Source organism: Nonomuraea sp. NPDC059023 (assembly GCF_042740095.1).
In the GTDB taxonomy this organism is placed as follows: Bacteria; Actinomycetota; Actinomycetes; order Streptosporangiales; family Streptosporangiaceae; genus Nonomuraea.
The window spans coordinates 110,597-164,259 of sequence record NZ_JBHYIO010000029.1 but is presented as its reverse complement, the minus strand read 5'-3'; the positions used below and the strand labels follow the sequence as shown (position 1 = coordinate 164,259).

General features: G+C 67.7%; 58 protein-coding genes and 2 pseudogenes (1 of these 60 cut by a window edge). 26 read left to right on the top strand and 34 right to left on the bottom strand.

Annotated features, from left to right (window positions below; translation table 11 throughout):
- The 3 genes and pseudogenes from ACFWYW_RS39570 to ACFWYW_RS39560 all read right to left on the bottom strand — a co-directional run.
- Positions 1 to 147: sigma factor (locus ACFWYW_RS39570; RefSeq protein WP_379641220.1), on the bottom strand; the 147-nt coding region annotated here is incomplete at its 3' end.
- A gap of 40 nt (positions 148 to 187) precedes the next feature.
- A pseudogene (locus ACFWYW_RS39565) lies at positions 188 to 538 on the bottom strand (transposase family protein); the annotation flags it as partial.
- Positions 539 to 954: 416 nt separating this feature from the next.
- Positions 955 to 1,512 (bottom strand): hypothetical protein, encoded by a 558-nt coding sequence (locus ACFWYW_RS39560; RefSeq protein ID WP_379616141.1) that lies wholly within the window; start codon positions 1,510 to 1,512, stop codon positions 955 to 957.
- Between the two features lie 71 nt (positions 1,513 to 1,583).
- Here ACFWYW_RS39560 and ACFWYW_RS39555 point away from each other — a divergent pair, with 71 nt between their 5' ends.
- The gene (locus tag ACFWYW_RS39555; protein ID WP_379616143.1) at positions 1,584 to 2,513 is read left to right on the top strand and encodes a hypothetical protein; all 930 of its coding nucleotides are present in this window, start codon (positions 1,584 to 1,586) and stop codon (positions 2,511 to 2,513) included.
- A 445-nt stretch (positions 2,514 to 2,958) separates the two neighbouring features.
- Here ACFWYW_RS39555 and ACFWYW_RS39550 read toward each other — a convergent pair whose 3' ends face one another.
- Positions 2,959 to 3,534, bottom strand: a complete 576-nt coding sequence (locus tag ACFWYW_RS39550; RefSeq protein WP_379616146.1) for a hypothetical protein — start codon at positions 3,532 to 3,534, stop codon at positions 2,959 to 2,961.
- 384 nt (positions 3,535 to 3,918) lie between these two features.
- Here ACFWYW_RS39550 and ACFWYW_RS39545 point away from each other — a divergent pair, with 384 nt between their 5' ends.
- From ACFWYW_RS39545 to ACFWYW_RS39530, 4 genes are all read left to right on the top strand, one after another.
- A complete protein-coding gene (locus ACFWYW_RS39545) occupies positions 3,919 to 4,194 on the top strand; it encodes a hypothetical protein (RefSeq protein ID WP_379616147.1) in 276 nt (91 codons plus the stop codon).
- Positions 4,195 to 4,298: 104 nt separating this feature from the next.
- Positions 4,299 to 4,469, top strand: a complete 171-nt coding sequence (locus ACFWYW_RS39540; RefSeq protein ID WP_379641216.1) for a tetratricopeptide repeat protein — start codon at positions 4,299 to 4,301, stop codon at positions 4,467 to 4,469.
- A 477-nt stretch (positions 4,470 to 4,946) separates the two neighbouring features.
- Positions 4,947 to 5,351: a hypothetical protein gene (locus ACFWYW_RS39535; RefSeq protein ID WP_379616151.1), complete on the top strand. Its 405-nt coding sequence runs from the start codon at positions 4,947 to 4,949 to the stop codon at positions 5,349 to 5,351.
- Between the two features lie 507 nt (positions 5,352 to 5,858).
- Complete coding sequence (locus ACFWYW_RS39530) at positions 5,859 to 6,173, top strand: hypothetical protein (protein WP_379616153.1); 315 nt, start codon at positions 5,859 to 5,861, stop codon at positions 6,171 to 6,173.
- A gap of 426 nt (positions 6,174 to 6,599) precedes the next feature.
- On the opposite strand, the gene ACFWYW_RS39525 is transcribed toward ACFWYW_RS39530, so the two are convergent.
- Together ACFWYW_RS39525 and ACFWYW_RS39520 are read right to left on the bottom strand one after the other, a co-directional pair.
- Positions 6,600 to 6,803, bottom strand: coding sequence for a hypothetical protein (locus ACFWYW_RS39525; protein ID WP_379616155.1), 204 nt, complete (start codon positions 6,801 to 6,803; stop codon positions 6,600 to 6,602).
- 512 nt (positions 6,804 to 7,315) lie between these two features.
- The gene (locus tag ACFWYW_RS39520) at positions 7,316 to 7,483 is read right to left on the bottom strand and encodes a hypothetical protein (RefSeq protein WP_379616157.1); all 168 of its coding nucleotides are present in this window, start codon (positions 7,481 to 7,483) and stop codon (positions 7,316 to 7,318) included.
- A gap of 165 nt (positions 7,484 to 7,648) precedes the next feature.
- On the opposite strand from ACFWYW_RS39520, the gene ACFWYW_RS39515 reads away from it, so the two are divergent.
- Positions 7,649 to 8,494, top strand: a complete 846-nt coding sequence (locus tag ACFWYW_RS39515) for an alpha/beta fold hydrolase (protein WP_379616159.1) — start codon at positions 7,649 to 7,651, stop codon at positions 8,492 to 8,494.
- 162 nt (positions 8,495 to 8,656) lie between these two features.
- Here ACFWYW_RS39515 and ACFWYW_RS39510 read toward each other — a convergent pair whose 3' ends face one another.
- The gene (locus ACFWYW_RS39510) at positions 8,657 to 8,947 is read right to left on the bottom strand and encodes a hypothetical protein (protein ID WP_379616161.1); all 291 of its coding nucleotides are present in this window, start codon (positions 8,945 to 8,947) and stop codon (positions 8,657 to 8,659) included.
- 236 nt (positions 8,948 to 9,183) lie between these two features.
- Here ACFWYW_RS39510 and ACFWYW_RS39505 point away from each other — a divergent pair, with 236 nt between their 5' ends.
- Positions 9,184 to 9,687 (top strand): DoxX family protein, encoded by a 504-nt coding sequence (locus ACFWYW_RS39505; protein WP_379616163.1) that lies wholly within the window; start codon positions 9,184 to 9,186, stop codon positions 9,685 to 9,687.
- A 40-nt stretch (positions 9,688 to 9,727) separates the two neighbouring features.
- Complete coding sequence (locus ACFWYW_RS39500; protein ID WP_379616165.1) at positions 9,728 to 10,048, top strand: tetratricopeptide repeat protein; 321 nt, start codon at positions 9,728 to 9,730, stop codon at positions 10,046 to 10,048.
- Positions 10,049 to 10,284: 236 nt separating this feature from the next.
- Here ACFWYW_RS39500 and ACFWYW_RS39495 read toward each other — a convergent pair whose 3' ends face one another.
- From ACFWYW_RS39495 to ACFWYW_RS39465, 7 genes are all read right to left on the bottom strand, one after another.
- Positions 10,285 to 12,804 (bottom strand): excinuclease ABC subunit UvrA, encoded by a 2,520-nt coding sequence (locus ACFWYW_RS39495; RefSeq protein ID WP_379616167.1) that lies wholly within the window; start codon positions 12,802 to 12,804, stop codon positions 10,285 to 10,287.
- Between the two features lie 110 nt (positions 12,805 to 12,914).
- The gene (locus ACFWYW_RS39490) at positions 12,915 to 13,439 is read right to left on the bottom strand and encodes a pyridoxamine 5'-phosphate oxidase family protein (RefSeq protein WP_379616169.1); all 525 of its coding nucleotides are present in this window, start codon (positions 13,437 to 13,439) and stop codon (positions 12,915 to 12,917) included.
- A 348-nt stretch (positions 13,440 to 13,787) separates the two neighbouring features.
- On the bottom strand, positions 13,788 to 15,512 hold the full coding sequence (locus ACFWYW_RS39485) for an ABC transporter ATP-binding protein (protein WP_379616171.1): 1,725 nt from the start codon (positions 15,510 to 15,512) through the stop codon (positions 13,788 to 13,790).
- Positions 15,509 to 16,816 carry a lanthionine synthetase LanC family protein gene (locus tag ACFWYW_RS39480; protein WP_379616173.1) on the bottom strand — a complete coding sequence of 436 codons (1,308 nt, stop codon included), beginning with the start codon at positions 16,814 to 16,816 and terminating at the stop codon, positions 15,509 to 15,511. Before ACFWYW_RS39480 ends, ACFWYW_RS39485 begins: the two co-directional genes overlap by 4 nt.
- A complete protein-coding gene (locus tag ACFWYW_RS39475) occupies positions 16,813 to 17,787 on the bottom strand; it encodes a T3SS effector HopA1 family protein (RefSeq protein ID WP_379616175.1) in 975 nt (324 codons plus the stop codon). Before ACFWYW_RS39475 ends, ACFWYW_RS39480 begins: the two co-directional genes overlap by 4 nt.
- Entirely contained in the window at positions 17,780 to 18,925 is a 1,146-nt protein-coding gene (locus ACFWYW_RS39470) for a phosphotransferase family protein (RefSeq protein ID WP_379616177.1), read from the bottom strand. Before ACFWYW_RS39470 ends, ACFWYW_RS39475 begins: the two co-directional genes overlap by 8 nt.
- A 3-nt stretch (positions 18,926 to 18,928) precedes the next feature.
- The gene (locus tag ACFWYW_RS39465) at positions 18,929 to 19,216 is read right to left on the bottom strand and encodes a hypothetical protein (RefSeq protein ID WP_379616179.1); all 288 of its coding nucleotides are present in this window, start codon (positions 19,214 to 19,216) and stop codon (positions 18,929 to 18,931) included.
- Between the two features lie 882 nt (positions 19,217 to 20,098).
- Between ACFWYW_RS39465 and ACFWYW_RS39460 the strand changes: the two genes are divergently transcribed.
- From ACFWYW_RS39460 to ACFWYW_RS39450, 3 genes are read left to right on the top strand one after another with little or no spacing between them, the layout of a single operon-like run.
- On the top strand, positions 20,099 to 20,827 hold the full coding sequence (locus ACFWYW_RS39460; RefSeq protein ID WP_379616182.1) for a hypothetical protein: 729 nt from the start codon (positions 20,099 to 20,101) through the stop codon (positions 20,825 to 20,827).
- Between the two features lie 16 nt (positions 20,828 to 20,843).
- Complete coding sequence (locus ACFWYW_RS39455; protein ID WP_379616184.1) at positions 20,844 to 21,797, top strand: hypothetical protein; 954 nt, start codon at positions 20,844 to 20,846, stop codon at positions 21,795 to 21,797.
- Complete coding sequence (locus ACFWYW_RS39450; RefSeq protein WP_379616186.1) at positions 21,794 to 22,318, top strand: hypothetical protein; 525 nt, start codon at positions 21,794 to 21,796, stop codon at positions 22,316 to 22,318. The genes ACFWYW_RS39455 and ACFWYW_RS39450 overlap by 4 nt, the downstream gene beginning before the upstream one ends.
- Positions 22,319 to 22,500: 182 nt before the next feature.
- Here the strand turns inward: ACFWYW_RS39450 and ACFWYW_RS39445 are convergent, their stop codons facing one another.
- Positions 22,501 to 23,370: a LysR family transcriptional regulator gene (locus ACFWYW_RS39445; protein WP_379616188.1), complete on the bottom strand. Its 870-nt coding sequence runs from the start codon at positions 23,368 to 23,370 to the stop codon at positions 22,501 to 22,503.
- On the opposite strand from ACFWYW_RS39445, the gene ACFWYW_RS39440 reads away from it, so the two are divergent.
- The 3 genes from ACFWYW_RS39440 to ACFWYW_RS39430 all read left to right on the top strand — a co-directional run bounded on the left by ACFWYW_RS39440 (position 23,275) and on the right by ACFWYW_RS39430 (position 25,798).
- Positions 23,275 to 23,994 carry an SDR family NAD(P)-dependent oxidoreductase gene (locus tag ACFWYW_RS39440; protein ID WP_379616450.1) on the top strand — a complete coding sequence of 240 codons (720 nt, stop codon included), beginning with the start codon at positions 23,275 to 23,277 and terminating at the stop codon, positions 23,992 to 23,994. The two genes, ACFWYW_RS39445 and ACFWYW_RS39440, sit on opposite strands and share 96 nt — an antisense overlap.
- A gap of 137 nt (positions 23,995 to 24,131) precedes the next feature.
- Positions 24,132 to 24,455, top strand: coding sequence for an ArsR/SmtB family transcription factor (locus ACFWYW_RS39435; RefSeq protein ID WP_379616190.1), 324 nt, complete (start codon positions 24,132 to 24,134; stop codon positions 24,453 to 24,455).
- A gap of 11 nt (positions 24,456 to 24,466) precedes the next feature.
- Entirely contained in the window at positions 24,467 to 25,798 is a 1,332-nt protein-coding gene (locus tag ACFWYW_RS39430) for an alpha/beta fold hydrolase (RefSeq protein ID WP_379616194.1), read from the top strand.
- Between the two features lie 504 nt (positions 25,799 to 26,302).
- Here the strand turns inward: ACFWYW_RS39430 and ACFWYW_RS39425 are convergent.
- Positions 26,303 to 26,833, bottom strand: a complete 531-nt coding sequence (locus ACFWYW_RS39425; protein WP_379616197.1) for a hypothetical protein — start codon at positions 26,831 to 26,833, stop codon at positions 26,303 to 26,305.
- Positions 26,834 to 26,899: 66 nt separating this feature from the next.
- Positions 26,900 to 27,049 (bottom strand): hypothetical protein, encoded by a 150-nt coding sequence (locus ACFWYW_RS39420; RefSeq protein WP_379616199.1) that lies wholly within the window; start codon positions 27,047 to 27,049, stop codon positions 26,900 to 26,902.
- A 244-nt stretch (positions 27,050 to 27,293) separates the two neighbouring features.
- On the opposite strand from ACFWYW_RS39420, the gene ACFWYW_RS39415 reads away from it, so the two are divergent.
- Positions 27,294 to 27,593 carry a hypothetical protein gene (locus tag ACFWYW_RS39415; RefSeq protein ID WP_379616200.1) on the top strand — a complete coding sequence of 100 codons (300 nt, stop codon included), beginning with the start codon at positions 27,294 to 27,296 and terminating at the stop codon, positions 27,591 to 27,593.
- A gap of 41 nt (positions 27,594 to 27,634) precedes the next feature.
- Here ACFWYW_RS39415 and ACFWYW_RS39410 read toward each other — a convergent pair whose 3' ends face one another.
- The 4 genes from ACFWYW_RS39410 to ACFWYW_RS39395 all read right to left on the bottom strand — a co-directional run bounded on the left by ACFWYW_RS39410 (position 27,635) and on the right by ACFWYW_RS39395 (position 31,466).
- Entirely contained in the window at positions 27,635 to 27,916 is a 282-nt protein-coding gene (locus ACFWYW_RS39410) for a hypothetical protein (RefSeq protein ID WP_379616201.1), read from the bottom strand.
- Between the two features lie 113 nt (positions 27,917 to 28,029).
- Positions 28,030 to 29,073: a CU044_5270 family protein gene (locus tag ACFWYW_RS39405; RefSeq protein WP_379616202.1), complete on the bottom strand. Its 1,044-nt coding sequence runs from the start codon at positions 29,071 to 29,073 to the stop codon at positions 28,030 to 28,032.
- A 2-nt stretch (positions 29,074 to 29,075) separates the two neighbouring features.
- The gene (locus ACFWYW_RS39400; RefSeq protein WP_379616203.1) at positions 29,076 to 29,639 is read right to left on the bottom strand and encodes an RNA polymerase sigma factor; all 564 of its coding nucleotides are present in this window, start codon (positions 29,637 to 29,639) and stop codon (positions 29,076 to 29,078) included.
- 384 nt (positions 29,640 to 30,023) lie between these two features.
- Positions 30,024 to 31,466: a PucR family transcriptional regulator gene (locus tag ACFWYW_RS39395; protein WP_379616205.1), complete on the bottom strand. Its 1,443-nt coding sequence runs from the start codon at positions 31,464 to 31,466 to the stop codon at positions 30,024 to 30,026.
- Positions 31,467 to 31,569: 103 nt separating this feature from the next.
- Between ACFWYW_RS39395 and speB the strand changes: the two genes are divergently transcribed.
- Both speB and ACFWYW_RS39385 read left to right on the top strand, forming a co-directional pair.
- Positions 31,570 to 32,511: an agmatinase gene (gene speB / locus ACFWYW_RS39390; RefSeq protein ID WP_379616207.1), complete on the top strand. Its 942-nt coding sequence runs from the start codon at positions 31,570 to 31,572 to the stop codon at positions 32,509 to 32,511.
- Positions 32,508 to 34,007: a purine-cytosine permease family protein gene (locus ACFWYW_RS39385; protein ID WP_379616209.1), complete on the top strand. Its 1,500-nt coding sequence runs from the start codon at positions 32,508 to 32,510 to the stop codon at positions 34,005 to 34,007. Before speB ends, ACFWYW_RS39385 begins: the two co-directional genes overlap by 4 nt.
- A gap of 497 nt (positions 34,008 to 34,504) precedes the next feature.
- Here the strand turns inward: ACFWYW_RS39385 and ACFWYW_RS39380 are convergent, their stop codons facing one another.
- The gene (locus ACFWYW_RS39380; protein WP_379616211.1) at positions 34,505 to 35,107 is read right to left on the bottom strand and encodes a TetR/AcrR family transcriptional regulator; all 603 of its coding nucleotides are present in this window, start codon (positions 35,105 to 35,107) and stop codon (positions 34,505 to 34,507) included.
- Positions 35,108 to 35,172: 65 nt separating this feature from the next.
- Between ACFWYW_RS39380 and ACFWYW_RS39375 the strand changes: the two genes are divergently transcribed.
- From ACFWYW_RS39375 to ACFWYW_RS39365, 3 genes are all read left to right on the top strand, one after another.
- On the top strand, positions 35,173 to 36,174 hold the full coding sequence (locus tag ACFWYW_RS39375) for an NAD-dependent epimerase/dehydratase family protein (protein ID WP_379616213.1): 1,002 nt from the start codon (positions 35,173 to 35,175) through the stop codon (positions 36,172 to 36,174).
- A 24-nt stretch (positions 36,175 to 36,198) separates the two neighbouring features.
- Entirely contained in the window at positions 36,199 to 36,525 is a 327-nt protein-coding gene (locus ACFWYW_RS39370) for a GNAT family N-acetyltransferase (RefSeq protein WP_379641215.1), read from the top strand.
- Between the two features lie 514 nt (positions 36,526 to 37,039).
- Positions 37,040 to 37,210 carry an ATP-binding protein gene (locus ACFWYW_RS39365; protein ID WP_379616215.1) on the top strand — a complete coding sequence of 57 codons (171 nt, stop codon included), beginning with the start codon at positions 37,040 to 37,042 and terminating at the stop codon, positions 37,208 to 37,210.
- 121 nt (positions 37,211 to 37,331) lie between these two features.
- Here ACFWYW_RS39365 and ACFWYW_RS39360 read toward each other — a convergent pair whose 3' ends face one another.
- Together ACFWYW_RS39360 and ACFWYW_RS39355 are read right to left on the bottom strand one after the other, a co-directional pair.
- Positions 37,332 to 37,973 carry a hypothetical protein gene (locus ACFWYW_RS39360; RefSeq protein WP_379616217.1) on the bottom strand — a complete coding sequence of 214 codons (642 nt, stop codon included), beginning with the start codon at positions 37,971 to 37,973 and terminating at the stop codon, positions 37,332 to 37,334.
- Positions 37,974 to 38,268: 295 nt separating this feature from the next.
- Entirely contained in the window at positions 38,269 to 39,570 is a 1,302-nt protein-coding gene (locus tag ACFWYW_RS39355) for an OmpA family protein (protein WP_379616219.1), read from the bottom strand.
- A gap of 139 nt (positions 39,571 to 39,709) precedes the next feature.
- Here ACFWYW_RS39355 and ACFWYW_RS39350 point away from each other — a divergent pair, with 139 nt between their 5' ends.
- Together ACFWYW_RS39350 and ACFWYW_RS39345 are read left to right on the top strand one after the other, a co-directional pair.
- Positions 39,710 to 40,693: a zinc-binding dehydrogenase gene (locus ACFWYW_RS39350; protein WP_379616221.1), complete on the top strand. Its 984-nt coding sequence runs from the start codon at positions 39,710 to 39,712 to the stop codon at positions 40,691 to 40,693.
- Between the two features lie 323 nt (positions 40,694 to 41,016).
- Positions 41,017 to 41,265: a hypothetical protein gene (locus tag ACFWYW_RS39345; RefSeq protein WP_379616223.1), complete on the top strand. Its 249-nt coding sequence runs from the start codon at positions 41,017 to 41,019 to the stop codon at positions 41,263 to 41,265.
- 41 nt (positions 41,266 to 41,306) lie between these two features.
- On the opposite strand, the gene ACFWYW_RS39340 is transcribed toward ACFWYW_RS39345, so the two are convergent.
- From ACFWYW_RS39340 to ACFWYW_RS39330, 3 genes are all read right to left on the bottom strand, one after another.
- Positions 41,307 to 42,050 (bottom strand): carbonic anhydrase family protein, encoded by a 744-nt coding sequence (locus ACFWYW_RS39340; RefSeq protein WP_379616225.1) that lies wholly within the window; start codon positions 42,048 to 42,050, stop codon positions 41,307 to 41,309.
- A gap of 857 nt (positions 42,051 to 42,907) precedes the next feature.
- Positions 42,908 to 43,294, bottom strand: coding sequence for a hypothetical protein (locus ACFWYW_RS39335; protein ID WP_379641213.1), 387 nt, complete (start codon positions 43,292 to 43,294; stop codon positions 42,908 to 42,910).
- 7 nt (positions 43,295 to 43,301) lie between these two features.
- On the bottom strand, positions 43,302 to 43,676 hold the full coding sequence (locus ACFWYW_RS39330) for a hypothetical protein (protein ID WP_379616229.1): 375 nt from the start codon (positions 43,674 to 43,676) through the stop codon (positions 43,302 to 43,304).
- 287 nt (positions 43,677 to 43,963) lie between these two features.
- Between ACFWYW_RS39330 and ACFWYW_RS39325 the strand changes: the two genes are divergently transcribed.
- Positions 43,964 to 46,699, top strand: coding sequence for a BTAD domain-containing putative transcriptional regulator (locus ACFWYW_RS39325; protein ID WP_379616231.1), 2,736 nt, complete (start codon positions 43,964 to 43,966; stop codon positions 46,697 to 46,699).
- Between the two features lie 129 nt (positions 46,700 to 46,828).
- Positions 46,829 to 48,124: an MFS transporter gene (locus ACFWYW_RS39320; RefSeq protein ID WP_379616233.1), complete on the top strand. Its 1,296-nt coding sequence runs from the start codon at positions 46,829 to 46,831 to the stop codon at positions 48,122 to 48,124.
- A 134-nt stretch (positions 48,125 to 48,258) separates the two neighbouring features.
- Here the strand turns inward: ACFWYW_RS39320 and ACFWYW_RS39315 are convergent, their stop codons facing one another.
- Positions 48,259 to 48,447, bottom strand: coding sequence for a hypothetical protein (locus ACFWYW_RS39315; RefSeq protein WP_379616235.1), 189 nt, complete (start codon positions 48,445 to 48,447; stop codon positions 48,259 to 48,261).
- A complete protein-coding gene (locus ACFWYW_RS39310; RefSeq protein WP_379616237.1) occupies positions 48,444 to 48,611 on the bottom strand; it encodes a hypothetical protein in 168 nt (55 codons plus the stop codon). Before ACFWYW_RS39310 ends, ACFWYW_RS39315 begins: the two co-directional genes overlap by 4 nt.
- Positions 48,612 to 48,949: 338 nt before the next feature.
- Here ACFWYW_RS39310 and ACFWYW_RS39305 point away from each other — a divergent pair, with 338 nt between their 5' ends.
- Positions 48,950 to 49,534, top strand: a complete 585-nt coding sequence (locus ACFWYW_RS39305) for a hypothetical protein (RefSeq protein ID WP_379616239.1) — start codon at positions 48,950 to 48,952, stop codon at positions 49,532 to 49,534.
- Positions 49,535 to 49,563: 29 nt separating this feature from the next.
- Complete coding sequence (locus ACFWYW_RS39300; RefSeq protein ID WP_379616241.1) at positions 49,564 to 50,250, top strand: VOC family protein; 687 nt, start codon at positions 49,564 to 49,566, stop codon at positions 50,248 to 50,250.
- Between the two features lie 4 nt (positions 50,251 to 50,254).
- Here the strand turns inward: ACFWYW_RS39300 and ACFWYW_RS39295 are convergent, their stop codons facing one another.
- The 5 genes and pseudogenes from ACFWYW_RS39295 to ACFWYW_RS39275 form a co-directional block, all read right to left on the bottom strand.
- Positions 50,255 to 50,389 (bottom strand): hypothetical protein, encoded by a 135-nt coding sequence (locus ACFWYW_RS39295; protein ID WP_379641212.1) that lies wholly within the window; start codon positions 50,387 to 50,389, stop codon positions 50,255 to 50,257.
- A gap of 170 nt (positions 50,390 to 50,559) precedes the next feature.
- Positions 50,560 to 51,288: pseudogene (locus ACFWYW_RS39290) on the bottom strand (DUF1295 domain-containing protein).
- Positions 51,289 to 51,326: 38 nt separating this feature from the next.
- Positions 51,327 to 52,496 carry a class I SAM-dependent methyltransferase gene (locus ACFWYW_RS39285; protein WP_379616245.1) on the bottom strand — a complete coding sequence of 390 codons (1,170 nt, stop codon included), beginning with the start codon at positions 52,494 to 52,496 and terminating at the stop codon, positions 51,327 to 51,329.
- A complete protein-coding gene (locus ACFWYW_RS39280; protein ID WP_379616247.1) occupies positions 52,493 to 53,629 on the bottom strand; it encodes a class I SAM-dependent methyltransferase in 1,137 nt (378 codons plus the stop codon). The genes ACFWYW_RS39285 and ACFWYW_RS39280 overlap by 4 nt, the downstream gene beginning before the upstream one ends.
- Positions 53,626 to 53,663: the end of a DUF1365 family protein gene (locus tag ACFWYW_RS39275; RefSeq protein WP_379616249.1), read on the bottom strand. It continues 580 nt past the right edge of the window; 38 of the gene's 618 nt are visible here — the last part of the coding sequence; its start codon lies off the right edge, out of view — the gene reads right to left on this strand; it ends in the stop codon at positions 53,626 to 53,628. Before ACFWYW_RS39275 ends, ACFWYW_RS39280 begins: the two co-directional genes overlap by 4 nt.

Here is a 53,663-nt window from a genome sequence, read left to right as displayed (position 1 = left end):
GTGCCTGGCCAGGTCGTAGCGACCGCGCTGGTGGAAGGCGGCGAGAAAGGTCTCCGCCACCACGTCCTCGGCGACGTCGAGTCCGAGACGGCGGACGACGAATCTCTTGATCTCAGCCGCATGCCTGCGGAAGATCTCCCCGAACACCTCGGGCTCCTACCTGATGCTGGACGGCACTCTGATCCACATCGACCGGATCGCGGCCGACCGAGTGCAGCCCGCCCCGCTTGGCCTTGCGCAGTGCCTGGCCGAGCTTGGGCGAGCGCGAGGACAGTAGCATCACGGTCTCCTCCACATACCGCCACGCGGTCGCCGTCGAGACCCCGAATCCGGCCCCGAGCGCAGGGAACGTCTCTCCCTTGCGCAGGTAGGCCAGCACCAGCAGGGCCTGCTGTCCCGGGTGCAGCAGCCGCCAGGTCGATCCGATGGCCTTGCGGTGCCGGCGGATGAGGTCGGCGAGGTAGTTCAGGGTTGAGCGCGACAAATCGACGGCAGCACGATAGAAAGCATCCGAGGCCCCTGGTTGTGACGGATGGATTGTGGTGATCAACCCGTCTACCAGAGGTTTCGCCATGCCTCCAGGCGAACGCCACTCTCGCGATCATGCTGTGATCAGCAACTCGCCGTCCGGGGATGAAAACGGCTCACTGCTCCGCACACTGGCCACCTTTACTTGCCCCTCGATCCCGCCGTCTCGACGAGAAGAAAGGCCCCGGCCACCGGCCCACCAAGGGCTGCACCCCGGCGACCGTCGGGCCTTCGGCGTGCCCGGAACCGGACCATCACACCCAACACCATGATCAACATGGCCCCGAGGTTGCTCGATCATGATCGTGAAAGATCTGGGCCAGGTCCGCCACACCCGTGTTGACGATTACGTCGAGCACGCCCGTCTACCTTCGAGCGTTCTGAGAACTTGACACAACGTCCTGAAACTTCACGAACCAAAGATCGCTAGGTTGAGGCATTGCGGAAGATGTAGGTAATGAAGGCAAGGTGTATCAGCGATGATGCCACGAACAAGCCAAGCGTGATCTGGGCGGAGGTTTGCCAGGCCCGATGCGATTCGACGGACCGAGGTTCGAATCGACGGGTGACATCGTATTCCAACTCGAGGTGGTACCCGGGCGTTACAGCTTGTTCAGCGACGGTTCTCCACTCGGTCACACTCTTGACATCGCATTCCATCGGGTGAGTGTAGTAGCGGCTCTCGCGACTGCCTCCTGGTGACTCATGATGCTCGACATGTTCATCGATGGCGGCGATGGTGCAGGACGTGACGCCGCCTCGATGCTCGTATGACCAGTCGGTCACTGTCTGCCAGGCAAATATCGCGGTCAGCACAGCCGTCACCACCGCAACCGTAAAAAACCGCTCGAATGCGTCAGCGGCTTGAATGTCGCGCGGCTCGACTGCCATCGCAAAGACGGCTAACACCACAATGAGGGCGAGTATCCAAAAGGCGCCGCACACGACAGGCATAAGCCCTGACGGGAATCGTCGCTCGTACACAGGTCGCAGGCGATTCTCCTCGTGGTTAACTTCTTTGCAGGTAAAGCTGGCCCAGCGGACGGGAGCCCGTCGTGGATCGACCCAGCGGGTTCGGCCGAAGGACGCTTGCTCATCACATCGCAGCCGACGTCGACCGGGCGGCGCCGTTACTCGCGCGGATCTTGCTGATCCGCGCCATATGGAACATCCGCCACCATCGCGGCGAACATGGCCTGTGGGTGGCCGGCGACATGGTCGACGACTGTCGCAGCGAGCTTGAGCGGGCGAGTACGACCACACGGGATCTGGCTCGCGCGCTAGTCCCCGACCACGATGTCGACCGCGACCTCACAGCCGCAACAGACGCGGTGGACCGGCTGAGGGCGGCCACTCGCCGCGCAGGCAACGCGCACTCGGCCTTCAGCCTCGCCGCCGATCCCGACATCTGCCACGACGAACAGCGGATCGGTGACCTGGCGGCGCAGTGGCACGACGAACGGGACCACGCCGTCGATGCTGTCCAAGGCCTGCCCGACGACCTGGGGATCGGGGAGGTCGGATCGCGGCTGCTAGAGCGCGCTCTTGATCGTGTCTTCCGACGAAGCCTGTACTACGAAATCGGCCATCATATGTTCAGCCAGGCGCCGGAACGTGCATGGCGCCGCCGGGTTGCCGGCGTCCTGTGCAAGGCGGCACGCGTTAGGCCGGCCCGCTGCCAGGCTGCGGCCACCGGTGACCTGGCCAGCAAGATTCGCGACGGGCGGAAGGTGCTCGACAGCATGACGGCAAGGTCGTGGGCGCGCCACGCTGCAAGGCGTCTCGAAGGGATCGCGATCCCGGTGTTCACCGGGCAGCAACCGCTCACGGCTGTCAAAGCCACTGCGATTCGCCTGACGGCACTTTGCCTGGCCGACGAATTCGTGCCTGGTCGAAACTCCGCGCCCGACGATCCGTTCGGTGACATCATGATCAGGATCACCATGATGGAGCGAGAAGCCGCAACAGCCTCCTCCCAGCGCTGATGGAGGGAGGAAAGGACTCATCGACGCGAGAGTCCCGCCGTACCGGCCCGTTGCACACTTCCTACGGGGAGATCGCATGGGTGTCGCGGCCTACGCTCTCGCGGTCCATACCAAGCTCGGCGCGATCACTGAGATCCCCACCCCTTGTCAGCCGCGTGTGTACGATCGCTCGCCGTGGGGCGGATTGTCCCGCAACAAGGGACCTTTCCTTGAGGAGCTCTCTAGATTTCCGGTGATGTGCGCCAGAGACCGTAGGACACAAAGTTGGTTGTGCGACCCGTGGCCGGCGACTGAACGAAGGAGAAGTGTAAGAGTACGAACCGGCCCTCGCTTGTCAGGACGCAGTAAATGGAGCCGCCACCCCAGCGGGGCGCCGTGGTCTTCCATTGCTCCGGGCTCACCACAGCGCAATCGGCCAGCGTGGGAGAAGGGTAGCTCTCCCATTTCATGATCTTGGCACCGTTTGTCGTGGAGAACAGGGGAGAAAACAGCCGATGGCTCCGGAAGAGGTCGGTTCCGGGCCCGGCCCCGACAACAGGCCAGTGTCGAAATCCATGTTGTCGAATCGATTGCCCCATTCCAGGGTGAAGCGGGCCGCGGTGCTTACGGGTTGGGAGAGGCTGTCAAGCACGGCGACGGTAGTGACGCGCCCTGATGGGATGTCGATTGCGATCGGCACGTTTCGGTCCTGGTGGGTGCGCAGCTTTCCTCCAGAGACAACCACATTGATGGTGCCGGGGGCGGCGATCGCGTATTTGAGGGTACCTTTCGCGGTGTTCAAGGTGAGACTCCACCCGGTGCCCGAATCCTCGAGCTGTCGCACCGGCACGCTTTGGCTAGCCTTGACCGAAACCGAGCCATCGGCCGCCACCAGGAACCTCGCAATGCCGACGGTTCCCGAATCGCTCAACGCCTCCGTGGGAATGCCCAGCACCCCAAGAACATGCCCAGGGCTCGGATCTCCACACGCCGCTGGGAACACCACGACGATCGCCGCCGCGACCACCACGCGCCACCTCATCACATCATCATGCAATACAGAAGGCGCCCAGGGAGGGGCTCAGATTCCCAACGCAGTGATCATCGCGATCGTCCGACCTATCCACTTGCACAGGCCCAGACGATCACCAGATTTCCCCCCGGGCTGATGCGCATCGGGGCTCACGGGCAATTATCTCCGTCGCGAGTCCGCCCGCGCTTTCGCGGCGCGACGGCGGCGGTCATGACCCGACACCCGCCGAACTTCTGCCCCATGGTGGGGAGCAGGTCGGCGACGAATGTGGCGATGGAGTAGTACAGGCGATGGTATTCAACGGGTCGACCCGTTCGGCGATGGCCAGCTCCCACCTCGGTATGCGATTAGACGCTGACCACCTGTGCGCGGTCACTCAAGATGTTGATGTAGGTGACACGCTCATTGAGCACGAGCGGATGTGAAACGACCCCGCCGAGGGGTCTGGCGGGGGCGTGTCTACTGACCTTCATCCTGCTGCTGACCGCGCTGCTGCCCGACGCCGCCACCGCCGCCGTGACTAGAGCCGCACCTGCGGAGGGGCAGCTGCTGAGCGAGGCGATCGCCGAACTGCCCATGGCCGCCGAGCAGCGCGCCGGCTACGACCGCTCGCACTGGCGGCACTGGGTCGACGACGGCGCCGTTGAGCATCCGCTCAATCCTAGTTGAGCGGATGCTCAGACAAGAGTGATCAACACCGGAGAAACTACAGCTCAACACAGGTGGATGGATTTTTCGGCACCCACAAGGTCGGTGACCGGTACGGCGAAGGCATGGCGTTGAACAATCTCGGCATCGCGCTGACGGAGGTGCGGCGCTTCGAGGAGGCGATCACCGAGCACAAGCAGGCCACCGCCATCTTCCGGGAGGTGGATGATGATCACCTCCTGAGCATCGCCCAGAGGAACCTGGCGGAGGACCTGCGGCTACAGGAGGAAAGCTGAGCGCTCACCGGGCTCGGTCTCAGCCGCCGGTGCTGCCCGAGCTACCTGGGGTCACAGCCGATACCGTCCGCGCCGGGCATCGGATACTGGCCGGCGTGATCCGATGGACCGTGGTACGGCAGGCGTCGGCCCTGGGCCCGACGCCTGGGCACGGGAGCCTTGCGGAAGAGCAGTGACCACGCCGAACGGACCGCGATCGCCGCAACCGTGAGCAGCATCAGGGCTGCTATCGCCATCGAGACAGTCATCGGCCCCCTCCTCACCCTCTATTGATCAGATTAGCCAACCGTGAGGGCCGTGCCAGCCTGGTTGAGGTCCACCGGCAAGAAGGCTCCCGCCATGACCGCGCGTCGGTCACGGACACACATCGGCGTCGAATGCGTTGTGAATGCGTGTTGAATGCGGCTCCCGATACACAGGGGGGTGCGCTGGTCTTAGTCCGGCCCGCGCGCAGCCGCGACGCAAGGAGGGGACGCGATGAACGTAGCCGCAATGGTGCTCGCGGGAGGGATCACCGCCGCCACGATGGCGCCGACCAGCCCGCCGGCCGCAGCCGCCGAATACACCTGCGGCGGCGAGGTGTGTATCCGAGTTGTTTCCGATGAAAAGGCGGCCCTGAAGGATGCTCACGGATGCAATTTCAAGACCTGCGTCACGCTGACCGGTAATGCCTCCAAGTACTACATCACCGGCAGCGGCCACGGATTCTTCGGCCACGTCCACATCTGGGGGCCTGGCGTCAATCGGTACTCCGACATCAGAGCCAACCCGTCCATCACCACGCTCGGACGAGGCGCTGGCAAAGCATGCGCGGAGGGCTGGGACCTGCAGCAGCCGCCGACGGGACCGTCAGTCGGGCTTGCCTGCAAAGACGTTCGCTGAATCCACACAGTGAGGAGGAATCCATGCGCAAAACACACGTGGCCGGCTTCCGGAACCTAGCGGTGGCCATGATCATGCTCGCCGGGCTGGGCGCCGCCGCGATGCCGGCGCAGGCACGGGAAAGCGCATCAGCTCGGAACTCATCGTCCCGCCCGGCGAGTACCCAAACCGTCAACCGCCTTGGTTGTACGGCAACCCCGCCGGGTAGCGGATTCGTTCGCGTCCGCGCGTTCGTCGGCACCGACTCCTGCGGTCGATGCCAAGCCGCTGGATGGGACGGTATCCACGACGGAGCATGGCGCAAATTCACCTGTTGGACCACCGTCGCCGGCCCTGGCGAATGGCGCACCCACGAGTTGTGGGTGCGAGGATACTGACGCCGGAGGGCTAGCAGACCGGAAGGTCTCTACAAGTGTTGCTCCAGCGCAGACCTGCACCGGCAGCCCGGCGCACAGCAAAACCGTGCGCTGTGACTAACCGGGGCTCAGCGTAGAAGCAGCGGGCTTTGTGCAAGCGCCGTCCTACCGGGAGATCGCCATCAAGGCGGAGAAGGCGGTCGGCGCCAGCACCTTGTGCGAAGCGCTGGACTCCAACAAGCAGCCGCGGCTGCCCACGCTCAAGCTCGTGCAGGCCTTCATCCATGGATGCGGCGGCACCGAGGACGACCTGACCTCTTGGACCACGGCCTGGCGCTGTATCCGGATGAGTCGGACTGCCTCCAATGCCAGGCAGTTGCCCACCGGAGCCACCCCGCAGGAGCGTCCGGCCTGGTCGTCCGCGACCGACCAGGCCGTGGCCGAACTGCGTGACGTAGCCACGTAGCCTCCATTTTGCACACCACGCCCGACCGAGAAGGTGACAGCCGAAGATCCCCCGAGCCCGCTCCCGGTGACCCCACCGAGAAGAAGGTGGCTCACGGTGAGCTGGCCCAGCACGCCTGCGAGCCGGCGGGTGTTTCTCCGGGCGCGCACCCACGCACCGTAACCAGCAGGAGAATCGGGTGTTTGCCTCACCCAGCAGACCCCGACAGGGCCAGCCTGATCGCGGCCGAAATCGGGACCGCCTTCCTTACCGGGCCCGTCGCGCGCGGCCTCACCGGGCAATCCGCCCCCCTACCCCGGCGGACCGGTCGCAGATGACCATCGCTGAACGAGTGAAGGCGCTCAACGCCGCCCGCCACTCCCTCATCCAGTCGGCCACCGGCCTCGTGGTGATCGGCGGCGGCGCCTTCACCGCCCTGGGCCTCTGCTACAGCACCGTGGAGACCGCCCGCGAGACCACGAGAATCGCTCGGGAAGGCCACGTCACCGCCTCACCCAAGCTGTCGAGCAGCTCGGCTCGGACCAGCAGGACGTACGGCTCGGCGGCATCTACGCCCTCCAGCGCCTGGCATCCGACTCCCCACGCGACGCAGGCAAGATCCGCAACGTCCTGGCCGCGTTCGTACGCCATCACGACTTGTGCACACCCCAGCCCAGGCCAGCGAGACTTGCTCAACCCTGTGCCATCACCCCACCCAGCAACACGGCCAAGCTAGAGCCGACTGCCGATGTGCTGGCGGTGAAGGAACAGGTCCAGCGGTCTCGATCCGGAGCAGGCTGGCCGCCGAAGCTGATCAACTGCCAGCGCTCGCGCCACGTCCAGTGACAGGACCACGACACCTGCCCCTATTTCTGCTCCGAGGACGTCCGAACGCGGTAGAGCCACACTTCCAGCGACGCCTCGAACGGCAGGTCTTCCCGCCCGACAATGCGTGACCATGACTATGAGCGCATCCTGGCCATCGAACAACTCCGTCAGCACGGTGTTGTGCCGATCAAGGAGGATGTCGTACTCGGCGGGAGTATCCGCATACCGCTTCGACCCCGGAAGGCTGTGGAACCGGACCCAGCGCGAGGTGTAATACCGCTTCAGCTCATGACCGATCGGCGGGCAGTCCGGCCAACGCGCCTGCCAGCGAGCCGTCAACTCGACATGTCGCCACGTCGCCAGGCCAGCGTAGAGACACCGCCGGACAACGCCTTCTCGCGCTCGGCATCGATCTTGACGAGTACGCCGCGGCGCTCATCGACGCCATGCAAGTCGGCGGAGCCAGTGAGGCGAAGATCCGGGAGGCGGCGCTCGGCGTTCACGTCGAAGCGGCCATACCCCGGCGACGGCCCCTCGTACCTGTGCACGCCTTCGGGTGCGTCAACCCTCTGGCGTCAATAAAGATTGACGCCAAGATGACGTCAATATAAGTTGACGGCATGAATGTTGATCGCAGTGACATTGGCAGCCGCACCTCAAGGACTGTGTTGGTCGACATCGACGAGCGCAAGCTATGCGCGCAGGTCCGAGGCCGCGGCACCACCCTGGTTCTCGACTGCGGCGGCGCGGGGCAGGGCGTTGGCGGCGCTTGGGGAATGGAACTGGAAGCCAAGCAGGCCGAACTGACCACCCTGGTCACCTATGACCGAGCCGGCGCCGGCCGGTCCGACGGCCCGCAAGCACGCACCGTCGCCGATATGACCGACGATCTGCATCGGCTCCTGCGCAGCCTTGATCTTCCGCTGCCGGCCGTGTTCGCCGGATGGTCCTACGGGGGGCTGGTCATCCAGCTCTACGCGCTGCGCTACCCCGACGACATAGCAGGGCTGGTGTTCGTAGACCCCACTGTCAGCCAGACGCCACCCGGTTCAGCGCTGGTGCGCACGACGTCGTTCGCCCTCGCCGCGAAACTGCTTCGCCTGCGCGCGCTCATGCCCTCCAAGACCTCCCGGTCCATCCGTGAACTCGCCGGCACCCTGGCGGCCATGCCACACCACATGCGCGAGGTCGCCGATGCACTGGACCAGCGCACTCTGCCGCCCGTACCTATCCGAGTGATCACCGCCGGCAAACGCCCCCGAATGCCCCAGACCCAGCTTGCGCACCTGAACGCCAACCATCACAGGCTGGCCGCCCAATCTCCCCAAGGACGCCTCATCATCGCCGAACGCGCCACCCACCAGAGCCCCACGATCAACCCGAGATCATCATCCAGGCAGTCGAGGACGTTCTGCGACAGCTCGACGCCCCGCAGGCAGGGCACTGAACTCAGCCGGCAACATGACACCAGCCCGGGAAACGATCAACGTCGCGTGGGGAAGCGATCTTCGTGAGGCATGTTCCACACCAGCTCACATGCACTCGTGAACACCCCCGACAGCGGAGCTTGATTCGCCAACTCCAGCATCGACACCTGGCCGCAGCCCCTCGGCCACGACGGCCGGTGGGCTGGCTGATGTTTCTCCACCCCCCGTGAAGGTCAGTTCAGCCGTGCGTCACTCGATGACGTTGCCGACCCAGCGCAGCAGGGACGAGACCCCGCCCCATCCGGCGTAGACGCGCTGGCGTACCAGCCGCGGCCCGCGGCGGTTGGCGACGACGACCTCGCCGGCGAAAAGCACGCTGGCCTGCTCTTCCGGCCAGGCCGGCCGCGCGGCCGGCGCGCCGAGTTCGGCGCCGTCGAGGACTCGGCGGCCACCAAGGTGTAGTCCTCTACGACAGGTCAGCGCTCCGGCCGTACCCGTCCGGCAGAAAGACTTCGACCACGTGTCCGCCGTCTTCGCCATGAGATGAGCGCAGCCGGATTCGGGCGAACTACTCCCCGCGGAGTACGGGTCTCGTGCGCTCCGACGTGGCCGACGGCCTCCCCTGGGGAGAACCCCTTACGCCGGAAGGCTGGTACGGGCCGGCCCATCGTACGCGCGACGGCGTAGCCCAAGTGCGTCCGCCGGCCTGACGTTCTCCGGCGACGTTTTCGCGAGTCTGAACCCAGACGAAAACGGCATCCACCCGGGAGTACGAAATGACCGGAACCATCGAGAACATGATCGTCAAACTGACCGGCTGGCTGTCCCGCCACAGCATCGACGTGCTGCGCGTCAGCCTCGGCCTGGTCTTCGTGGCCTTCGGGACGCTCAAGTACTTCCCAGGAGTCAGCCCGGCGGAGGCCTTGTCAGTGGCCACACTGGAGAAGCTGTCCCTGGGAACGGTGTCGGGCTACGCGGCACAGTTCGTGATCGCCAGCATGGAGGTCTTCATCGGACTCACGCTGGTCACCGGCAAGCTGCTGAAGACCGGGCTGGTCGTGATGACCGGTGCCATGGCCGGGTTCTTCGCACCGTACGTCCTGTTCTTCACCGACCTGTTCCCCGGCGCGCCGACGCTGGAGGCGCAGTACATCTTCAAGGACATCGTCCTGGCCGCCGCCGCCATGGTGATCGGCGCCAGGGCGCTGGGCGCCCGCCTGATTCCGGCCCACGAGCGCCAGGCACCCGTCCACGAAATCCGCCAGCGCGTGGCGGCCTAAGCCGCCAAACCTCGGCGGCTACCTGTCCTGGCGGCGGCACTTGGAGGATCAGCTGGCTGTCGACTCCATCGCCCTGGCATGCATGCGGGAGGTCGGTGACCGGCGCCGCGAAGGCAAGGCCTTGAACAACCTCGGCCTTGCACTGCAGGAGATGCGGCGTCTTGAGGAGGCGATCGCCGCGCACGAGCAGGCCGCCACCATTTTCGAGGCCTTCGGTGATGACTACAACTGGGATATCGCCGTGGCCAACCTGGCCGATGATCGCCGCCTGCGTGATGGGGAGCGGGGCTGCCGGGAGCGTCAGGTGTCTGAAGGCTGCCGGGCTGTGCGGAGTTCTTGGAGGTCGGGGATGTGGTTGTAGAGGGTGCCCACGCTGACGCCGAGCAGTTGGCGATCGAGGTGACCGACCTGCGAGATCGCGAGCCGCCTTTAGGAGTTCGGCGTCGACCACGGTGAGGCGACCGCCAACGCGGCCGCCCGCCCGCGCGGCGGCGCGCACACCGACAGCGAGACCAAACCATCCCCGCAAACCCGGTAGGACCGGCGGGTTCATCCCACGCATGCCCGGCTCCCGGCAGCACGACGCGCGCCGCCCACTCAGCAGCGCGCGTCTTCTCGCACTTCCAGGAGCGGCAGGCCCGCCGCGTACCGCCGGAAGAAACCGGCGGTCGGAGTGTCCGTGGTGGCGACGGCGTCCGGGGTTCCCTCCGCGATCACCACGCCCCCGTCCGGACCGGCCCCCGGCCCCAGGTCGATCACCCAGTCCGCGGACGCGGCGACGGGGATGTCATGTTCGGCCACGACGACGGTGTTGCCCGAGTCGAGCAACACATCGAGCGCATCCACCACACGCTGGATGTCGGACGGGTGCAGACCCGAAACGGGTTCGTCGAGAACGACAAGGCCGGCCTTGCGGCCCGCGGCACCGCGTTGGATCGCGGACGCCAGCTTCAGCCGCTGCGCCTCGCCGCCGGACAACTCTGTGGCGCTCTGGCCGAGTTGGAGATAGCCAAGCCCGACCTGGTTCAAGGTTGCCAGGATTTCCGCGAGTTGCCGGGGCTCGGCGAACCGCTCCACAGCCTCGGCGACGGTCAGCTCCAGCACCTGATCGATAGCCAGCCCCTGATGCCTGATCTCCAATGCCTCAGGCTTGTAGCGCCGACCCTCGCACGCGTCGCAGACCACCCACACATCCGGTAGGAAGTGCATGTTGACGAGCTTGCGGCCATAACCGGTGCAGGTTTCGCATCGGCCACCACCCGCGGTGTTGAAGCTGAACCAGGAGGCATTGACCCCGCGCCCGCGCGCCACGTCAGTTTCGGCGAACAGCTTGCGGACAATGTCGAACGCCTTGCTGTAGGTGGCCGGGTTGGACCGCGGCGTGCGCCCGAGCGGTTGCTGATCGACGACGGCGACCCAATCGAACCCCTCCAGGCCGGTCACCTGGCGCACCGTGTCGGTCATCCGCCCGTTCAGGGCGGCCTCCACGCTCGCCGCGAGCGCGCCGAGCAGACTGCTCTTGCCGCTGCCGCTCACCCCGGTCAGGCACGTAAGCCGGCCAGCGGGAAATCGCACCAGGTTCGCGGTCACATTGTGCGCACGCAAGTCGTGCAGTTCCACCCAGCCGGTGTCCTCCCCGGCCGAACGGCGAATCCGGCGTAGCCGTGGCCCCTTGCCGGCCAGGTAGCGGCCGGTCAATGACGTCGGGTGGGCGGCCGCGTTGGCGGGAGGCCCCGACACCAGGACCTCACCGCCGAGGCGGCCCGCGCCGGGCCCCATGTCGATCACCCAGTCGGCCCGGGCGATCAGCTCAGGGTCGTGTTCGACCAGGAGCACCGTGTTACCGGCCTTACGCAGCTCCAGGGCGATGTCGAGCAGGTGCGCCTTGTCCGCCGGATGCAGCCCGGTGCCGGGCTCGTCCAGGACGAAGACGATGCCGCTCAGCTCGGTGCTGAGCTGCGCGGCGAGCCGGGTTCGCTGTATTTCACCTCCGGACAGCGTCGTCGCGCTCCGGGACAGCTGGAGATGCGCGAGGCCGAGCCGGTCAAGGATCGCGAGCCTTCGGCCCAGGTCCTGCAGCAGCGGCTCGCCGACCTCGCGCTGCCGGGCGCCCAGGTCGCCGGCCACCCGCTTGGCCCAGCTGCGTACCTTTCGTACGTCCACCTCGAGCAGGTCGGGGAAGGTCAGCCCGCCGAGCCGCACCGACCGGGCCACCTTGTCGTACCCGCTGCCGCCGCAGGTGCCGCACGGCCGCTTGCGCATGTACGGCAGGTAGCGCTGCTTGGCGCTGGAGGTCTGGGCGTTCACGAACACCCGCTCCACCTCGGCGAGCGCGCCCCGTAGCGGCTGGCTGGAGGTGTAGGTCACCTGGGCCGTCTCGTTTTTGTTCGTCATGTTGACGGTCGTCTCGATCTTCTCCTCACCTGTGCCGTACAGCACACAGTGGCGGAACTCCTCCGGCAGTGACTGCCATGGCCGGCCGAGGTCCACGCCGCGTTTCTCGGCGAGCGCCGGCACGAACACATGCTCCCCCGACCGCCATTTCGCGTACCAGGGCGAGGCCCCCTCGAAGAGCGGAAGCTCCGGGTGGGTGATGACCAGGTCCTCCTGCGCCTGCCATCGCCCGCCCACGCCGTGGCAGTCCGCACAACTCCCTTCCGGCGTGTCGCGGTCGAAATGAGCGGTCGTCAGATGCCCGTCCCCGCTCTCCGCCGCCGTGTCCGCGCCGATTCCCGGAAGGCGCGAGTACAGCAGCCCCAGGTGCCCGTCGATACCGGTCATTGTCGCGACCGTGGAGCGGGGGTTGCGGTTCAGGCGGCGCTGGTCGACCGCGAGCGTCGCGCCGAGTCCCAGGATGCGGTCGACCTTCGGGCGGTTGCGCTGGGTGATGTACTGCCGCACGAACGGCGAAAGCCCTTCCAGATACCGCAACTGCGCCTCATTGTGCAGGGTATCGATGGCCAGCGAGGTCTTGCCGCTGCCGCTCACTCCGGTGAAGGCGACAAGCCGCCCTTTGGGGATGCTCACCGACACGTCCCGCAGATTGTTGGTACGGGCCCCCACCACCTCGATGGTCTCGCCCTCGATACCCGCGACGTCCCGTACGAACGCAGTCAACCTTCGTCCATCCTCTCGCAAGACAACAGAACATGGGCAGGCAGACACCCATGCCGAACAAACCGATCACACCACCACGCGGCCGGTTTTGATGCGGCCCGTGCCGCAGATCAGGACCGCGGCACCGAAGTGAGCTTGTCGACGCCGGGAGCGTAGGCGGTCATCCAGTGCGGATGCAGCCGGTAGTAGACGACGTCGTTGTCCCAGTCGGAGAAGTCGCCGTAGAAATCCTTGAAATAGGCGAGCAGGTCCGGCCAGTCCTCGGCCGGCTCGCTGTCCTCAGGGCTGAGGATCTCCACCGTGCCGTGGGTGAACACGCCCAGGTCCTCACCGTGCATGTGCGCGACGCTGACGGCGGGGCGGGCGGCCAGGTGGCGGGCCTTGGCGGCGCCGCGCGCCGTGCCGAAGTGCCACTTGCCGTGCAGGAAGTGCCCATCCACACCGCTGATCCGCGGCTCGCCCTTCGCCGTCACGGTGGACAGGGCGAGGGTGCACATTCCGGTCAGGATCCGGGTGAGCTGCTCCGCGGTCAGGGTGTTCTCGGTGACGATCGAGCGGAGGTGCGAGGTGGAGCGGGAAAGGGAGGCTTCGAGGAGAGCCTGAAGCTCCTTGAGCTCCTCGGGGGTTTCGCGCATCGAGGTCCTTGTCTATCTGTGAGCTGACCGGTGAACCGATGATCGCTCTAAAACCCGACGCCTTGTGTCATGTTTTTTTGGACGTCCTGCGAAACCGCCGGGGCGCGCATCTCAAGACCGGTTCACTTGGCGAAGGCGGCCGGGCGATGCGACTGGTCCGCTGGTTCTGCTCGGAGCCTTTGGCGTCGGTGGAGCTAACCGACTAGTTAGGGCGCTCCATTTCGTTCCGTCGCGGAACCGGTACCGCCCGGTGCCGTAGCCGGGGTGCTCCTGCGGAGCGAGAGTGGCGCCGGGGGCCTGCGACGGCTGGCGTGACCGCCCTGGTGACCTGAGCGGGCGGCGCGCCGGTTAGGTGACGAAGGCGGTGTATCGGCCGTTGTGGCCGAGGAGGCTGGCGTGCGTGCCGGTCTCCACGACCCGGCCGTGGTCCAGTACGACGATCTGGTCGGCGTTCCGGACCGTGGACAGCCGGTGTGCGATGGTGATCGTGGTCCGGCCTTGGGTGAGCAGGTCGAACGCCTCCTGTACCGCGCGCTCGGTCGCGGTGTCCAGCGCGCTGGTGGCCTCGTCCAGGACGAGCACGCGCGGGTCGCGCAGCAGCGTGCGGGCGATCGCGATCCGCTGCCGCTCGCCGCCGGAGAAGCGGTGCCCGCGGGACCCGACCACGGTGTCGTAGCCGTCCGGCAAGCCGGTGATCAGATCGTGGATCTGGGCGGCGGTGGCGGCCGCCTCGATCTCGGCGTCGGTCGCCGACGGCCGTGCGGACCGGAGGTTGTCGCGTACGGTGCCGTGCAGCAGGTAGGTCTCCTGGCTGACCATGCCGACGGTCGCGGCGAGGTCGGCGAGCGTGAGGTCGCGCAGGTCGATGCCGTCGAGGGTGACCCGGCCGCCGGTGGGGTCGCGCAGCCGCGGTACGAGTGATGCCAGCGTGCTCTTGCCGGCACCGGTCTCGCCGACCACGGCCAGCGTCGTCCCAGTGGGTACGTCAATGGTCACGCCGGCGACCGCGGCCGGGCCGCCACCGGGGTAAGCGACGGTGACGTCCTCGAAGCGTAGATGGCCGGTGACGGTGGCCGGGTCGATCCGTACGGGGTCGGCTGGGTCGTCGATCTCGACCGGTAGGTCCAAGTACTCGAAGACGCGGCCGAAAAGGGCCAGCGAGCCGCTCACCATGGCGCCGGTGTTCAGCAGGCCCATCATCGGCTGGAGCAGCGCCGACTGCAGGCCGGTGAACGCGACCACCGTGCCGATGGTGGTCGTTTCGGCATAGCCGGCGCCGACGTAGATCATGGCCGGGATCGCGGAGAACAGGACGTTCAGCGCCACCATCCGCCACCGGCCGGTGAGCTGGGCGCGGAGCTCGAGGTCGACCAGGCGGGTGGAGATCTCGGTGAACCGGGCGACCTGGCCGGGCCCGGTGCCGAGCGTCTTGATCAGTTGGATGCCGTTGACCGAAAGGCTCTCCTCAACCGTGACGGTGAGATCTTCGTACTCGAGCTGCCGCCGGCTGAGTATTCTCCGGCGCAGCGCGGCGACGTGCCGGGTGACCAGCACCGCCGGTGTCGTCACCACGAGTGAGATGAGCATGAGCCGCCAGGACAACGCGGCCATCGCCACGGCAACGGCGACGGCCGTCGTGAGCTGCGACGCGGCCGAGGAGACGGCCGAGATGATCACGTTCTGCAGGCCTCCGACATCGTTGGCGATCCGCGAGTGCACCTCCCCGGCCCGGGTCCGGGTGAAGAACGCGAGCGACTGCCGCTGCAGGTGGGCGAACACCTCAGTCCGCAGCCGGTGCATGATCCGCAAGCCGACCCGGGAACTGATCCAGCCCTGCACCATGCTCAGCACGGCGACCAGCGCCGCCACCGCGACGAGACCGGCACCGAGCTGGTAGAGCAGAGCAAGGTCGCGCCGTGGCAACGCGGTGTCGATGACCGCCCGCACCAGGAACGGTGACACCGTCCCCACCACGGACGTGGCAACGGTGACCGTCAGCATCAGGACCAGCGCCGGCCAGTGCGGCGCGAACAGCCCGCCCAGCCGGTGCAGCGGCACCCTGTGCTCGGTCACCGACCCCACCGCACGGGCAGCAGCAGGGACGGGATCTGCGGCGCCGCCAGCCGGAGGTAGAAGTAGCCGATCCCGGCCAGGCCGAGCATCAGGTTCGGGCTCTCCTCACTGTGGGTTCCGCACGGCCAGGTGCCGGTACTCGCGTTCCGCTCCAGCCCGTGGTCGGCGACGAGCGATGGGATATCGCGGCCACCGGCCTCGGCGCCGAGGATCACGCCCGCCTGCTGGAAGGACTCCGCGTTGCCGGGGAGCCCGTGACAGAGCGAGTAGTCGGCGCCGCCGCCTTCCAACAGCCGGCGCGTCACCCGCTCGGTGGTGGCGAGCGCCGTGGTCGCGTCCTGCCGCCACCGCGGCTCGCCGAGCTGCTCGTAGGCGTGCAGGCGGGACAGCGCGATGCCCGGGGCTCCGGTACACCACAGCGGGGTGTACACGCGGGCCCGGCCGGCGTCGGTGTGGCTCCGGAAGTCCGGCCAGTCGCCTTCTTCGACGCTCAGCCAGCGGTTCTCATAGCGCATCGCGTTACGGGCGGCCGTCGCGAACAGTTCCTCACCGGTCAGCCGGTATGCCTCGATCAGCGCGATGGCCACTCCCGCCGTGCCGTGCGAGAGTCCGGTGAGATCACGCTGAGCGGATATCCGGAATGAATGCCAGGACCAGCCGGTGCGGGTCTTGCGGGCGGTTCGTAGCAGCCAGCCGGCGGCCGTTGCCGCCGCCTCTGCCAGCGCGTCCTCGCCGGTGTAGCGATGTCCCAGGACAAGCGCCAAGACGGTGCCGGCCATACCCGACATGAGATCGAACTCCGGCCGGCCCGGCGACTCGACGTCCTGCCCGTCGACCGCCTCGACGAGCCGGCAGACCTCACGCAGCAGGCCGGTCCCGGCGTCGACGAACTCCGCGGCGTCCAGCAGCAGCCCGGTGCGAAGCGCGGCCACCCCCATTCCGGACCAGCCGGTGTAGAAGGCCACGCGCATGTGGGGATCGAGCTCCTCGCGCCGGGAGAACGCATGCCGCATCGCCGCCAGCGCCGTCGGCCGGAACTCGTCCTGGCCAGTGGTTGTGCACAGCTGGGCGAGGAACAGTGCGACGCCGCTGCTGCCGGCGTACAGGTTCGGGCCGAGCGCTCGGTAGGTCAACGCGAGCCTCGCGCCGTTCCGGTTCCGCAGATCCAGCGGTTCGGCGCCGACCCAGTTGCAGCGGTCCCCCGACCAGATGGCTTCGGCCACCAGCCGGGCGCCGATTCCCACCGCAGCCGACAGCTGCCGGTCCGCGGTGCCGGCGGCGGGGCTGTAGCCGGGCGCGGTCATGAGACGCCAACCAGGTCGGGACTCAGGTGCGCGGCGTCCAGATCGATGCGGGCTTCGGCAAAGCGTTCTTCCACGGCGGCCAGTACGGTCGCGTCGTCGGCCCATCCCGATTCGTGCGACCGCACCAGTGCCTCGGCGAGCAGCCGGCAGCGGTGCTCCCCAAAGCTTCTCCCTGTTCCCGGGTCTTCGGCGAAACCCAGACCAGGGGCCAGCTGGGCGGTGAACACCGGCGTACGCGGGGAGAGGAAGCCGGCGATCTCGGCGTGCAGGGCGAGCATCAGATCGGCCAGCGCGGGATAGTCGTCGCGGGGCAGATAGATGACTCCCGCGTCGCACCGGATGAAGGTGCTCGGGTCGTTCGGCACCTTGAGGTTGAACGCCGCCGCCGCGGAGTTGAGCAGCCGAGTCGCGGCCGCGACGAACGGGGCGGCCCCGTCCGGGCGCAAATTCCAGTACAGGCGTACGGGCCGTCGGCTGTCCATCGGGCGGTCGCCGCAGGCCAGGTAGAAACCGGGAGAGACCCAGAAAAGCTCCTTGGGCAGCCGTAGCGCAGCCCACTCGCCGGCGGCCGGTGCCGTCAGGCTCAGCTCGTCCGCCATGACGGTCAGTTCCAGCCCGTTCTTGACGACCATCACTCCGTACTCGTCGGTTCCCCGCACCTGCCAGCCGCCGTCCAGATGTCCCTGCCCGCAGTTCGCCGCCGACAGCGCGGCCTCGAAATCGTGCCGGCTCGATGACAGCCTGTTGACATGCCATCGCGTACGCTCGGCTCGGCCTTGTCGGTAGAAGTCGGCGTACAACCGGCTGGACAACTGGTCCACGAGATAGTCCCGGGTCGCGCGCGAGCTGAGCGTACGGGCGGCGCGGGCAGCCGGCCGCGCAGACATCACGCCGAACCACGAGTAGCACGCCGGCGGGTAGATGCGGGTGGCGGCAATGGCCTCGGCCACGAGCGCGCGGGTGTCACTCATCACTTCCCTCTCGCGGAGACAGGCCAAGCAGATGCTCGGCCGCTTCTTCGGGCCGGGCCAGCACGTTCTCGGCCAGTTGGGTGAGGCAGACCACCACCGTGGACACGCGGGACAGGGGCTTGGTCCGCTCGCACGCGGTCTGCAACAGCCGTGCGCCCGCGTAACGGACGCTGCGGATCAGTGCCGCATCCGCCGTCGCGGCGTCCCACCCGCGGGCGCGCACGTAGGTCGCCCAGAACGCCCGCATCGCATTGTGCATGCGCCCCAGCGGGAAACGAGCCTGGTCGAGGTAGTGGTCGGGTTGCTCGCTGCCGGTCAGCGGGAACGAGATCAGCCAGTGGTGCAGGTAGGAGGAGAAGATCGAACCGGTGTCCCAGCAGGCATCGCCGAGGTTGCCGAGCTCCCAGTCGACGAGCGCCAGCCGGGTATGCCGGCCGGAGGTACCGGCCGCGAGGACCACACAGTTCTCCAGCTTGAGGTCGTGGTGGATGAAGGCATCGGTCCGCCAGCCGGCGCGTAGCTGCGCGAGCGCCGCCCGCAGCTCCGGAGACGACTGCACGATCCGCACCAGCCCGATGCCCGCGTTGCTCATCTGGCGATAGAACGCCGTTCCCGGCCGGTCCAGCCGCAGCGCCCAGGGCAGGTAGCCGGGAAACTCCGACGGTCGTTCCCGCGCCGGGCCGGTGGCATGTTCGTGCAGATCGGCGAGTGCGGCCCCGAGCCGGGTTCCGAGGGTGACCGGAAAACGCCGCGTACGGGCATGGTGGGTGAGGAGGTCGGATGCGTCCGGGAACAGTTCCAGGACGAGCACGCCGTGGTCTGCGTCGAACCCCAGGCAGCGTGGCACCGGCACCGAAGCTCCGCTGGAAGGATGTCGCCGGGGAAGCGAGTCGAGCAGCGCATACACCGCTGCCTCGTGTGCGGTCGTTCCCGGCCCGGTCCAGCCGGTGACCGGCTGGACCGGATCGGACCTACCCTGCTTGATGAACAGCCCGACCGCCGGGTCGGCACGCACAATGACGTTGCTATGACGGCTGGACGCATCGACCATGCCGAGACCGCCGTCAACTACCGCGTCCGGGTGAACATGCTGCCGATCCAGCAGATAGCCGGTCAGCTCCGATAGGCCGAGGACCATGGGTTAGCAGCCGAAGGTATTGCTGCATACCTGGAGGTCGGTCGCGCAGCCGAAGTCGGTCGGAAGCGCGGTGGTGTGGCAACCGTCGGTCTCGATCCGGCAGGCCGGAACGTGCATGTTGTTTGTGCACGTGACGGCTTCCGAAAAGGCCGCTTGTAGAAGATATGGCCGGCCGTGCTCGACGAATGGGGTGACGTCAGCCGATTGAAGGTGTCTGGCGACAATGCCGCCCTGCAGGAAAGAAGCTTGTGGGTTCGAGGCGAACCCGCTACTGCCGAACTGACTACGCATACCGCTCCTTCGATGACGGCGGCGATCGATTCACCGCCTCCTGTGCGTGGCCGGGCTCACTGGAGAAGGCCCTGAGCCTTTCACTGGTTAGGCGTTCCATTGCGTTCCATCGCGTTCCATCGCTGAACCGGTACCGCCTGAAACGCCTCTGATGTGGCGCTGAAACCTCGATTAACCGGTTGCGGGCGCCGCGCCGGCGCCACCGAACAAGCCGAAGTCGTCGACCGCATCTTCATCTAGCCCCGCACCGTTCTACGGCGCGCTGGCGATCACCGCCACACATTCCACGCTCTGCCCGGTTCCGTATTCCGGCCAGTGATCCTCTACGGCGATATTCCTCACGCATTGACCGTAACGGCCGCTCCCCACCCCTCGTCAGATGCTTCGCCGACCTGCGGCTCTGCACCCGACCCTGGGGACCAGACCGAGCCGCCGCCCTGCACACGCCGCGGCGGCGGAGCGGATTGCCTTCGCCGGGCGGGTGACGGCCGGGCCGGTGGCGATGCCGCCCAGGAGGCCGCTCGGCAGACGGCAGCCATGGGGGCCCATAGAGGGCGTGTCCCTCTCAAGTGCGGATTGTAGAAGAAATGTATAAGAAATATAGAGGAGTACGACCGGGGCGCCAGATCCTCAAATTTTCAAAGGTCTTATCCAAACCCTTCCTGGCAAACGCGTACTCGCCGGCTGTCCAGCGGGCCGACACATAACGTCTCGATAACATCCATATCGCTTCGGCTTGACCGCAATCAAAGTCCGACGTGTACTCAAGCGCGGATTGCTCAAAGGCTAACCGCTCAATCTCATTCACCTCCAGCCCTCCGGACAGGCGGGAACATGATCAGATTATCGCCATCCCACTTAGGCGCGCCAAGACGAGGATGGGTGCTGGCCGCCCTGGCCGTTCTCACCATCCCTGTGGTTGCCACTGCTGCTCAGGCGCACGATGACGCTGACACGCCCATCCTTGGCATCGTGCGTGCGAACGACCACTTCAGTCCTTCCGGCCCCAACGATCAGCGATACAACGGCCACAAGGTGTTCCTTTCCTCGCCTCGGCACAATGACTCCGGCGACCGTGGAGAATGCCGAAATCCAGGCTACGAGGAAAACGTCAACGGGCGTCAGTTCAACTGGCGAGCGGCTAACGGAAACTTCATCGGAAGGGCCTATCGACCGACGTATTCCACGCGCAACCTGCACGGTCGCGGCTACCAAGTGGCCGTCAGCAAGAACACACGCGACAACGGGCATCTCAATAATCGGACCCGGTCGCGCAACTGGGGATCCGACGTTCACATCATCACCCACACCAACGCCACCACCGGCTGCAACGCCTCGGCGTCATATCTGCTGACGATGTACCAGCACACCAACGATCGCGGACTCGCGACCGCCCTTGGCCGGGCCCTGGACCCCGCCGTGCCCTCCAACTTCCGCCAGTCCAGGCGACCCGACCTGGCCGAGCTCAGGACCAACGCGCCCCGCGGCGACGCCTACGTCGAGCTGCAGTTCCACGACAATCAGACGACGCAGAAGTGGATCCACAGCGAGAGCGTGTTCGCCGCCTGGCGCTACGGCATCGGGGTCGACCGCCACCTGAATTATCCTTGAGCCAGGGAGCCTTGAAATGATCAAGTTATCGGCAAAGCCGGCCTCGATCGTCGCAGGTGTCCTGCTCACGGTCACCGCGGTGCTCTCCTTCAGCATCGTGTCTCGAGGAGCAGCGAGCACCGTGCCTCAGGCAGGATCACCTCTCGACGACATTCCCGGCCTGGGAGTCTCCGACGCGGCAGCGCAGCGAGATGAGATCATCTCCTTCTGGGAGGCATGGAAGCGCGATACGAGCACCCAGAGATGCATGGCCGCAGCCGGGCTGGAGTGGCGCCCGGAAACCCTCTACATCGAAAAGTCCGTTCTCGGCGTGGCGAACGCGCTCGGAGTGCAGCCAACGCCCGGCTCGCTGCTCGGACAGGACCCCGAGCAGTACAACGAGGCGCTTGCCACCGGGCTGAAGGCCGAGAAGAAGGACACGTACTACCAGACTCTGTTCGGAGAGTCGGCGGAGGCGATCGCCTACTTCGAAGCCAACGACGGCGCAATCCCGCTGGGAAGCGATCCGGAAGCTTTCGCCCAGCACGGCTGCAAAGGCGACGCCGACAGGAGCGTCGGCAGCATCTGGAGCCTCAAGGCAGCACTGGCCGATCCGATCGACCGGCTCCGAGCCTCCGCGCGCGAAACGGATGCGTTCAAGCAGGGCGTGAGCGTCTACCAGCAGTGCCTGGCGAGCAAGGGCATCAACGCCACCGGCCCGGCCGACCTGGACATCCAGGCGGAGAACGCGACCACCGATACCGATGTACTCCACCAAGCCGCCACCACCTGCGACCCGCTCTGGCAGCAGGCCAACGATGCGGGCGTCGCCACGCTGACCGACCAGTTCCGCAAGGAGCACGCAACACCCATCGCATCCCAGCAAGCGAAATATGCCGGCACGCTGGACGCGATCCGCGCGGATAAGGCCTTCCACGTGTATCTCGCCGAGGCCGCCGGTCAGGCGCGCGCGAAACTGAGCGGTGGATGAGTCCTTTCCTGCTCACCCTTCGGCTCGTGCCGGCCGCGCTGATCCTTGCCGCCTGTGCGCCAAACGATGATCGCGGACAGGAGACGCGGACTCCGCCGACACGAGCCGTACCCAGCACGGCCAGCACCTCGCCACCGCCACCGCCCAGCGATGGCTACAACGAGTTCGAGGTTGCCCTCATGACGCTGCTACGCGATCTGGGCGTCCGCTCTCCCGGAGTCTTCGAGCACGGCTTCCAGGAGGCCTGGATCTCCGGCGAATGGAAGAACCGGCGCATCCTCGTCCACCAATACACCAAGCCCGCCAAACGGGGCACGCCCGGTCCCGTCATCGACGAGGGCAAAATCGGCGGCGTGCCCATACAGATCGTCCACACCAAGCCATTCGGCCCTCTGATCCGCTTCAGATGCAAGGGCCTCGGCTACGACGTCACCAGCCTGTCTGCCGACCTGAAACCAGGCTCCGGGCACCGAAGAGTCGCCGAATCGTTTGCCCGCACCCTCGTTCCCAAGGTCTGTTGAGCAGATCTCACCGGGCATGCGGCAGGTGGGAGTGCGGTCACAGCCATCGACGTCAAGACCCGCATGCCCGCCAGTCGCTCCAACCGCTACGCCATCAGTGCAACTGCCTGGTAAGCAGGCCTGGACGTCCTGGCGCCCTACAGTCCGATCGGCCCATGAGCAGCAACCAATCCAGGGCTTTGTCAGCGGGTGCTTTCCAGGGCCGTCTTGACGAACCATGTGATCGAGGGTGATCGGCTGTCGGCCGGCCAGAGAGCCAGGGTCCGGTACGGCGCCGCGTCGCGCACCGGCCGGTAGGTCACGTCGGGGCGGACATTCCGGGCGGCCAGCGAGGCGGGCACCAACGCGACGGCTTGGCCCAGGGCGATCACCTCCAGCAGCTGGGCAGTGTCTCGCACGGCGGGGCCGCCAGCCTGCCGATCCGGGTTTCCCAGCCAGTAATCGCGGTCGACGACCGTCGAGTCACTCCATTGGGGTGCCGGCTCGGTGACCAGGTCGGCGGTACTGAGGACCTCGCGCCCGGCGAGCTCGTGTCCGGAGGCGAGCGCCGCGACGCGTGGTTCGGTCCTCAGCAGCTCGGTGTCGAGGCCGTGGCCGTTGAAGCACCCGGCGATCGCCACGTCCGCGCGCCCATCGCGAACCATGTCGGCCTGCTCGCCGAATCCGCTCACCACGACCCGCAGCTCCGGCGCGTCCGGCTCGGCACACGACCGTTCGCAGATCCAGTGCAGCAACTCCGTGGCCACCCCCGGTTTGGCGGTGACCAGGAGGCTGCGGCCGGGAAGGCCCGCACGCCGCGTCCGGCGTACCGCGGAATCGAGGGCTTCGAGAACGACGGCCGCTTCCTTGACCAGAGTCCGACCAGCCTGGGTCAGCGCCAGCCGGTGCCGAGCGCGATCGAAGAGGGCGACACCGAGCCTGCGCTCCAGTTGACGTATCGCCCGAGACAACGGCGGCTGAGCGATACCGAGCCGCTCAGCCGCACGGGTGATGTTCAGCTCCTCGGCAACGGCACAGAAGTAGCGCAGTTCGCGGATTTCCGGCTCCGGCATACCAGCAGGGTATGGGGCAGGACCGGCGCCCTGGATATCCGGTTCGTGCAGCTCGACGTGACCGATCCAGGATCCGTCGAGGCAGCCGTCAACAAGATCGAGACCGAGGCGGGACGGCTGGACGTGCTCATCAACAACGCCGGAATCATGGTTGAGTGGAGTGTCCGGACCGCCGACGTCACCGCCGCGCAACTCCGCGAGACCTACGAGGTCAACGTCTTCGGTGTCGTCACGGTCACAGCGGCCTGTGTTCCTCTGCTTCGCCGCTCCTCCAATCCGCGGATTGTCAACATGTCCAGCGGTCTTGGCTCGCTCACGCTCATGAGCGACCCGACGAGCCCTGTCCCGGCTCGCGCGTTCCTCGCCTATAGCTCGTCCAAAGCAGCGCTCAACGCCCTGACGCTGATCTATGCCAATACGCTCCGCGCCGAAGGCATCAAGGTCAACGCCGTCAGCCCGGGTCTGGTGCCCACCGACCAGAATGCCGCCGCGACCTTCCCCCGTGGCGACCGCACCACAGCCGACGGTGCCATCGTCCCGGCCCTGCTCGCGACGATCCCCGCCGACGGACCCACCGGCGCCTTCCGCGGCCCTGACTCACTGGACGACGTCATCGCCTGGTGAGTCCCCGGGCACAAGGACCCTGCAGATGTCTACACGGCGACCAGTCGCTCCAGCCCTCCTGCGTTCGTCTGGCGTGTACGGGATGGCGCACCTTACATACACTTGCACATATATACACCGCTATGTATATTCGGCGTGTGGTCAACAGCGTGCAACTGCGAATGGCGGCGATCTCGGAGCCGAATCGGTTCCGGATCGTCGAGTTGCTCAGGGACGGCCCGCGCGCGGTGGGTGACATCGTCGAGGCGCTGAACCTGGGCCAACCGCAGGTGTCCCGGCATCTGCGACTGCTGTCCGAGGCGGGAGTGGTCGAGGCGACCAAGCACGCACAGCAGCGGATCTACCGGCTCCACCCGGACGCGATGCGTGAGCTGAGTGACTGGGTGCTGGGGTTCGCCGTTCTGTGGTCGGGGCGGATGGATCGCCTCGGCGCCTTTCTCGATGACACGGCCGATCAGTGAGGAGCTTGAGCATGTCCCCAGACAACGCGGACGGGATCGTGGTCGACAGGTCGGCCAACACCCTGCGCATCAGCCGCACCTACGCGGCCGGGGTCGAGCGGGTGTGGTGGGCCTGGACGGACGCCGAGGCGATCACTCGCTGGTGGGGACCGCAGGGATGGGCCGCGACCGTGCACGAGATGGACGTGCGGCCGGGAGGCCGCTGGCGCTTCGAGATCGCGCCGGCGGACGGCTCGGCCGCGCCGGTGCGCATCATCGCCACCTACACCACCGTCATCGATCGTCGCGAACTCGCCTATGACGACGTGTTCGCCGACACGGCGTGGCGGCCCGACGGCACCGGCACCTTCCCGACTTCGGTCACCTTCACCTCCACCGGCACCGGCTGCTTCGTCTCCGTCGCCGCGCAGTTCCCCGACGGCCCAGCACTGCAACGGGCCGTAGAACTTCAGATGGCCGACGGCTACGCCGAAGCGCTCGACCGGCTTGGCGGCCTGCTGGACGGCCCCTCAACCAACGAAGGAGAAACGATCATGTCCGACCTTTCCACCCTCACCTCCGCCGACGGCACCACGATCGCCTACAAGAAGACCGGTTCCGGCCCCGCGATCATCGTGGTCAGCAATGTCGCCGAAGACCACACCGGCGTCGCGGGCGTGGCCGAGGCGTTGTCCAAGGACTTCACGGTGATCAGCTTCGACCGACGCGGCCGCGGCGCCAGCGGCGACCCGCAGCCTTACGACCCTGCGCGCGAGATCGAGGACATTGCCGCGCTCATCGAGGTCGCGGGCGGCTCTGCGGCCCTGACCAGCGGTTCCGGTGGGTGCGGGCTGACCTTGGACGCGGCGAGCGCGCTGGGTGACAAGGTCACCGGACTCTACCTGTACGAGCCGCCGTTCATCGTCGACGGCTCCAAGCCGCCGGCGCCCGCCGGCTACGTCGAAAGCCAGAAGGCCCTGGTCGCGGCGGGCAAGCGCAGCGAAGCCGTCGAATACTTCATGACCGAGATGATCGGCGTCCCGGGCGAGTACATCCCGGCGATGAAGCAGGACCCCTCCTGGGAGGCCATGGCCAAGTACGCCCACACCTACGCCTACGACGGCCAGATCATGCGCGGCCTCCAGGACGGCAAGCCACTGCCCACCGACCGCTGGTCGATCAAGGCGCCGATCGCGGTGGCCGTCGGTGGCAACGGCGAGGCCTTCATCCGCGCCGGCGCCCAGGCACTGGCCGCGATCCTGCCGAACGTGACCGTGCTGACCCTCGCCGACCAGGATCACTCCGCCTTCTGGATGGCCCCTGAGCCGGTCGCTGACCAGGCCCGCAAGTTCCTGCTCAGCTGAGGGCGTCCCGCTCCCGTGAACAGATCCGGGTGCGCTGCGCGAGTGAACATATCCCACAGGTCTCATTGCCCAGGCGCTGAAGACTATGAGGCGGCCCTCCTTCGAGAGAAGGCGGGCCGGCATGGCCGTTGTCGCCGCGGTCGTTCAGCAGGTGGTGCGCATGTTGATGCCGGCGGATTCGCCGGGACCGGCGCCCGCGGCAACGGCGCTTCCGGTTGTCGGCATGCTTCACCGCGCCGTGGCGACCAGAGAGGGCGCCGGTCTATCGCACGCCGAATATCCGAGGCGCGGTCCTGAAGGAAAAGCCGCCAGGACAGTAGCCTGCTGGGGGGCCGCATAGTGATCCTTCACGCAGCGATGGTGGGCCGAGAGCGTCTACTGGACGCATTCGCCCAGGTCATCCCCATGTGCCAGCGGTCAGCGACCTGCCGGGCGACCCACTCGATCTTGACCGGGTGTTCTACCAACTTGATTTGGCCCACCTGTTGGGCGGTGGTGGGTGGGTCAGGTGCCGCCGAGGCCCAGATCACGAGCGTGGTCAGGCGAGAGGATCACTGGGCCCGTCCAGCCGCGGACTACTGCTGCGATGTGGGCGCGGTCGGGGGCTGCTGGGTAGGTGCTGATGCCGCGTGACCAGTTCGCGAGCATGCCATGGGTGGTGGCGAGTCTGGTGGTGACAAGGGTGTGGGCTCGTTGTTCGTTGTCCCAGGTGTGCCAGAGCGCCCATCCTTCTGGTCGTGCTGCGACTCCCAGGCGCTGGCAGAGTTGGTTGTAGCCGTTGGTTGTCAATTCGGGTGTGATCAGTGCGGCGCCTCCGAGGCTCATGGTGGGCTGGTCTTCGAGACAGCCGTCGCCTTCGAAGTGGTAGTGCCGCACTGATCTGGCGATCTTGTTGATGGTGCGCTGCAGTGATGTCGCGCCGTCAGGATCGGGCTCGTAGCTGAGCCAGCCTTCCTCGTTCGCTTGGGCGACGAGCTCCCTCGCGAGCAGTTCAAGACAACGCAGATAGTCCCATTCGTCAAGATCCGAGGCCATCTGGGGAGTGTGGCACTGGCGCGGCTTCGACCGCTTCTGAATTCGGCGCTGCCTGCCGCACGTGAATCAGCCCAGTCCGGTTCCGACCGGGCTGGGCAGATTCATTTCCTGACTACGCCTGTGCTTCCAAGGGGTGATGACCACGGCCAGGGCGGCGCTGGCAGCCCAGACCAACAAGGCGATGGTCAGCAGGTAGAGCACCAGCCGCACGATCATGCGCCAGTTCGGGCGGGCGGGGGTGCCGGTAAGAATCGTGTCATGAGCCTCAGCTGCGGCCGCCGGCTCGCCGTCGACCAGCACAGCGACCTCGAACGCCCCGTCACTGCGGCGATCGCCGCCGCCCGAGCGCAGTGAGATGCCTCTTGACGCCTACCTGTGGGCGCGGTATTTCCTGCTTAGGAAAGTTTCCTAAACAAAACCCGCACAAGTCGGCCTTCGAACCAAACCGGAGGAAGCGCACGTGAGACTCAGGGAGCGAGCCGCGGCCATCTCCGCCGCGATTCTCAGCGCCGGCCTGGTGCTGAGCACCACCACACCGGCTCACGCCGTCCCCGACAACTGCACCGTGAACACGTATGGCGTCTGGATGGTCACGAGTACGTGCACCACCGGCACCGGAGAACACCGCGTCTCAGCCATCTACACCAACTCCGGCGGCCACCCGCAGTCGGCGACGGGGAACTGGGCGCCGGTGGGCGGCCAGTCCGTCGCCTACACCAGTGGTTACGTCACCTACTCGTGGGTGGAGAAGCGCGGCTGACCGCCAACGACGGCCTCGCCAAACCCTTGGTCGTCGTCACATCAAACGTCGTGATCAGAGCCGTGCCGCCGGAAGGTTTGCAGTAAGACCAGCGCCGCAGCGTATGCCACGCCGTACCATGCGGGGAGCCAGCCGCCTCCGATCATGGCGACGGCGAGGCTAACCGCCGAAACCGCGGCAAGCAGCAGCGCGCCGGCGGTCCGCTCCCGCGCGACGTGCGCCGCCGTCCCGGCCGCCCCCAGGGCGCCCGAGGCGGCGAGGAGATCCGCCACGAGCCACGCGTCGAGCAGTCCCGCCCGCGCCAGCAGGTCGAGCAGCGGCAACGGGAGCCAAGGCGTCCAGATCCAGGCGAGCCCACCGGCCAGATTGACGGCCGAGGGGAGCGTCAGCAGCAGCGACGCCGCGGCCAGCGCCCACCCGCGCCGGCGACCAGCGCTCAGGGCTTTACCCCGGGCCGATCGGTGACCCCGATGTCCAGACGGACAGCGAGCGTCATGATCGTTCCCTTCTTGATCGTGTAGGAGTGCCCCTCATAGATGATCTTTCGACCCTCTTCCATGCGAACGCCCGGTTGTGGAGCGGTGTAGTCGGCGCCGGCGATCGCGCGCTCGCCCAGGTAGGTGTAGGTGGAGCGGTCGAGCAGCAGTTCATGGCTCACCCAGCCGTCTTCGACACGGGCCACCGCCACCGCCGGACGCCCATCGACGTCGACCGCGTCCGGGTTCACCGTCACCCCCGGGATCTTGGCCATGGCCCGGTAGACGGCCGCCTCCTGCGCCGGGGGCACCAGGTTCTGGGCGAGCAAGGAGCCAAGCAGGCGGTAGGCGGAGTTGTGCCGGTCCTCCTCGGAATTGTGTAGGTCGCCCATGTTGGTATACATCCAGGCCAGCAGCGCTTCGGGATCCGTGGGAAGTGCCGCCACCGTGGCATAGTCCTGAGGGGGCATGGCGCCGCCGGTGGGCGAGCGAACCAGTTCGCCGTCCTCGAAGAGGGCTACCTCCTTGCCGTCGGCCCGGGTCCATGACCGGTCCACGCGGGTCTCCAGAGGGGTTCGCGGGGTCTGCACCTCCCCCGGGGCGGCCTTCCCGACGCCCCGCAAGCGCGTCTCGACGTAGACCCACTGGTCAGGACGGGGGGCGGTGAACGCGCGGTTCCCGGCGGCCTCGGCCGCCCGGCCGAGCAACGCCTGCGCGTTGGCGGCCGGCATCGCCAGGCCGGGCACGACAGGGCGCGGCGCCTCGACTCCCGCGGGGTCGGCCACCAGCGCGACCGCGGAGATCACGGCAGCGAGCATGCCGATCGTAACGGCCCGCCGGCCCGCCCTGGGCAGGTGAAAGCGACGGGCCCGCCGAGGCGCCGTCGCCGCGGCCCGCTGAAGGAGCGCGTCCCTGGCGGCGGTATAGGCGTCAGGCGATGGCGGGGCGGGCTGAGGCCATGCCTGGCGCAGCGCCTCCAGATCGGCCTGCAAGTATTCGCTCATGATCAACGCTCCTTCCTGGTGAGCACCGGATCCAGCACGGCGCGGATCTTCGTACGGGCACGGTGCAGCCGTGAGCGGACCGTGCCCGCCGGTACGCCGAGCGCTCTGCCGACCTCGTCGGAGGTCAGCTCGGCCCAGGCGACCAGCAGCAGCACGTCCCGGTCCCCGGCCGGCAGCTCCGCCAGCGCCGCCGCCAGCCGGCCGCGCGCGGCGAAGGCGTCGAGCACCTCCGCAACTCGCTCGGCGTGGTCCTCGCCGAACTCCTTCGCCTCTGTCCTGGCCAGCGCCCGGTACTGCCGGATCTCGGTCCGGTGATGGCGAGAGATCAGGTTCGAGGCGATCCCGTACAGCCAAGGCCGAGCATCCGGCCGCGACAGGTCATAGGTGCCGCGCCGGTCGAACGCGATCAGGAACACCTCTGCGGCGATGTCGTCGGCCAGCGGGCGAGACAGTCGCCGCTCGGCGTAGCCGTGAATCGGCGAATAGTGGCGGTGGAACAGCGCGGCGAAGCATTCCGGCTGTTGCAGGGAGCATTCGATGAGCTCGGCGTCAGTCGCCTGGGTCATGTCACGGCTCTCGCCGTCGCTCTGGGTGTCATCGGCCGCCTTCCCTTGCGCGAATCCATCGTCCTTTTTTCACCGATCGGCCCAAAGTGTTCGCGCCAGCTCCCGGACCGTCAGGGTTTGTTCGTTGGGTAGCACGCTGATCAGCGCCCGGTGGTGGTCGCGCGGACGTCCAGTTCTGCCTGCGCCTCGCCCGAGGCGATGAGGACTACCTTCAGGAGCCGCTGTACGGCGGGAGCGAAATCGAAGGGCGACCCGCGGGATCTTCGCCGCCGGACGTGGCGTGGCTCGGCGGTCGCCCGGCATGGCGTGCATGGTCAGTGTCGCGGGGTGACAACGTAGGAGGATCCCGGCAAGGTGGGTCGCGCGGGACAACGCAATGGGCGGTCACATGTCCAGCTCCCGTGCCGCCCGGATCGCCATCCACACCTCGGTGAACGCGGCACTGGACGACAGGTCGCGCCCGGTCAGATCGGCGAAACGGCGCAGCCGGTAGGCCAGCGTGTTCGGATGGATGTGCAGCACCTGGGCCGCCTCCTCGGTACGCCTGTCCCGCTCCATCCACGTGCGTACCGAGGTGACCAGCTGCGAGCCGTGCGCCGCGTCGTAGGCCAGCGCCTGCCCCAGCACGTGCTCGACCAGGGCGTTCAGTGTCCAGGGATCGTCGGGCAGCCACCGGCCGGTGGTGTCCTCGCCATAGTGCACGAGCGGTTTGCCGGACTCGCCCGAGCGGGTGGCCGCCCAGCCCGCCTCCCGCTGCGCCACCCGGGTGGACTCCCCCGCCGGGAAGGGCCGGGAGGCTCCCGCGGACAGGCCCGGCAGCGCGGCCACCGCCGTACAGACCGCGGAAGGACCGAGCACGTGGTGGTCCTCTCCGCGGCGCAGCAGCAGGTGCGGGACCTCGTCCAGGGCGCGCAGCAGCGACTCGCCCGGCACGCCGCGCACCACGAGCAGGACCATCTCGCCCGTCAGCCCCAGCCTGCCCAGACGGCGGCGGGCGGTCGCCGGATCGAGAACGTCCTGCAGCAGCTCGGCCAGCGTCTCCGCGCCTTCGCGCCGTAGGGTCTCGCGGTCGTGGCGCTCCATCGCCACCCGCAGGGCCGCGACGGTGGCGATGTGCTGGGCGACGGCCAGCCCGGCGGGCCGCGCGCCCTCCCGCTCGAAGGCGACGATGAAGCCGGCGGGCCCACCGGGCGCGGGCACCGGCAGCACGAACCCGCCGGCGATCGTCGGCGGCGCGTCGGGCTCGGCGGGGATGACCGCCAGGTCGGGGACGGGCACGCCGTCCAGCAGCGGCCGTCCCTGCGGCGTGCAGGCGTACACGTCGTAGCCCGACAGGCGCTCCAGCCGCCGCACGAGGGTGGCGCTGTCGAGGTCTTCTGCCGCCAGCCAGCGCAGCGCGCCGAACACCTGCAACTGGGCGCCCAGCCGCTGGCGCGCGTCCTCCTGCACGGCCGCCGCCACTTCCTGCGCGATGGCGATGAACGGCACCGCCAGCGGTACCTCCAGCACCGGCATCCCGCGCTCCTCGGCCGCGGCCACGAACTCCGGATGCAGCGGCGGCACGTGCAGCTGGGCCGACAACGCCAGCGCCGACACCCCCGCGTCGTCCAGCCGCTCCAGGTAGGCCCTCTGCTCGGCGGCCCCGCGCGGCACGCCGATCCCGGTGGTCATGATGACCTCGGCCCCGAGCAGCCACGGCGTCGGGTCGTCGAGTTCGCTGACGTGTGCCCATGACACCGACCGCGACAGACCCGCCCGCCCGGCCAGCACCCGCAGCTGAAGTGCGGGCGAACGGACCAGATCCTCCACCGAGACTTTTGTGGTCACACACAAAGCATAGGCAACCATTCCATGGCAGCCACAATTGCCCGGTCCGGCGCAGGGCTTGCACACTCTCCGGAAAGGACCTGTCACGCGAAAGGACCACGACATGCCCCGGGGACCGCTCGACTCCTCGAAGATCCCGCGTTTCGCCGGGCCCGCCACCTTCGCCCGGCTGCCCCGCCTGGACGAGGTCGGCCGCGCCGACGTCGCCGTGGTCGGCGTGCCGTTCGACAGCGGCGTCTCCTACCGGCCCGGCGCGCGGTTCGGACCGGCCGCCGTCCGCGAGGCCTCGCGCCTGCTGCGGCCCTACCACCCGGCCCTGGACCTCTCCCCCTTCGAGACGGTCCAGGTCGCCGACGCCGGCGACATCGCCTGCAATCCCTTCGACATCGGCGAGGCCGTGGAGACCATCGCCGCCTCGGCCGCCGCCCTCGACGCCCGCCTGGTGACCATCGGCGGCGACCACACGATCGCGCTGCCACTGCTGCGCGCCGCCGCCGAACGGCACGGCCCGGTCGCGCTGCTGCACTTCGACGCCCACCTCGACACCTGGGACACCTACTTCGGCGCCGCCTACACCCACGGCACCCCCTTCCGCCGCGCCGTCGAGGAGGGCCTGCTCGACACCTCCGCCCTCAGCCACGTCGGCATCCGCGGCCCCCTGTACGGCAAGCGCGATCTGGAAGAGGACCGGCGCCTCGGCTTCGGCATCCTGACCTCCTCCGACGTCATGCGCCGCGGCGTCGACGAGGTCGTCGACATCCTGCGCCAGCGCGTAGGCGACCGCCCGCTGTACGTCTCGGTCGACATCGACGTGCTCGACCCCGCCCACGCGCCCGGCACCGGCACCCCCGAGGCGGGCGGCCTGACCAGCAGGGAACTGCTGGAGATCCTGCGCGGCCTGGCCGACCGCGCGATCGTCGGCGCCGACGTCGTCGAGGTGGCCCCCGCCTACGACCACGCCGAGATCACCTCCGTGGCCGCGGCCCACGTCGCCTACGACCTGGTCAGCCTCCTCGCCCTGAACACCCCCCGGGAGTCGCCGTGAGCACCATCACCGAGATCGAGACCTACGGCGTCGACCGCATCCCCGACGCCGATCGCAGCGCCACACCCTTCGACCTGTTCCGCCTGGCCTTCGGCGGCGCGAACACCTTCTCCACCTGCGTGCTCGGCGCCTTCCCCATCCTGTTCGGCCTGTCGTTCTGGCACGGCCTGGCGGCGACGGTGCTCGGCCTGGTCGTCGGCTCGCTCATTCTGGCGCCGCTGTCGTTGTTCGGTCCGCTCAACGGCACCAACAACGCCGTCTCCTCCAGCGCCCACCTCGGCGTGCACGGCCGCGTCATCGGGTCGTTCCTGTCGCTGCTGACGGCCATCGCCTTCTTCTCGATCTCCGTGTGGTCCTCCGGCGACGCGCTCGTCGGCGGCGCCCACCGCCTGGCCGGGCTGCCGGAGAACGACGCCATGCGCGGGCTTGCCTACGCGATCTTCGCCGGTCTCGTCCTGGTCGTCTGCGTGTACGGCTTCCGCTTCATGCTGTTCGTCAACAAGATCGCCGTGGTGGCCGCGTCCCTGCTGTTCGCCGTGGGAGCCGTCGCCTTCGCCGGGGACTTCGACCCCGGATACATCGGCCCCATCTCCTCCGGCGACCCCCTGTTCTGGCCCTCGTTCATCGGCGCGGCGCTGATCGTGCTGTCCAACCCGGTCTCGTTCGGCGCCTTCCTGGGCGACTGGTCACGCTACATCCCGGCCTCCGCCCCCAAGAGCCGCGTGATGGCCGCGGCGTTCCTGTCGCAGATCGCCACCATCCTGCCCTTCACCTTCGGCCTGGCCACCGCCTCGATCATCGCCGTCAAGGCCGCGCCGTACGTCGACCCCGCCGCCCCCAACTACGTCGGCGGACTGCTGGCCGTCTCCCCCGGCTGGTTCTTCGTCCCCGTCTGCCTCATCGCGCTCATCGGCGGCATGTCCACCGGCACGACCGCCCTGTACGGCACCGGCCTGGACTTCTCCAGCGTCTTCCCGCGCTTCTCCCGGGTGCGGGCGACGGTGTTCATCGGCACCCTGTCGATCGTCTTCATCTTCATCGGCCGCTTCGCCGCCAACCTGACCGCCAGCATCTACACCTTCGCCACCCTGATCATCACCTGCACCGCCCCCTGGATGGTGATCATGACGATCGGCTACGTCACCCGCCGCGGCTGGTACGACCCCGAGGCGCTGCAGGTCTTCAACCGCCGCCAGCGGGGCGGGCGCTACTGGTTCACCCACGGCTGGAACTGGCGGGCCATGACCGCCTGGCTCGTCTCGGCCCTGGTGGCGCTGCTGTCGGTCAACCTGCCCGGCCAGTTCGTCGGCCCGCTCGGCGGCCTGGCCGGAGGCGTGGACGTCTCCCTGCCCATCGGCCTGGCCCTGGCCGCGCTGCTCTACCTGACGCTGCTGTCGTGGTTCCCCGAACCCCGCGAGGTGTTCGGGCCCGCTGGACCCCGCCTGGTCCGCTCGTCCGACACGCCCGTGCCCCCCATCGTGCCCGCCGCCAGATAGGTCACGCCCACCAGGTTCCCGTCGCGCGAAGCCGTTCCATAGACAGGAGGGGGACCGCCGCGCAGTAGCCACCTCGCCCCCACGCCCGTGGGCTGATCCGGGACGGACGTGGGACACCGTCCGTCTGGCCGCCTCGAAAATCGCTCCTCCGAGTATCTCGTGGCGTTCGATCCGGCCCTCCATCGACACCGCGGGTGGCCGTTGTCCATGACCTGATCCGGGAGGCGGTGTACACCTCGCTGCTCCCGGCGAAGCGGCGGCGCCGCGGCCGGCATCGCCTATCGCACCGCCGCCTTGGATCTGTTCGACCCGGCAGTGGACCCACGCCGGGTGGCCGTACTGCTCGGCCAGCGAGGTCGCATGCAGAGCCGCACTGACCACCGAAAACGCGTCTGATGCCATCGGGAGACCTTAGAGCTCTCCCCGCTGGCGACCAGATAGTGAGCATGCTGATGGCCAGTTCGTTGTCCCCCACCGGGCTGCGCTCCTGGGCCGCATCACGGGTGAGTGGCGGACAGGCCGCGGACCAGTGTCTCGAAGGCATCGTCCCAGTGGCGGCTGCCTTGCGTGGGGTCTCCGAGGGCGCCGCGCAGTTCGAGGCTGCACAGCCCGTGGGCAAGGGCGTTGAGCCGGACGGCCAGGTCGTACGGCTCGGCGGGCGCGAACACGCCTGTTTCCACGCACCGTGTGACGGCGGTGACCAAGCTGTCGAAGGTGGGCTGGATCTGTGCGGCGGTCTCGGCATCGGGCTGGAACTCGGGGACCGGCCGGCCGAACATGAGCTCGTAGAGATGCGGGTTGGCCAGAGCATTGGCGCGGTAGGCGTGGCCGAGAGCCAGCAGGTCAGCGACGGGATCGTCGGTGCGTGGTACTGCGGCGAAGGCCTCAGCGAGACGTTCGAACCCCGACAGGAACATCTCGCGAACCAGGCCGGCCTTGTCGCCGAAGAGGTTGTAGACCGCCGTGGTGGACACACCCGCCTGCCGGGCGACACGGCGGGTGCTCAACGCGGACGGGCCCTGCTCGGCCAACAGCAGGCCACCGGCGTCGACCAGGTCTCGGCGGAGCTCTGCGTAGTCACGAATTCTGGGTCTTGCCATGCCTCCCAGAGTATCATAACGTCGTTACATAACAGCGTTACTAAATCTGGAGACCGGAGGACCTCATGTCCCAACTGCACGTTGTACTCGGCGCCACCGGAGCCATCGGCAAAGCCGTCGTCGCCGAACTCACCGCCCGTGGCCGCCATGTCAGAGCCGTCACCCGCGGCGCGGCCACCGGCCCGGACGACCTCCGTGCCGATATCACCACGCTCGACGGTGCGATCGCCGCCTGTGACGGCGCCGCCGTCGTCTACCAATGCGCACAACCCGGCTACACGCGCTGGGTCACGGAATTCCCCGCCCTCACCCGTACCGTGCTCGCCGGAGTCGAGGCGGCCGGGGCCAAACTGGTGATGGCCGACAACCTCTACGTCTACGGGCCCGTCGAGGGCACGATGACCGAGGACCTGCCCCACGTCGCGGGCTCCCGAAAGGGCCGCGCCCGCGCTGAAGTGGACAAGCTCATCCTCGACGCTCATCAATCCGGCCGGGTCCGCGCCACCCTGGGCCGGGCATCGGACTACTACGGGCCCGGCGGTGTCAATACGGTCCTCGGCCCGACCATCTTCGCCGCCGCGCTGAACGGCAAGACCGCCCGCTGGATGGGCGACCTCGACCAGCCCCACACCCTCAATTACCTCCCCGACATCGCCGCCGCACTGGTCACCCTCGGGGAACACGAACAGGCCGACGGGCGCGCCTGGCACCTACCGGCCGCCGGGGCGATCACCGGACGCCAATTCCTCGACCACGTATGGTCCGCTGCCGGCGGCAGTCCCAGGATCGCCGGACTCGGCCGAACCACCCAGCGCCTCATCGGGCTGTTCAACCCCATCGTCCGCGAACTCGGTGAGACGTGGTATCAGCGCGACCGACCATTCGTCTCCGACGACTCCGCCTTCCGCAATGCCTTCGGACCCGTCAACGTCACCCCTCACGACGAGGCTGTATCCGCAACACTGAACTGGTATCGGCACCACCGCCCGGAAAGTCAGCGGCCAGGTGGAACGCCTGACGGGCGGCCAGCTGCTGGGAGCCAAGGCCGTGACGATCCGTCGGAATGACAGGCATCGGGGCGGCCTTCGACCATGGCGCACATGCCCAGGTGGACCATGGAGCTGGAGATCGGCGACGTGATGTGGCAGTACTTCACCGAGATCGCCCAGCTACGGAGGCCGAACAGCGGTGGGCGCTGGCGCGGGACCCCCACGACGGGCGTGTTCCTGGTGGCGCGTGACGAGGACGGTGACCTCCTCGGCTGTGCCGGCGTGCGGCTACTGCCTGACCTTCCGGGGACGGCGGAGCTCAAGCGCATGTTCGTGCGGCCTGCCGGACGCGGTACAGGGCTCGGGCGGGCTTGCTCCTGGCCGCGGAGACCGCGGCGTACGCCAACGAGAGGGCGGTTCGAGAGTTGATGTTTCCTTTGATCGCTTGTGTTGCGTGAGGAGAGCTGGTCGTGGGGGTCCGTGGCCGGTCTATGGACGCGGTTGGGCGAACGAACCCGGCTCGGTCTCTTCGAGGATGCCCCGGCCGATCAGGTGTTTGAGCTTGGCGCGAGTGTTCTCGATGTTCTTGCGCGGCAGGGAAGGTCCAGAGCGGCACACAGGTCCCGCGCTCGTGCCGGCTGGCCGGTGGCCGCCAGGATGGCGAGAATCTGCCGGTAGGCAGGGTGGTCAGGGATCGTGGGAACGGGTGGCGGTGGGGGCGCCAGATCGGGCTCGGCGGCCAGGACGAGCAGGGTCTTGCGGGTGATCCGCAGATGATCAAGGTCCTGGTCGAGTTCCCGCAGGCGGCCGGTCAGCTCCTCGATCCGGGCCTGGGTCTGCTCAATCTGGCTGCGCCTTCTCTTGAGCGTCGATGCGGTCCAGCAGCCATGTACCGGGATCCGGGGCGCTCACATGGCCTCCCGCGGGAAGCGAGAAGAACAGCGTGGCCATCGCCTCCAACGAGTCCTTCTCCGGTTGGATCCGCACTTTTACCGACCCACGCCTCTGCGCCGCGATCGTCGACCGCCTCACCTTCGCCGGCAACATCCTCGAGATCGGCACCGACTCCTACCGCCTCGCCCAGACCCGAGCCAGAGCCGAACAAGCCAGCTGATATCGGCGTACTCCGTGGTGTGCAGAGGTAAGCACGAGTAAGCATGCGGAGCCGTGGTCATGCGCACATGGCCCGCCGTTCGGCGAGCTCTCAGAGCACCCGGGAAGGTACGGACCAGGCCTTAGCTGCGGACCAAGGCACTTACGACCTGAAGGTAACGCTCGACCCGGTCACAAACCTTGGCATGTCCCGCGATGCGTGAGAGCACCGTCATCAGGCCGTCGAGGGGATCCAGGTCAGGTGGCGCGCCCAGCATCGTGGTCATCGTGAGGGCAGCCTCGCCTTGCCCTCGAGCGATGAACTTCGCTGCCAGAGGAAGCATCGCGAGGGCGAACAGCGCAGGATCCGGCGTGGGCCCAGGACGGCCGCGTCCGAGGTGATCAAGCGCTTCTCCCAGGCCGAGATTCCCCGGTGTGCCATGGCCGAGCAGCAACCGCGTATCGTCCGGCACCTCGATGCCGGGCGGCCACAGGTACCAGTCAACCCACAGCGTGAGCGGGCCTATGTCGTACATGGCTCCGACATACCCACCGCCAACCGGGCCGTTGCCCGGCTGCTCCAGGACGAGCAGGGCGCCGTCCAGAGCGGGGTGACCATCGACCACGATCAGATCGACATCGCTCCACGCATCGCCGCCGCCGCGTCCCAAGGAACCGGCCAGCCACAGCGCCTCTGCCTGCACCGTCGAAACCGTTTGGGTCAGCCAGCACTCACGGGCTGTGGGCAGATTCGCCACGACAGCGCGGGCCTCCTGTGGGGTCATGGCAGCTCAAGCTATCGGGCGACACTCGCTGGTGTCTGCACATCTACTCGTACCCGGCTCTGTACGAGAACCAGTAATCGGTTTCACCCTGCGGGCGATCTCGGCGTCGGACTCCACACCGGTCCAGACCGCGATATTGGCGATCCACAATCAGATCAGGAAGACGACCACTCCGGCCGGCGTCGTGTAGGCCTTGCGCGCATACTCCGGGCGCCTCTGTCGGTGCCGACATCGTTCCGTACCGTGCCGTGGGTGGCGGGAGCCGCACGGCAGCACCGGCCATGAAGCCCAACCGTCAATTCTCGATGGGGATGCCCTCCAGGAGGCCGAAACCGCCGCCGTAGAAGGTCAGCTCAGTGGTGTACGAGGGTGGGGCCGGGATGTAGAAGTAGCCGTACTGCGTCGAGCCGGCGGCCAGGGCGGCGGGCCAGAGGCGTGAGCCCACGCGGTCCACGTGGGATTTGTTCTGGCCGTTGTACACCTGGGGATAGATGGTCCCGGTCTTCGGGTCGAACGCGCTGAACTCGAAGGAGCCTTCAGTGCCGAAGGGGTTGATGCCCGGGAGGTCATCGCCTTGGTGGGTGGTCCGGAACCGTGCCACCAGGTATGCGCCGTCCCGGTAGAACGGGTAGACCTGCAGCTTCCAGGAGTGTTCCTGGTTTCCGCTGAAGAAGTATTTCTGGTCGAAGGCGGCTTCGGCGGCAGGTTTGGCGTTGGTGAAGGGGCGGAAGTTCGCGGGCGGCGCGGCGTCCGCGGGATCGACGGTGAGCGTCTTGGTCTGGGTCTCCGTTTCGCCGTGGGGCTCGGGTTCTGTCGCGATGTCCTGCTTGAAGGCGTAGGAGATCTCGACGCGACGGTTTTGGGAACGGGCCCAGTCGTCGTTGTCGCCGCCTTCGGACTCGACTGGATCGGTGGAGCCCTGGCCCCGGGTCTTGTACCGGTAGCCGGAGCCGAGTTCGGCTTCGAGCAGGTCGCGTACGGCGTCGGCGCGGTTGTGGGAGAGTGCTTGGTTGTAGCGGTCTGTGCCCACCCCGTCGGTGTGGCCCGTGATGGTGATGGGCGGTCTGTCCAGGTCGGCACGCTCGCGGGTCTCCCGAATGACGTCGCGAAGGACGTTCTTGGCGTGCCGGCTCAGGTCGGCCTTGTCGAAGGCGAAGAGCACGTCGGCGCGTAGCGCCACCGTCTCGCGACCGGAGTCGCTCTCCCGTCGCGCGACCACGGTCTCCACCTGGGAGACGAGCCTGCTGACGACCGGGTCCTCGTCGGGTGGGCCGGTGGTCACCGGAACCGTGACGTTCTCGCCTTTCCGCGGCCATCCCTCGGCCCGCTTCTCCGGCAGGGCCGACGGGTCGTTCCTGGGCTTTCCCCGGACCACGGGGACGCCGGCGAACTCTCCGATACCGCCGGGTCCCTCGACGGTGACCCGCTGCGGAGATCCCTTCAGCGGCGGCAAGAACGCCACCAGTGTGTAGGTGACGCCTGGCTGCCAGAGCTCCTCTTCGTTGAAATCCCAAATGTCGGAGCCGATGCTCTCGTACGGCGTGTAGCGCAGTTGCTGAATCGGGTCCAGGACGCGGAAGAAATGCTGAACGCTCATCGCGTTGTCATTCTTGCCCAATGTCCTGAAGCCACACAATCACTCATCGACTCTCCCCGCGTATTGACCTCAACTTTGGTTGATGTTTTAGCTTGGCCACAGACCAGGCGCGAAGGCGAGCACAGCGAGGTGAGGGAGCATGCGGGCGGTCCAGGTAACGCGCTTCGGTGGCCCGGAGGTGTTGGTGACCACCGAACTGCCCGACCCGGTGGCCGGGGCCGGACAGGTCGTGGTGGACGTGTCCGCGGCGGAGGTCCTGTTCCTCGATACGCAGCTCCGGAGCGGATCGCTTCGCGAGTACTTCACCGTGCACCCCCCGTATGTCCCTGGTACCGGGGTAGCCGGCACGGTGAGCGCGGTAGGCGAGAAGGTGGATCCCGGCTGGCTCGGACGACGGGTCGTCGCCGGCACCGCCGAGGAGGGCGAATATGCCGGCGGGGGGTGCGCGGAGCGCGCCGCGGCACCGGTCAGTGAGGCGTACGCGATCCCGGACGAGCTGGACCTGCCGGAAGCTCTGGCGGGTTTGCACGACGGCCTGATGGCCTTGAGCCTGGCCGAGAAGGCCGTCCTGCGACCAGGAGAGCGGGTGCTGGTAAACGCGGCGGCCGGCAGCCTCGGCGTGTGGTTGGTGCAGCTGGCCCACGCGGCCGGCGCGCACGTGATCGGCGCCGCCCGCGGCGAACGGAAGCTGCGCCATGTTCGTGAGATGGGCGCAGATGTGGCGGTCGACTATTCCGAACTCGACTGGGCTGAGCGGGTGCGTGAGGCGACCGGCGGCGCAGGCGTGGACGTGGTGTTCGACGGTGCGGGCGGGCAGCTCGGCCGAGCCGCTCTCGGCGTGACCGCCGACGGCGGGCGGTTCTTCTCCTACGGCGCGGCCAGCGGGGCCGTCACCGACCTCGATGCGCACGAAGTGGAGCGTCGCCGGGTCGTCTTGCGCGGTGTTGAGGATGAGATCGCCCCAGGCGATTGGCGGCGGCTGGCCGACCAGGCCCTATCCGAGCTCGCGACAGGACGAATCAGACCGGTCATCGGGCAGGCCTTGCCACTGGAGCGCGCCGCCGACGCGCACGCCGCGATGGCCGCCCGCGACGTCATCGGTAAGACCTTGCTCCTGACCTGAAAGGGTAGCCCTGGCGTAGTCAAGCAAGGGAAGGTCCCGGGAGCTGGGAACCGGGGATCTTGTGGTTCGTCCGTCGAAGAACTGGATCTCGCCTGCCGCAGCCGTCGCGCCCCCTGTGCCGAGGGTGCGTACGCCCTACCGCACGGTCTTCTTCGATGGTTGGAGCTTTCGGGCGCTCCCCCTGCCTTGCTCGGATGGATCGTACCGACCTGCGTCTCCAGCACCAGGTCGTGGGCGGTTAGTCGGTCGGCCAGAGCCGCGAGTTCGGGGGCCTCGCGGCTCTGGCCGCTTCATGTCCTTCACGGCCAGGAGCGTGCGCCTGGATGCGCGTCACGGAGTTCTTCGCCGCCCCGTCCACGGACGAGGTGCCACGCCTGCTCAACCGGCTGCTCGTCGAGGCCGTCTGCCCGCCGCGCCTGACCCACCAGGGCGGCGCCCGGATCACGTGGTGCTACAGCTTCCGCGAAATCCGCGCCATCTCCGTCGGCGCGGCAAGTCCTTGCCAGTGTCGCGGGAGGAGTTGGCCCGGGCGACAGGCTGTTTCGGGTGGGGCGCACTTCTCGCAGGTGTGAGTGCGCTGATCGGCGGACGGTGCTGTCAGCGTACCTGTCCGTCAGGGGTTGCCGGGGTAGATCCTCGGTGCCACGTTCTGTCGGCTGCGGTTGTTTCCGGCTGCCCCGAAAGGTGCTTTCACCTGGGTGATGGTGCTGCTTGTGGCTTCGAGGTGGTCGTTAAAGACGACCCAGTGAACCGGTGTGTAGGGGGAGGAGGTGAGCGAGCCGGAGTAGCGGAAGCTCGCCTTGTTGGCGGGAAGCATTCCGGCGAGGTTGACCGAGCCGATGCTCCAGCTGTCGCCCAGCGTGGTCGGCACGCCGGTGAGGGGATGGTCGTGCGCGTCGGAAGCGGGGACGCTCACGCCGTCGATGAGGACGCCGAGTACCACGGTGGATCCGGAAGCGCTGGCATGGACGAAGTGGGCCTCTGCCGGGGCCTGAGCCTGGCCCTGGAACTTGTGCTCGGCGTCGAAGTGGTAGTGGACCTCGGTGAGCTTGTATTTCGTGGTGCCGTACATGATGTGCGGGTCGCTGAACTGGTCGGGGACGAAGGAGACGTCGTCGTGGTTGTCGACGACCCCGTTGAGGTTCTTGTCGCGGAACTGCATGGTCCCGTCGGCGAAACCGTAGTTGATGGTGATCGCCGGGGTGGCGGAGCCGCAGTTCTGGGAGCGGTCGATCTCCACGGGGCTCTGGACGTGGCCCGGGGCTCCGGTGCAGACATGCCGGGCCTGCGCGGGTGCTGCGATGAGTGCTGCTGTCGTTGCGACGGCGATGAGTAACGTGGTTAAGCGAGAAAGCATGTAACACCCTTCGTTCGCGGATCATCCCGGACTTGGTGGTGGTACGCGTGCTGTGGCGCTTCACCGGCGAGACGAATCCGCCGGTGGGGGAGTTCTTACGATAAATCGTGATTCGCGATCATTCGAGGCTTGCATTTTCCGGCGAAACCGTCCCCCACGGGGTTGCGGCCGACCGAACTCGCGATTGTGGCCAGGTCAGGCTGTAAGCACGACCACATGGCTTGCACCATCGTGCCGGGTGTGAATCCCTGGTCCGGTGCGAGGCCAGAGCAAGATTTCCCGAGTCAATGTATGGCAGAGCGCCTCTCTGATGACTGGGCTTGATCCGGTTTGACGGACATCCGAGATCAGGGGCTTGTCCCCGGAAGGAATCTCAATGATGGAGAGCATGGGGAAGAAGAAATCGCGCCCTCGCCGCTCGTTCACCCGTCAGTTCAAAGCCGAGATCGTCGAGCTGTGCCAGCGAGGTGACCGGCCTATCGGCCAGGTGGCCAAGGACTTCGACCTGACCTCCGTCACCGTCCATGTGATCCAGGTCCTGACATCAGCGAGCAGACGCAGGTGGATACGGCGAGCGCCGAGACATGGATCCGTCCCACCAGCGTCGAGCGCGTCGGGTGGGGTGCCGCTCTGGCGACCTCGCGTAATCAACTGTCGCCTATTGGCAAGGCGACCAGTGACCACAAGCCCGGGACCCGTGTTCCGGGACGAGGAAGGGCGTCAGCGTCCCGTTCCGGCGGCGGGCCGTCTTCGGATCGTTCGGTCTTGTAGCCGAGGTTCCCGCCTTCCAGGGTGCGGGAGACCACATGCCAAGGCGCTTGCCCTGACTCTCGTCAGGACAAGCGCCTCAGGAAAGGTCAGCAGGAGATGTTGCGGTCGTTGCTGTGGTGGATGATCACACTCTTGTTGGATTCGGAGCGGACCCGGTAGTTGTAGTTGCCGCTGCCCCGGCAGTAGAACGCCAGAGTGTCGCTGCCGTTACCCCACCAGTCCGCTGTGTCGACGTTCTCCCAGCCGTACCAGTGCTGGCGCTGCAGCTTGTAGGTGAAGTGCTCGTCCCGCGCGCAACCGGCGGTAGCCACAGCGCTCTTGACATAATTGCCCACCTTCGCTGGCGCGGCCCGCTCGATCCACCCGCAAGCCAGAGCCTGCGCCTGCGCCGCCGCCGGAGTGCTGGCGACCAGCGCGGGAGCAGCAGCGGCGACGGTCAGGACGATGATGGCCAGGCGCTTTGTCATGGTCATGTTCTCCTCAGGAAGTCGTGAGCTGACACGCGGGGGCGTTGCCCGTGACGATGCGGACCGTTGCGTTGTGCTGGAAGGAGGGTGGGATGAGGCCGCGGCCGACACACAGCGTCCATGTCCCGCCCACGGCGTTGCGGAGCTGCGCCTTGCAGCCGGGCAGTGGAGCGTTGTCGAAACTCGTCGCGGAGGAGTACCCGCGACCGACCGACGTCGTGCAGTGCGCGTAGGACATCCTGATCACGGCCGCACCGGACGCCGAGTAAAGAGCGAGCCGGCCACGGGGCGAGAAGCCCGCATCTGCCGTGGCCGACGCCGGCAGGGTGGCGACGCTCGCCGCGATGCCGGCCAAGGCCAGCACTCGCAGGGCGCGCAGAGGGGACATAGGTAGATCACTTCCTTCTTGATCGACACGAAAGGGCGTTCCGTCGAGGCAGCTCTACTCGCGTGGAGTGCCGGTTGATCTATCGGCGAAGATGTCATCCACCGCTAAGAAATCGCTATGAAAGAAGCCCTCCTGTCAGCGATCACGGTGTTAACCGGCCCTGACGCATCAGGGACGACCAGGACGGAGACGCACGTCGATGTCAGCCGTGGGCGTCGAAGAGGGTTGACGCCGTGGATATCCCGATGTCAGATACGCGCGATGGGATCCACGGGGAAAGGTGCCCGATGCCGCCAGAGGAGCTGTACTTTCGCGTCCTGGGCCCGGTCGTCGTCGAGCACGCAGGCGTCGTGGCACCCATCCGAGGCAGCCAGCAGCGCACCCTGCTCAGCCTGCTGATCCTGCGCACGGGTTTCGCGGTGTCCATCGAGGACCTGGTCGATGCGCTCTGGGGGTACGAACCTCCCCGCTCGTGCCGAGTGCAGATCCAGGGCCTGGTGTCCGGCCTGAGGCGCGCGCTGCCGCCGTCGGTCATCGAGACGTCCCCGCCGGGCTACCGGCTCAGGGCAGACTGCGAGTGCATCGACCTCAAACAGTTCGAAAGCGACGTGGCCGGTGCCCGCCTGCGCCGCTCCGAGGGCCACCCGCGGCAGGCGCTGGTACTGCTCAGGAGCGCGCTGGCCAGGTGGCGCGGTCACGCCTTCGCGGATGTCCCGAGCCAGCGTGTGCGGCAGGCCGCGACGGGGATCGAAGCGATGCGGCTCACCGCGCTGGCCGACAGGATCGATCTGGACCTCGCCCTGGGTGAGGGTGGCGACCTCGTCCCCGAGCTCAACCGGATCGTGGACGACCACCCGTTGGACGAGCGTTTCGCCCGGCACCTCATGCTGGCACTCAGCAAGGCGGACAGACGGCTCGACGCGCTCGCGGCCTTCCGTACGTTACGCGGGCAACTGGCCGAGGAGATGGGCATCGAGCCTTCCGCCGACCTCCAAACCCTCCATCGTGACCTGCTGTTAGGCCATACGGCAGCCGAGCGGTCCATCAGGATGATCCCGCAGCAGCTGCCCTGGGCCTTCTCCAAGCTCGTCGGCCGCGACTGGTTGATCAAGGAGCTGACCCGGTTCCTCAGGTCCGGTGCCGCCTGCCCCGCCGCTGCCATCACCGGGCCTGGCGGCATCGGCAAGACCGCGCTTGCCGTACGGCTGGCCAATCAGGTGCGAACGGCGTTTCCGGACGGGCAGCTCTACGCCAGGCTGGGGCCGGAGACAGCGGTGGAATCGGTGCTGGCCCGCTTCCTGCACGCTATCGGCATGCCGCCCAGCCCGGCCGCTCGAGGGCTGGAGGAGCTGCAGGATCAGTACCGCGATTCCCTCGCCGGCCGTAAGGTGCTGGTGCTGCTCGATGACGTGGCCGATGAGAGCCAGCTCCGCGTCCTGCTGCCCCAGCATCCAGGGTGCGGAGCGATCGTCACCAGCCGCCGGCGGCTGACCGGTGTTCAAGGACTGCGGCCCGTTCCGCTTCGGGTGCTCTCCGCCGATGACGGCATCCGGCTTTTGGGGGCCACCGCAGGTGCGGCGAGCACGGATCGGGCGGCGAGTGAGATCGTACGGCTCTGCGGCGGGCTCCCCCTGGCCATTCACATCGTGGGTGCCCGCCTGGCGTCCCGGTCCAATGCGGCACTGGAGGACATGGCCAGGCGGCTGAGCGAGGCCCGCGGCCGACTCGACTGGCTCGAACTGGGTGATGTGAGCGTGCGGGCCGGCATCGGGGAGAGCTATGCCGGGCTGTCTGCCGAACACCAGCGGCTCTTTCGCCGCCTGGCGCTGCAGGCGAGCCACCGTTTCCCGTGGTGGACGGCCTGCGCGCTCGTACCCTCCGATGGAGAAAGGCTTCTGGAGGACCTGGTGGAGGTGCACCTGGTGGAGCCGGCCGGACGTGACATCACCGGTCCCGTCTATCACATGCACGATCTCGTCCGGCTGGTCGCGCGCGAGCTGGCCACCGCAGAAGACCAGCAGGTGCTCCCCCGGGTGACGAACGGGTGGTTCGCTCTGGCCGTGGCGGCTGACTCCACCTTCGGCCACTGGGTAGGGCTGGATCCGGAACCGGAAGCGCGATGGCACCCGCCGGATGAGGTGCTCACCGCCGTGCGGCGGGACGCGACGATCTGGTTCGAGGAGGTCTGCGCTGATCTGTTCCACGTGCTGGACCAGGCCGGCGAGCTCGCCTGGCCGCTGGCTCAGCGCATGTCGACCTACCTTGAGCTGCGAGGACGCTACGGGCAGCTGGTGGACACGCTGTCGGCCGGGTTGAGAGCGGCCGAACGGTGCGCGGACCAGCAGGGCATCGCGACCATGCTGGGCCTGCTGATGGACGCCGAAGCGGGACGCGACGACTACGCCGCGAGCATCGACTACGCCGCCAGAACGTTCGCCGCCTATCAGAAGGTGAGATCACCGGAAACCGCCGTCCGAGACCCCGTGGACGAGCCCGGTGGAGACCCACTGACGGTGGGACTCGCGGCTGCTCGAGAGGCGGCCGTCCGCCGGATGGCCGGGGAGGAAGGCGACTATCTGTCCCTGTTCGAGACGGCGCGGCGTGGCTTTCACCGCAGCGGGGCGGTGCTGCTAGAGATATGGGCGCTGAAATACGTCGGCTTGATCTACTGCAGGCAGGGTCGTTTCAAGGACGCCGAGGGGTGCCTGCATCGTGCCGGTCTGCTCCTGAATCAGCTGGGCGATCTGGCCAGCGTCGCTCACGGTGGAGGCGACATGGCAGGGGCCGCCGCGGCGCGGGGCAGGTTGGAGGAGGCCGAGGGGATCGCCAGGCTGTTTTCTCGAACGCGCCAGGCTCGGCTCCGACCCGTGGGGGATGGCCAGGGCGCTGACCACGCTGGCCGCCGTGTCCCGGAGCCGAGGCGATCTGAAGGCCGCCCGCGACTTCTACGCCGAGGCTCTGGATCTGTGGCGCCTGCTGGACATACCGGTACGGGTGGTCCACGTTCTGCACGAGCTCGCTGAGCTGTGGGCTCTCTTCGACGATGAGGACGCCGCTGCGCCGTACCGGACAGAACGTGACCTGCTGATGGGCCAGGTGGGTCTGAGCGAGAGCGATCTTCGTCGCATCAGCGGCGGAGGGGTTCACCGGCCTTGAGAGCGCTTGACGACGAGGTCACCCGCTGGAGCTTCTACTCCTGGGCCAACCACGGCTGGGTCGGCCCGGTCGTCACCGTCCTCATCGGGCCCTGGCTTCTGGCGCTGGCTGTGGAAGCCGCCGGTTCGGGGCGCGCGACCCTGTTCTCTATCGGCGCGTGGCAGGTCTCGGCGGAAGCCTTTCCCGCGCTGACCATGGCGGCGGCCTCCGCCATCCAGGTCGTCAGCCTGCCACTGCTCGGGGCGGTCGCGGACACGCGCCGGCTGCGGCGGCGCCTGCTGGGCTGGACGTGCGCGCTCGGCTCCGTGATCACCCTCATGCTGGCGACGACGGGCGGGACGGCCTGGGCCTACGCGGGCACGCTGTTCGTGATCGGCAACCTCGTCTTCGGCGCCACCGACGTCGTCTGCAACGCCTTCCTGCCGGACCTGGCCCCGCCCGAGGCCAGGGACCAGACTTCCGGCAGAGGGTTCGCCCTCGGCTATCTGGGCTCCGGCCTGATCATGGCCGTCAATCTGGCAGTGCTTCAGTTCGACGCCGCGCTCGGCATCGACAGGGCCACCGCGGTGCGCCTGTGCTTCCTCGCCGCCGGGCTGTGGTGGGCCGGATTCGGCTGGTATGCCATTCGAGGGCTACGCGACCACGACCGAGGACGGACCGCGGTGCGGGGCGGGCTGCGCGACTCGCTGCGCACCCTGCGCCGCATGCCCCACGCGCGGCGCTATCTCATCTCCTACCTGCTGATTACCGACGCGATCTCCGGCGTGACCGGCCTGGCGTCGGTTTACCTGACCCACGAGCTGTTCGTCGGCGACGCGGGGCGGGCGGCGCCGTTCCTGTTCATGTTGATCCTCGCCATCCAGTTCGTCGCGATGGGCGGCTCGGTCCTGTGGACCGTCGTCGCCGTGCGCCTCGGCGCCAAGGCGACATTGCTCATCACGCTGCTGCTGTGGTGCGGCATAGTGATCTACGCGTTCTGGGCCCTGCGCGAGCTGTGGGAGGCCATTGTTCTCGGCGTGGTGATCGGCATCGTCGTCGGCGGGTCGCAGTCCCTCGCTCGGTCCCTCTACTCCCAGATGATCCCCTGGGGTCACGAGACGACGTTTTTCAGCCTGTACGCGGTGTGCGACAAGGGCACCGCCTGGATCGCACCCTTGACCTTCTCGGTGATCGTCAGCCTGACGGGCTCCTACCGGCAGGCGATCCTGTCTCTGATCGTCATATTCGTCGGCGGGATCGTGCTCCTGGTCTGTACGGACGTCCGCCACGCTCAGAGCGAAGCCCTACGGTGATCCCCCGATCGGGGTCAACGCGGCAAAACGGGCCCGGGCCGCAGCGCCTACACCTACGCCGCGCTCCGAGCGGCCCGGAGGGCCGGCCAGCGGTGACCCGCTCGAGAGGAGTACGAGCAGGACGAATCTGAGCCCTATTCGGAGTCGGTGGGTGGCTGTTCGACCGGGAAGAAGATCGGGCTGAGCAGATGTTGTGTGCGGTCCGGCGTTGGCTGGTTGGTCATCAGGGGCAGGATCACGCGACGGAACTCGCTGATCATCGTTTCCAGTTCGCCGCGGGTGAGCCAGACGGCGTGCTGCCGGTAGCCGATGAGGTCCGTCACCGGGTCGGCATCCTTGCGGTCGAGGTAGGCGTTGAATTCGTGACCAGGACGGCCATCGCGGTGGCGAAGGTGCGCCGGTGGTCGTCGGGTGTCATGGCCGTGAGTGCATCGGCGTCGAGGACGGCTCGGTCGTGGCGTAGCAGGTCGACGTGCCGATAGACCATGGCCTTGGAGGTGTCGGGGATCCGTTCGCATAGCTGGCCTGCAACGCGCGCCTCCGCTCGCCGGGCCGTGGACGCCGCCGTCATACGCCCGCCGCAAGAGATTCGACGAGCATGAGGTCATCCTGGGCTCCGGGCCCGTCGCTTCGCGCGCTCGACGGTCTCGGGCTGGCCGATCAGTGCCTGGCCACCGGATACGGCATGCGGGTCATCACCAACGTCGACGCGGACGGGGTCGCGAACCCGATCGAGCTCCCGCGCCGGATCGGCCGGGATCGCGCGCTCAGAACTGCACCGGATCCTGCGCACCGAGGCGCTCCGGCTCGGCGCGCGGATCCGCCATGGGGCTCAGCGTTTCCCACCTGGACCAGGGCGACGGTCAGGTGGTCGCGGAACTGACCGACGCGACGGCGCGTACCGTCGACCTGCTCGTGGGCGCCGACGGCATCCGTTCCGTCGTCCGTGACCTCATCGGCCGTCCTACCCCGATTCGCTATCACGGCCAGATGGTCTGGCGGGCCCTCGTGCCGCGTCCCGGCTGGGCCACCGGCATCCACACCTTCGCCGGTCCCGTCCACCAGGCGGGAGTGGTGCCGATCTCCGCGGGCCAGGCCTACGTCTTCCTCACCGAGAACGGGGTACGGCCCGACGTGCTTCCTGAGGCCGGCCTCGCCCCGCGGATGGGAGAACTGCTGGCGCCGCTCACCGGCCGGGTCGCCGAGATCCGCCCCCAGGTCGCACGGTCAACGGAAAGGACGACCAGCAGAACGCCGCCGCGGACATCCACCTCGCCCTTGAGCACGGTGACCCGAAGACCGCCCGGCTCTTTCCCGGCGGGCACATGGGAACCGGCCCCATCCTGCCATCGCCGACCGGCTCGGCCCACCATCTACGCAAAGGAACTGACAGGTCCGCCACCGGGCTGATCACATACCTGCGGCACGTCGACATCGCGATGCCGAACTTCGCCGAGCAACGCACGTTCTACCGGGAGACGTGGGGGCTGACGGAGACGGCCAATGACGCGGGGGTCTCCTTTCTCGCCGCCGAGGGCTCACCGGAGCTGTATGTCGTCCGGCTGCGCGAGGACGACCAGAAGCGCACGGACCTCATCGCGTTCGGCTCCGCGAGCCCTGCCGACGTGGACACCCTGACCGAGCGGCTGATCGGTCAAGGAGTGCGGCTCGTCCACGAACCCGCGTACCGGACACACCGGGCGGCGGCTATGGCGTGCGGTTCTTCGACAACGAGGGGCGGGTCGTCGCGGTCCGCGCGCACCGCAGGATCGAAGAGCGCGAGTCCATTTCCGGTACGGCTCTCGCACGTGCTGATGAACACGCCCACCCCGGAAAAGACCGTCCGCTGGTATGTCGAGAACCTCGGGTTCCGGCTGTCGGACACGATGCGCATCGGCGACCGCGAGATCATGTGGTTCCTGCGCTGCAATTCCTTCCACCACAGCTTCGGCTTCGTACGCGACCTCGAGGATCTTCGTATTCTCGCCTACACGGCGTTGGACCGTGTGCTCAATGAGGACTGTGGGATGTCGGCTGGCTGGGTTGAACAGGACGACGCCATGGCGTGGCGGACGGAACCGTATTCTGCTGGTCCCGCGTTAACTGGTGCGGCCCCAAGCGCTTAGGCACTCATCCGGACAGAAGCGTCAAGGTGCCAATCAGAGCAGCACCGCCGGCGGCGAAACCCCCGCTCAGCGTGCTGGTGAACTGCTCGGTGAGCCCGCGGCCGATGCCGCGGGTACCGCCCGTCACGACGATGACCATGTCAGCATCCCCTGGGATCGCGGCGACCGTGATATGGCCGGCGCCGGCATCGCGCCCGTACCCCATGAGGTGGGTTGCCGCGCGTGAAAACCCCGCTTGCGTCTTCCCACCTGCGTGTAGGGCAGGCTCCCGCGAGTTGGTCACCGACAGGGGAGCAGAGAGTTCCTCGATCATCCGCGCTTGGGCGGCAGGGGGATGAAGCCGCTGGTGCGGCGGACGTAGTCGGCGTACCCCGGCCGGGTGGCCGACAGCCGCCGCTCCAGCAGGGGCTTGCCGGTCTTGGCGAGCAGGAAGTACGTCATGACGAGCGGAGACAGGAGGGTCAGGACGCCGGGCTAGCGTTCGGCGGCGATGAGGAAGAGTCCCCACCAGATGACGGCGTCACCGAAGTAGTTGGGGTGGCGTGTGTAACGCCACAGACCGGTGTCCAGCACGCGTTGCTTGCTGGTGGGGTCGGCGCGGAAGCGGGCCAGTTGCCAGTCGCCCACGGTTTCGAAGACGAACCCGACCAGCCACAGCGCCACGCCCGCCCACCCCAGCCAGCCGACGGGCCCGGTCGTGGTCATGCCGACCTGGACGGGCAGTGAGACGAACAACATGATCAGGCCTTGCGTCACGTAGATCATCCGGAAGGCGTAGGCGTTGCGGCTGCCCGGGGCCTTGGCCAGGAGCGCCTCATAGCGGGGATCTTCGCCGCTGCCGGCGACCCGCCGGCCGAGGTGCAGGGCCAGCCGTAGCCCCCACAGGCAGGTCAGAACAAGCAGCAGGACCCGGCGATGCGGGTCACCGCCGCCCTGCACGAAGGCCGCCAGCGCGATGACGGCGAAGCCGAGGCCCCAGGCCACGTCGATCACGGCGTGCTTGCCCGCCTTGATCGCCACTTCAAAGGTGATGACCATGAGGAGAGCCACCAAGGCCGAACAGGACAGGAATACGCTCATCGGCCTCTCCTGAGCACGATCTGATGGACGTCCATGCGGCCCTGCTCGAAGGCGAGCATGCCGCCGGCCAGGTACAGTTGCCACACGCGGGTGCGTTCGGCGCCGATCAGCGCCCTTGCCTCCCGCAGGTTCGCCTGGAGGCGGTCTTGCCAGGCTTGGATGGTCCGCACGTAGTGGTGGCCGAGCGAGCGGGTGCTCTCCACCGCGAACCCGGCTGCCGCCAGCATCGTCGTGGTCTGCGTCAGTGGTCTCATGTGCATGTCGGGGGCGATGTAGCGTTCGATGAACGGCCCGCCGCCGGGCCGGTGCTCGCGCGACATCTGCTGGATGAGCGCCCTGCCGCCGGGACGCAGCAGCCGGTACAGCGCGGCCGAGTAGCCCGGATAGCCTGCCTGGCCGACGTGCTCGCCCATCTCGATGGAGCAGATCGCGTCGTAGGGGCCGTCGGCGAGGTCGCGGTAGTCCTGCGCCCTGATGTCCACCGGTAGTCCGGCGGCCCGGTCGAGGGCGAACTGCCGCTGGGCAGCCGAGAGCGTGACGCCGACGACCGCCACCCCGCGCTCGCGGGCCGCGTGCAGGGCCAGTGATCCCCAGCCGCAGCCGACGTCGAGGATTCGCATGCCGGGCCGCACCTGGAGGCGATCGCAGATCCGGTCGAGCTTGCGGCGTTGCGCCCGCTCCAGATCGTCGCCGGGTTCGAAGACGGCGCACGAGTAGGCCATCGAATCATCCAGGATGAGCTGGTAGAACGCGTTGGACAGGTCGTAGTGGTGGGCGATGGCGGCGCGGTCGCGCCCGCGAGTGTGCGACCGGCCGCGCAACCGTGCCTCCGCGGCCGGGGCAGCGGGCCGGGGGCCGAGCACGCCAGGCAACCGGATCAGCGCCAGCAGGTCGCGCGGGCGGGGGCGGAAGGCGGGAGCGGCGCGTACCTGGCGCAGGGTCTGGGTGAGGTCACCGTGAAAGCGGAGGTGGCCGCTGATGTAGGCCCTGGCCAGGCCGAGCTCGCCCGGACTCCACAGCAGATACCGGGCGGCGAGGGGGCTGCGCAGTTCGAGCGCCGGGCCGTCGCCGTGCGTGCTGCCGTCCCAGAACCGGATCGTCACCGGCGGCTTTCCGCCGAAGAGCGCGTCGATGGAGTGTTCCGCCCGGGCCGCGATCGTCGTCAAGGACGTCCCCTTTCCATGGTGAGCTGCCAGACGTCGAGGTAGCCGGAGCGGAATCCGGCTTCGGAATAGGCGAGATAGAACGTCCACATGCGGTGGAAGGTCTCATCGAAGCCGAGCTTGGTGATGAGGTCGCGCTGCCGCGTGTAGCGCTCGCGCCACAGTCTCAGGGTGTGGGCGTAGTGCTCGCGCAGCGACAGCCGCTCCACGATGTGCAACGGCCCGAGCAGGCTCTCGATCGCGGGGATGGAGGGCAGCATGCCGCCGGGGAAGATGTGCTTCTGCACCCAGGTGTGGGTGCCGAGGGTGGCCAGCATACGGTCGTGCGGCATCGTGATGGCCTGCAGCGCGATCCGGCCGCCCGGGGCCAGGCGCCGTTGGAGCACCGCGAAGTACTCCGGCCAATGCCGGGCGCCGACGGCTTCGATCATCTCGGCGCTGACGATCGCGTCGTACCTGCCGTCGATTTCGCGGTAGTCGCACAGCCGGAAGTCCAGCTTTCCCGGGAATCGGGTGGCGCTCGCTCGTTCGCGGGCCAGTTGCGCCTGCTCCTTCGACAGGGTGATCGAGACCACCTCGGCGCCTCGCCGGGCGGCGCGGATGGCCAGTTCGCCCCAACCGCTGCCGATCTCCAGCAGGCGTGTGCCCGGCCCGACCCTTGCCTGCGTCAGCAGCCGATCGATCTTGCGGTGCTGCGCGGGCGCCAGGTCGGCCCACGTCGCGGTGGCCGGGTCGGTGAACCAGGCCGCGGAGTAGGTCATGCTCTCATCGAGGAAGGATGCGAACAGCTCGTTGGACAGGTCGTAGTGCCGCGCGATGTTGCGGCGCGCCACCTCCGGGCTGCCGCGTACGGCCAGCGGCGCCCTCGGCAGGGCCAGCCGCCGCAGCCGCTGCAGAGACGGCGGCACGAGCGTGTCGACCTCGCCGGCCAGCGCGGTCAGTACGCCGACCAGGTCGGCGGCGTCCCAGTCCCCCGCCGTGTAGGACTCACCGAACCCGATCAGCCCATCAGCGCCCACCCGGCGGAAGAACGCGCGGGGCCGGTGTAGCCGCAATCCGGTCAAAGCAGGGCCCATGCGGCGGGCGACGTGCAGAAAAAGCTGCCGGGCCACTTGAGCGCGCAACCAGGCGGTCATCGGTTCACTCCTGGTGGCTGGATCGTGAGCCCAC

Excerpts from the sequence above, each read along its gene's own strand:
- ACFWYW_RS39310 (WP_379616237.1), bottom strand. The coding sequence starts at position 48,611 with ATGGTCTATCGGCACGTCGACCTGCTACGCCACGACCGAGCCGTCCTC.
- ACFWYW_RS39425 (WP_379616197.1), bottom strand. The coding sequence starts at position 26,833 with ATGGCCTCGGATCTTGACGAATGGGACTATCTGCGTTGTCTTGAACTG.
- ACFWYW_RS39350 (WP_379616221.1), top strand. The coding sequence starts at position 39,710 with ATGCGGGCGGTCCAGGTAACGCGCTTCGGTGGCCCGGAGGTGTTGGTG.
- ACFWYW_RS39540 (WP_379641216.1), top strand. The coding sequence starts at position 4,299 with ATGGCGTTGAACAATCTCGGCATCGCGCTGACGGAGGTGCGGCGCTTC.
- ACFWYW_RS39535 (WP_379616151.1), top strand. The coding sequence starts at position 4,947 with ATGAACGTAGCCGCAATGGTGCTCGCGGGAGGGATCACCGCCGCCACG.
- ACFWYW_RS39280 (WP_379616247.1), bottom strand. The coding sequence starts at position 53,629 with ATGACCGCCTGGTTGCGCGCTCAAGTGGCCCGGCAGCTTTTTCTGCAC.
- ACFWYW_RS39360 (WP_379616217.1), bottom strand. The coding sequence starts at position 37,973 with ATGACCCCACAGGAGGCCCGCGCTGTCGTGGCGAATCTGCCCACAGCC.
- ACFWYW_RS39480 (WP_379616173.1), bottom strand. The coding sequence starts at position 16,816 with ATGACCGCGCCCGGCTACAGCCCCGCCGCCGGCACCGCGGACCGGCAG.
- ACFWYW_RS39295 (WP_379641212.1), bottom strand. The coding sequence starts at position 50,389 with ATGGTCATCGTCGTGACGGGCGGTACCCGCGGCATCGGCCGCGGGCTC.
- ACFWYW_RS39430 (WP_379616194.1), top strand. The coding sequence starts at position 24,467 with ATGTCCCCAGACAACGCGGACGGGATCGTGGTCGACAGGTCGGCCAAC.
- ACFWYW_RS39490 (WP_379616169.1), bottom strand. The coding sequence starts at position 13,439 with ATGCGCGAAACCCCCGAGGAGCTCAAGGAGCTTCAGGCTCTCCTCGAA.
- ACFWYW_RS39470 (WP_379616177.1), bottom strand. The coding sequence starts at position 18,925 with ATGGTCCTCGGCCTATCGGAGCTGACCGGCTATCTGCTGGATCGGCAG.
- ACFWYW_RS39380 (WP_379616211.1), bottom strand. The coding sequence starts at position 35,107 with ATGGCAAGACCCAGAATTCGTGACTACGCAGAGCTCCGCCGAGACCTG.
- ACFWYW_RS39420 (WP_379616199.1), bottom strand. The coding sequence starts at position 27,049 with ATGATCGTGCGGCTGGTGCTCTACCTGCTGACCATCGCCTTGTTGGTC.
- ACFWYW_RS39330 (WP_379616229.1), bottom strand. The coding sequence starts at position 43,676 with ATGTCCCCTCTGCGCGCCCTGCGAGTGCTGGCCTTGGCCGGCATCGCG.
- ACFWYW_RS39405 (WP_379616202.1), bottom strand. The coding sequence starts at position 29,073 with ATGAGCGAATACTTGCAGGCCGATCTGGAGGCGCTGCGCCAGGCATGG.
- ACFWYW_RS39400 (WP_379616203.1), bottom strand. The coding sequence starts at position 29,639 with ATGACCCAGGCGACTGACGCCGAGCTCATCGAATGCTCCCTGCAACAG.
- ACFWYW_RS39300 (WP_379616241.1), top strand. The coding sequence starts at position 49,564 with ATGCCGAACTTCGCCGAGCAACGCACGTTCTACCGGGAGACGTGGGGG.
- ACFWYW_RS39355 (WP_379616219.1), bottom strand. The coding sequence starts at position 39,570 with ATGAGCGTTCAGCATTTCTTCCGCGTCCTGGACCCGATTCAGCAACTG.
- ACFWYW_RS39510 (WP_379616161.1), bottom strand. The coding sequence starts at position 8,947 with ATGGCGAAGACGGCGGACACGTGGTCGAAGTCTTTCTGCCGGACGGGT.
- ACFWYW_RS39550 (WP_379616146.1), bottom strand. The coding sequence starts at position 3,534 with ATGAGGTGGCGCGTGGTGGTCGCGGCGGCGATCGTCGTGGTGTTCCCA.
- ACFWYW_RS39345 (WP_379616223.1), top strand. The coding sequence starts at position 41,017 with ATGCGCGTCACGGAGTTCTTCGCCGCCCCGTCCACGGACGAGGTGCCA.
- ACFWYW_RS39525 (WP_379616155.1), bottom strand. The coding sequence starts at position 6,803 with ATGGCGTACGAACGCGGCCAGGACGTTGCGGATCTTGCCTGCGTCGCG.
- ACFWYW_RS39305 (WP_379616239.1), top strand. The coding sequence starts at position 48,950 with ATGGGGCTCAGCGTTTCCCACCTGGACCAGGGCGACGGTCAGGTGGTC.
- ACFWYW_RS39445 (WP_379616188.1), bottom strand. The coding sequence starts at position 23,370 with ATGCCGGAGCCGGAAATCCGCGAACTGCGCTACTTCTGTGCCGTTGCC.
- ACFWYW_RS39475 (WP_379616175.1), bottom strand. The coding sequence starts at position 17,787 with ATGAGTGACACCCGCGCGCTCGTGGCCGAGGCCATTGCCGCCACCCGC.
- speB (WP_379616207.1), top strand. The coding sequence starts at position 31,570 with ATGCCCCGGGGACCGCTCGACTCCTCGAAGATCCCGCGTTTCGCCGGG.
- ACFWYW_RS39375 (WP_379616213.1), top strand. The coding sequence starts at position 35,173 with ATGTCCCAACTGCACGTTGTACTCGGCGCCACCGGAGCCATCGGCAAA.
- ACFWYW_RS39370 (WP_379641215.1), top strand. The coding sequence starts at position 36,199 with ATGGCGCACATGCCCAGGTGGACCATGGAGCTGGAGATCGGCGACGTG.
- ACFWYW_RS39505 (WP_379616163.1), top strand. The coding sequence starts at position 9,184 with ATGACCGGAACCATCGAGAACATGATCGTCAAACTGACCGGCTGGCTG.
- ACFWYW_RS39325 (WP_379616231.1), top strand. The coding sequence starts at position 43,964 with ATGCCGCCAGAGGAGCTGTACTTTCGCGTCCTGGGCCCGGTCGTCGTC.
- ACFWYW_RS39455 (WP_379616184.1), top strand. The coding sequence starts at position 20,844 with ATGATCAAGTTATCGGCAAAGCCGGCCTCGATCGTCGCAGGTGTCCTG.
- ACFWYW_RS39465 (WP_379616179.1), bottom strand. The coding sequence starts at position 19,216 with ATGCGTAGTCAGTTCGGCAGTAGCGGGTTCGCCTCGAACCCACAAGCT.
- ACFWYW_RS39450 (WP_379616186.1), top strand. The coding sequence starts at position 21,794 with ATGAGTCCTTTCCTGCTCACCCTTCGGCTCGTGCCGGCCGCGCTGATC.
- ACFWYW_RS39340 (WP_379616225.1), bottom strand. The coding sequence starts at position 42,050 with ATGCTTTCTCGCTTAACCACGTTACTCATCGCCGTCGCAACGACAGCA.
- ACFWYW_RS39335 (WP_379641213.1), bottom strand. The coding sequence starts at position 43,294 with ATGACCATGACAAAGCGCCTGGCCATCATCGTCCTGACCGTCGCCGCT.